At 64.2% G+C, this 56,115-nt stretch carries 59 protein-coding genes and 1 tRNA gene (1 of these 60 only partly in view); 25 read left to right on the forward strand and 35 right to left on the reverse strand.

Going from position 1 to position 56,115, the window contains the following annotated elements; all coding sequences use genetic code 11:
- Positions 1–2: 2 nt before the first annotated feature.
- From HSDC_RS07710 to HSDC_RS07740, 7 genes are all read right to left on the reverse strand, one after another.
- A complete protein-coding gene (locus HSDC_RS07710; protein ID WP_064699371.1) occupies positions 3–581 on the reverse strand; it encodes an N-acetylmuramoyl-L-alanine amidase in 579 nt (192 codons plus the stop codon).
- Positions 582–841: 260 nt separating this feature from the next.
- Complete coding sequence (locus HSDC_RS07715; protein WP_064699372.1) at positions 842–1,222, reverse strand: hypothetical protein; 381 nt, start codon at positions 1,220–1,222, stop codon at positions 842–844.
- Between the two features lie 350 nt (positions 1,223–1,572).
- Positions 1,573–3,291, reverse strand: coding sequence for a primase-helicase family protein (locus HSDC_RS07720; protein WP_064699373.1), 1,719 nt, complete (start codon positions 3,289–3,291; stop codon positions 1,573–1,575).
- A complete protein-coding gene (locus tag HSDC_RS07725) occupies positions 3,291–4,325 on the reverse strand; it encodes a PriCT-2 domain-containing protein (RefSeq protein ID WP_064699374.1) in 1,035 nt (344 codons plus the stop codon). Before HSDC_RS07725 ends, HSDC_RS07720 begins: the two co-directional genes overlap by 1 nt.
- A complete protein-coding gene (locus HSDC_RS07730; protein WP_064699375.1) occupies positions 4,322–4,534 on the reverse strand; it encodes a TraR/DksA C4-type zinc finger protein in 213 nt (70 codons plus the stop codon). Before HSDC_RS07730 ends, HSDC_RS07725 begins: the two co-directional genes overlap by 4 nt.
- Positions 4,527–5,030: a phage regulatory CII family protein gene (locus HSDC_RS07735; protein ID WP_064699376.1), complete on the reverse strand. Its 504-nt coding sequence runs from the start codon at positions 5,028–5,030 to the stop codon at positions 4,527–4,529. Before HSDC_RS07735 ends, HSDC_RS07730 begins: the two co-directional genes overlap by 8 nt.
- 173 nt (positions 5,031–5,203) lie before the next feature.
- On the reverse strand, positions 5,204–5,437 hold the full coding sequence (locus tag HSDC_RS07740) for a hypothetical protein (RefSeq protein WP_064699377.1): 234 nt from the start codon (positions 5,435–5,437) through the stop codon (positions 5,204–5,206).
- Between the two features lie 108 nt (positions 5,438–5,545).
- On the opposite strand from HSDC_RS07740, the gene HSDC_RS07745 reads away from it, so the two are divergent.
- From HSDC_RS07745 to HSDC_RS07825, 17 genes are all read left to right on the forward strand, one after another.
- The gene (locus HSDC_RS07745; RefSeq protein ID WP_064699378.1) at positions 5,546–6,229 is read left to right on the forward strand and encodes a S24 family peptidase; all 684 of its coding nucleotides are present in this window, start codon (positions 5,546–5,548) and stop codon (positions 6,227–6,229) included.
- An 89-nt stretch (positions 6,230–6,318) separates the two neighbouring features.
- Positions 6,319–6,507, forward strand: a complete 189-nt coding sequence (locus HSDC_RS16845; protein WP_064699379.1) for a hypothetical protein — start codon at positions 6,319–6,321, stop codon at positions 6,505–6,507.
- Complete coding sequence (locus HSDC_RS07755; protein ID WP_013333952.1) at positions 6,504–6,761, forward strand: hypothetical protein; 258 nt, start codon at positions 6,504–6,506, stop codon at positions 6,759–6,761. The genes HSDC_RS16845 and HSDC_RS07755 overlap by 4 nt, the downstream gene beginning before the upstream one ends.
- Positions 6,758–7,099, forward strand: coding sequence for a hypothetical protein (locus HSDC_RS07760; protein WP_137055242.1), 342 nt, complete (start codon positions 6,758–6,760; stop codon positions 7,097–7,099). The genes HSDC_RS07755 and HSDC_RS07760 overlap by 4 nt, the downstream gene beginning before the upstream one ends.
- Positions 7,100–7,102: 3 nt before the next feature.
- On the forward strand, positions 7,103–7,288 hold the full coding sequence (locus tag HSDC_RS07765) for a hypothetical protein (RefSeq protein ID WP_064699381.1): 186 nt from the start codon (positions 7,103–7,105) through the stop codon (positions 7,286–7,288).
- On the forward strand, positions 7,285–7,578 hold the full coding sequence (locus HSDC_RS07770; protein ID WP_064699382.1) for a phage antirepressor KilAC domain-containing protein: 294 nt from the start codon (positions 7,285–7,287) through the stop codon (positions 7,576–7,578). The genes HSDC_RS07765 and HSDC_RS07770 overlap by 4 nt, the downstream gene beginning before the upstream one ends.
- Before the next feature lie 10 nt (positions 7,579–7,588).
- The gene (locus HSDC_RS07775) at positions 7,589–7,960 is read left to right on the forward strand and encodes a pyocin activator PrtN family protein (protein ID WP_064699383.1); all 372 of its coding nucleotides are present in this window, start codon (positions 7,589–7,591) and stop codon (positions 7,958–7,960) included.
- 46 nt (positions 7,961–8,006) lie between these two features.
- Positions 8,007–8,342, forward strand: coding sequence for a YfdP family phage-associated protein (locus tag HSDC_RS07780; protein ID WP_064699384.1), 336 nt, complete (start codon positions 8,007–8,009; stop codon positions 8,340–8,342).
- Between the two features lie 51 nt (positions 8,343–8,393).
- A complete protein-coding gene (locus HSDC_RS07785; RefSeq protein WP_064699385.1) occupies positions 8,394–9,203 on the forward strand; it encodes a DUF2303 family protein in 810 nt (269 codons plus the stop codon).
- Between the two features lie 85 nt (positions 9,204–9,288).
- Complete coding sequence (locus HSDC_RS07790) at positions 9,289–9,711, forward strand: hypothetical protein (protein ID WP_064699386.1); 423 nt, start codon at positions 9,289–9,291, stop codon at positions 9,709–9,711.
- Positions 9,699–10,229 (forward strand): hypothetical protein, encoded by a 531-nt coding sequence (locus HSDC_RS07795; RefSeq protein ID WP_064699387.1) that lies wholly within the window; start codon positions 9,699–9,701, stop codon positions 10,227–10,229. The genes HSDC_RS07790 and HSDC_RS07795 overlap by 13 nt, the downstream gene beginning before the upstream one ends.
- Positions 10,230–10,296: 67 nt before the next feature.
- Positions 10,297–11,067 carry a hypothetical protein gene (locus tag HSDC_RS16850; RefSeq protein ID WP_064699388.1) on the forward strand — a complete coding sequence of 257 codons (771 nt, stop codon included), beginning with the start codon at positions 10,297–10,299 and terminating at the stop codon, positions 11,065–11,067.
- Complete coding sequence (locus HSDC_RS07805) at positions 11,064–11,309, forward strand: hypothetical protein (protein WP_064699389.1); 246 nt, start codon at positions 11,064–11,066, stop codon at positions 11,307–11,309. Before HSDC_RS16850 ends, HSDC_RS07805 begins: the two co-directional genes overlap by 4 nt.
- Positions 11,306–12,034 carry a hypothetical protein gene (locus tag HSDC_RS07810; RefSeq protein ID WP_064699390.1) on the forward strand — a complete coding sequence of 243 codons (729 nt, stop codon included), beginning with the start codon at positions 11,306–11,308 and terminating at the stop codon, positions 12,032–12,034. The genes HSDC_RS07805 and HSDC_RS07810 overlap by 4 nt, the downstream gene beginning before the upstream one ends.
- Positions 12,031–13,713: a DNA cytosine methyltransferase gene (locus HSDC_RS07815; RefSeq protein ID WP_064699391.1), complete on the forward strand. Its 1,683-nt coding sequence runs from the start codon at positions 12,031–12,033 to the stop codon at positions 13,711–13,713. The genes HSDC_RS07810 and HSDC_RS07815 overlap by 4 nt, the downstream gene beginning before the upstream one ends.
- Positions 13,710–13,877, forward strand: coding sequence for a hypothetical protein (locus HSDC_RS16855; RefSeq protein ID WP_170862763.1), 168 nt, complete (start codon positions 13,710–13,712; stop codon positions 13,875–13,877). Before HSDC_RS07815 ends, HSDC_RS16855 begins: the two co-directional genes overlap by 4 nt.
- 201 nt (positions 13,878–14,078) lie before the next feature.
- Entirely contained in the window at positions 14,079–15,236 is a 1,158-nt protein-coding gene (locus HSDC_RS07825) for a site-specific integrase (protein WP_064699393.1), read from the forward strand.
- Positions 15,237–15,410: 174 nt separating this feature from the next.
- Here the strand turns inward: HSDC_RS07825 and serB are convergent, their stop codons facing one another.
- From serB to pgi, 5 genes are all read right to left on the reverse strand, one after another.
- On the reverse strand, positions 15,411–16,622 hold the full coding sequence (gene serB, locus HSDC_RS07830; RefSeq protein WP_064699394.1) for a phosphoserine phosphatase SerB: 1,212 nt from the start codon (positions 16,620–16,622) through the stop codon (positions 15,411–15,413).
- Between the two features lie 88 nt (positions 16,623–16,710).
- Entirely contained in the window at positions 16,711–18,969 is a 2,259-nt protein-coding gene (gene parC / locus HSDC_RS07835; protein WP_064699395.1) for a DNA topoisomerase IV subunit A, read from the reverse strand.
- A 150-nt stretch (positions 18,970–19,119) separates the two neighbouring features.
- Complete coding sequence (parE, locus tag HSDC_RS07840; RefSeq protein WP_064699396.1) at positions 19,120–21,000, reverse strand: DNA topoisomerase IV subunit B; 1,881 nt, start codon at positions 20,998–21,000, stop codon at positions 19,120–19,122.
- Between the two features lie 140 nt (positions 21,001–21,140).
- Positions 21,141–21,767, reverse strand: coding sequence for a YqiA/YcfP family alpha/beta fold hydrolase (locus HSDC_RS07845; RefSeq protein ID WP_170862762.1), 627 nt, complete (start codon positions 21,765–21,767; stop codon positions 21,141–21,143).
- A gap of 56 nt (positions 21,768–21,823) precedes the next feature.
- Positions 21,824–23,509: a glucose-6-phosphate isomerase gene (gene pgi, locus HSDC_RS07850; protein ID WP_064699397.1), complete on the reverse strand. Its 1,686-nt coding sequence runs from the start codon at positions 23,507–23,509 to the stop codon at positions 21,824–21,826.
- An 86-nt stretch (positions 23,510–23,595) separates the two neighbouring features.
- Between pgi and cmoA the strand changes: the two genes are divergently transcribed.
- The gene (cmoA, locus tag HSDC_RS07855; protein WP_064699398.1) at positions 23,596–24,339 is read left to right on the forward strand and encodes a carboxy-S-adenosyl-L-methionine synthase CmoA; all 744 of its coding nucleotides are present in this window, start codon (positions 23,596–23,598) and stop codon (positions 24,337–24,339) included.
- A gap of 2 nt (positions 24,340–24,341) precedes the next feature.
- Complete coding sequence (gene cmoB, locus HSDC_RS07860; RefSeq protein ID WP_064699399.1) at positions 24,342–25,334, forward strand: tRNA 5-methoxyuridine(34)/uridine 5-oxyacetic acid(34) synthase CmoB; 993 nt, start codon at positions 24,342–24,344, stop codon at positions 25,332–25,334.
- 109 nt (positions 25,335–25,443) lie between these two features.
- Here cmoB and cysN read toward each other — a convergent pair whose 3' ends face one another.
- The 6 genes from cysN to HSDC_RS07890 all read right to left on the reverse strand — a co-directional run bounded on the left by cysN (position 25,444) and on the right by HSDC_RS07890 (position 30,694).
- Positions 25,444–26,871 (reverse strand): sulfate adenylyltransferase subunit CysN, encoded by a 1,428-nt coding sequence (gene cysN, locus HSDC_RS07865; protein ID WP_064699400.1) that lies wholly within the window; start codon positions 26,869–26,871, stop codon positions 25,444–25,446.
- Positions 26,872–27,074: 203 nt separating this feature from the next.
- Entirely contained in the window at positions 27,075–28,046 is a 972-nt protein-coding gene (cysD, locus tag HSDC_RS07870) for a sulfate adenylyltransferase subunit CysD (RefSeq protein WP_073292092.1), read from the reverse strand.
- Between the two features lie 114 nt (positions 28,047–28,160).
- The gene (locus HSDC_RS07875) at positions 28,161–28,892 is read right to left on the reverse strand and encodes a metallophosphoesterase (RefSeq protein WP_064699402.1); all 732 of its coding nucleotides are present in this window, start codon (positions 28,890–28,892) and stop codon (positions 28,161–28,163) included.
- Positions 28,892–29,338 carry a DUF1249 domain-containing protein gene (locus HSDC_RS07880; protein ID WP_064699403.1) on the reverse strand — a complete coding sequence of 149 codons (447 nt, stop codon included), beginning with the start codon at positions 29,336–29,338 and terminating at the stop codon, positions 28,892–28,894. Before HSDC_RS07880 ends, HSDC_RS07875 begins: the two co-directional genes overlap by 1 nt.
- 1 nt (position 29,339) lies before the next feature.
- Entirely contained in the window at positions 29,340–29,987 is a 648-nt protein-coding gene (locus HSDC_RS07885; RefSeq protein ID WP_064699404.1) for an NUDIX domain-containing protein, read from the reverse strand.
- A gap of 74 nt (positions 29,988–30,061) precedes the next feature.
- Positions 30,062–30,694 (reverse strand): TRAP transporter TatT component family protein, encoded by a 633-nt coding sequence (locus HSDC_RS07890; RefSeq protein ID WP_064699405.1) that lies wholly within the window; start codon positions 30,692–30,694, stop codon positions 30,062–30,064.
- 184 nt (positions 30,695–30,878) lie between these two features.
- Here HSDC_RS07890 and greB point away from each other — a divergent pair, with 184 nt between their 5' ends.
- Entirely contained in the window at positions 30,879–31,418 is a 540-nt protein-coding gene (gene greB / locus HSDC_RS07895) for a transcription elongation factor GreB (protein ID WP_073292096.1), read from the forward strand.
- Positions 31,419–31,435: 17 nt separating this feature from the next.
- On the opposite strand, the gene HSDC_RS07900 is transcribed toward greB, so the two are convergent.
- Positions 31,436–32,425, reverse strand: coding sequence for a methyltransferase (locus tag HSDC_RS07900; protein WP_064699406.1), 990 nt, complete (start codon positions 32,423–32,425; stop codon positions 31,436–31,438).
- Complete coding sequence (locus tag HSDC_RS07905) at positions 32,422–33,219, reverse strand: methyltransferase domain-containing protein (protein ID WP_064699407.1); 798 nt, start codon at positions 33,217–33,219, stop codon at positions 32,422–32,424. Before HSDC_RS07905 ends, HSDC_RS07900 begins: the two co-directional genes overlap by 4 nt.
- Positions 33,220–33,329: 110 nt before the next feature.
- On the opposite strand from HSDC_RS07905, the gene HSDC_RS07910 reads away from it, so the two are divergent.
- Positions 33,330–33,406, forward strand: a tRNA-Arg gene (locus HSDC_RS07910).
- A gap of 17 nt (positions 33,407–33,423) precedes the next feature.
- On the opposite strand, the gene HSDC_RS07915 is transcribed toward HSDC_RS07910, so the two are convergent.
- From HSDC_RS07915 to HSDC_RS07955, 9 genes are all read right to left on the reverse strand, one after another.
- The gene (locus HSDC_RS07915) at positions 33,424–35,406 is read right to left on the reverse strand and encodes a sensor domain-containing diguanylate cyclase (protein WP_064699765.1); all 1,983 of its coding nucleotides are present in this window, start codon (positions 35,404–35,406) and stop codon (positions 33,424–33,426) included.
- 233 nt (positions 35,407–35,639) lie between these two features.
- Positions 35,640–36,695, reverse strand: a complete 1,056-nt coding sequence (locus HSDC_RS07920) for a hypothetical protein (RefSeq protein WP_064699408.1) — start codon at positions 36,693–36,695, stop codon at positions 35,640–35,642.
- A gap of 100 nt (positions 36,696–36,795) precedes the next feature.
- On the reverse strand, positions 36,796–37,908 hold the full coding sequence (locus HSDC_RS07925; protein WP_064699409.1) for a porin: 1,113 nt from the start codon (positions 37,906–37,908) through the stop codon (positions 36,796–36,798).
- A gap of 365 nt (positions 37,909–38,273) precedes the next feature.
- Positions 38,274–39,359 carry a ProQ/FINO family protein gene (locus HSDC_RS07930; RefSeq protein ID WP_064699410.1) on the reverse strand — a complete coding sequence of 362 codons (1,086 nt, stop codon included), beginning with the start codon at positions 39,357–39,359 and terminating at the stop codon, positions 38,274–38,276.
- Between the two features lie 64 nt (positions 39,360–39,423).
- Positions 39,424–39,963, reverse strand: coding sequence for a dihydrofolate reductase (locus tag HSDC_RS07935; RefSeq protein ID WP_064699411.1), 540 nt, complete (start codon positions 39,961–39,963; stop codon positions 39,424–39,426).
- Positions 39,960–40,733 (reverse strand): thymidylate synthase, encoded by a 774-nt coding sequence (locus HSDC_RS07940; RefSeq protein WP_244534442.1) that lies wholly within the window; start codon positions 40,731–40,733, stop codon positions 39,960–39,962. Before HSDC_RS07940 ends, HSDC_RS07935 begins: the two co-directional genes overlap by 4 nt.
- 191 nt (positions 40,734–40,924) lie before the next feature.
- Positions 40,925–41,704, reverse strand: a complete 780-nt coding sequence (lgt, locus tag HSDC_RS07945) for a prolipoprotein diacylglyceryl transferase (protein WP_064699413.1) — start codon at positions 41,702–41,704, stop codon at positions 40,925–40,927.
- A gap of 127 nt (positions 41,705–41,831) precedes the next feature.
- Positions 41,832–42,626, reverse strand: coding sequence for a sulfite exporter TauE/SafE family protein (locus tag HSDC_RS07950; protein WP_064699414.1), 795 nt, complete (start codon positions 42,624–42,626; stop codon positions 41,832–41,834).
- Positions 42,623–43,726: a response regulator gene (locus HSDC_RS07955; RefSeq protein WP_064699766.1), complete on the reverse strand. Its 1,104-nt coding sequence runs from the start codon at positions 43,724–43,726 to the stop codon at positions 42,623–42,625. The genes HSDC_RS07950 and HSDC_RS07955 overlap by 4 nt, the downstream gene beginning before the upstream one ends.
- Positions 43,727–43,833: 107 nt before the next feature.
- Between HSDC_RS07955 and HSDC_RS07960 the strand changes: the two genes are divergently transcribed.
- Positions 43,834–44,598, forward strand: a complete 765-nt coding sequence (locus tag HSDC_RS07960) for an NRDE family protein (RefSeq protein ID WP_064699415.1) — start codon at positions 43,834–43,836, stop codon at positions 44,596–44,598.
- Positions 44,599–44,628: 30 nt separating this feature from the next.
- Here HSDC_RS07960 and ptsP read toward each other — a convergent pair whose 3' ends face one another.
- Complete coding sequence (ptsP, locus tag HSDC_RS07965; protein ID WP_064699416.1) at positions 44,629–46,890, reverse strand: phosphoenolpyruvate--protein phosphotransferase; 2,262 nt, start codon at positions 46,888–46,890, stop codon at positions 44,629–44,631.
- 80 nt (positions 46,891–46,970) lie between these two features.
- Positions 46,971–47,465, reverse strand: coding sequence for an RNA pyrophosphohydrolase (locus tag HSDC_RS07970; RefSeq protein ID WP_064699767.1), 495 nt, complete (start codon positions 47,463–47,465; stop codon positions 46,971–46,973).
- Between the two features lie 148 nt (positions 47,466–47,613).
- Here HSDC_RS07970 and HSDC_RS07975 point away from each other — a divergent pair, with 148 nt between their 5' ends.
- Complete coding sequence (locus HSDC_RS07975) at positions 47,614–48,270, forward strand: histidinol-phosphatase (RefSeq protein WP_064699417.1); 657 nt, start codon at positions 47,614–47,616, stop codon at positions 48,268–48,270.
- A gap of 130 nt (positions 48,271–48,400) precedes the next feature.
- Here HSDC_RS07975 and HSDC_RS07980 read toward each other — a convergent pair whose 3' ends face one another.
- Positions 48,401–49,375 carry a malate dehydrogenase gene (locus HSDC_RS07980; RefSeq protein WP_064699418.1) on the reverse strand — a complete coding sequence of 325 codons (975 nt, stop codon included), beginning with the start codon at positions 49,373–49,375 and terminating at the stop codon, positions 48,401–48,403.
- 222 nt (positions 49,376–49,597) lie between these two features.
- Here HSDC_RS07980 and HSDC_RS07985 point away from each other — a divergent pair, with 222 nt between their 5' ends.
- Entirely contained in the window at positions 49,598–50,704 is a 1,107-nt protein-coding gene (locus HSDC_RS07985) for an efflux RND transporter periplasmic adaptor subunit (RefSeq protein WP_064699419.1), read from the forward strand.
- 2 nt (positions 50,705–50,706) lie between these two features.
- Positions 50,707–53,781: an efflux RND transporter permease subunit gene (locus HSDC_RS07990; RefSeq protein WP_064699420.1), complete on the forward strand. Its 3,075-nt coding sequence runs from the start codon at positions 50,707–50,709 to the stop codon at positions 53,779–53,781.
- A gap of 168 nt (positions 53,782–53,949) precedes the next feature.
- Here HSDC_RS07990 and rsd read toward each other — a convergent pair whose 3' ends face one another.
- The 3 genes from rsd to gshA form a co-directional block, all read right to left on the reverse strand.
- Positions 53,950–54,462: a sigma D regulator gene (rsd, locus tag HSDC_RS07995; protein WP_064699421.1), complete on the reverse strand. Its 513-nt coding sequence runs from the start codon at positions 54,460–54,462 to the stop codon at positions 53,950–53,952.
- 63 nt (positions 54,463–54,525) lie between these two features.
- On the reverse strand, positions 54,526–55,077 hold the full coding sequence (locus HSDC_RS08000; protein ID WP_064699422.1) for a disulfide bond formation protein B: 552 nt from the start codon (positions 55,075–55,077) through the stop codon (positions 54,526–54,528).
- A protein-coding gene (gene gshA / locus HSDC_RS08005; protein ID WP_064699423.1) for a glutamate--cysteine ligase crosses the window boundary here: on the reverse strand, positions 55,074–56,115 show its 3' portion. It continues 587 nt past the right edge of the window; 1,042 of the gene's 1,629 nt are visible here — the last part of the coding sequence; its start codon lies beyond the right edge, outside the window — the gene reads right to left on this strand; it ends in the stop codon at positions 55,074–55,076. Before gshA ends, HSDC_RS08000 begins: the two co-directional genes overlap by 4 nt.

Genomic DNA, 56,115 nt, shown 5'->3' on the forward strand with positions numbered 1-56,115 from the left:
GGTTATCCCTTATCGTCTCGAGCGTGCTCGGCGATGACCCGAGCCAGCCGGTCAGCCAACACCTCGCGATGCAGCATGTACTGCTGGAGATCGCCGGCATTGGTGAGAAAGAACAGCTCGTGGATGATGCCGCCACCATCGCTGACGAAGGCCAGTCGGTGGTGCTGGCCGGCGTCCTCCGGCTTCGTGCCACGGCTGGCAATGCCGAGAACCGCAGCCGTTACCTCACAGAGACGGCCTGCCAGCGGATAAGCCGAGCGACGCGACAGCGTCTCGGTACCGGTGGCCACCGGGGTCGCGGCATTGCAGTGGAACTCGATGGCAATGTCGGCACCGGCGGCGATCTTGGCCGCCTCGCGCAACGGCAGGTTGTCGCCGGCATCGCCATCGGTGAGGTGCCGGATGCCCTGGCGGGCCAGCGCCTGGCTCAGCAGGTCGCGGAACTCCAGGACGATCTCCGCCTCGGTCACGCCATGGGCAACGGCACCGGGATCGGTGTCACTATGGCCAGCACTGATCATCACGGTATGCGCCTGCGGTGCCGCTTTCGGTACCGCCGCAACCTCAGTGACCCAGCCCATGCAACACCTCCAGATAAGTGCCGGCCGGAGCCGGCGCCGCCCACCACGGCGGGAGTAACTCGGTGCGTCAGAGGCGCCAACGAAAAACCCCGGCTCGAGGGCCGGGGCTTCTGTCGTCTTCGTATCGATTCACCGATCAGGCGCAACTATCTGACGGTAGCTATATGGTGGGCGTCGATTCCGGTGGCAACAAGCGGTCGGTAATGCCAACCCCGCAATATCACCGGAATGTCCCGGCAATCTGCCGAAATACATCATCATCATACACGCCGAACTTTCCCCAGCTTCTCGGCCAATACGTCCTGCAGGGCCACATGCAACGCCTGGAGACGGTCATAGTAGGTCTGCCGAGGGAGGCCCAGCCGCCGCGCCTTCTCGTCGCTGTACCCGTTCCAGCGGTAGTGCTCGTGAGCCAGCACTTGGTGGCGATCATCGAGCTGCTGGAGGGCCTGCTCGATCTGCCACGCCAGTTCGTCCATCTCTCCCAGGTTGAGCGGGTCACGGCTACCCTTCGGCCCACTGGATCGGGGCGGGATGCCACCGAACTCCACCAACTTGCCGATCGGCGAGCACTGGCGCATGCCCTGCCCTCGATGCTGGTCGGCCCAGTGCTTCAGCAACTCGTCCATTTTCGCAATCATGTGGTGTGCTCCTTTCGTGGTGGTGGTCAGGCCTGGTGGGCGGCCTGCAGGTCGGAAATCCGACCCTAGACAGAAAACGGCTTACCCTATCCTCACCCTAGACACTAAAAACTTCATATAACTCAGTTAGTTATTCTCTTGTGTCTAGGGTGTCTAGGGTTGATAGGGTTCTTTCGTGCGTGAGAGTAATTTTTCAGCAGGGTGTGGATAACCTTTACAGGTTGCGCACGTAGGCGCGCGCGGGCGCGAGAAACCCTAGACACCCTAGACAGGGGCAAATATTCCCTTTGATATCATGGAATTGCATTGTCTACCCCTTGGGAATTCACCCTATCCTGTGGCTAGACACCCTAGACATTCCAGTCATCCGACGGTGAGCCACCCATGGGCTTCACCCAGCCCTTGCACTTGTCCCAGCCCAGCGGGTTCCAGTCCGCCTCATGGGCCGCATCACGGAACCGCTTCACCGCCTTGCCCAGCGCTCGCCCGTCGCTGAGATCCAGATCGTCAGGAGGGTTCGGGAGGAAGAACATCGAGCGTTTTCGTCGCTCTTCCATGTCATACCACCATAGCTGCCGTTCCGATTTCGGTACCTGGGTGCTGATGAACAGGGAGAATTTCGTCTCGCTCATGGCGTGTTCGCGGTTCTTGCTGCACCACTCGAGGAACAGGTCATGCACGTCCTGGGTGCGGGCTATCGTATACGGCACGCCGAGGAGACCTTCGCGCCACGCCACCAGGAAATTCTCCCAGGCCGAGCGGCTCAACGCCACCAGCCGTTCGCGCGCCTTCGTCCTCGGCGGCCGGGTGCGCTCGTCGAAGTCCCCGGTGTCGTAGTGCAGCAAGTAATGATAGAACGCATTGATACCGCCGTTGGCCAGCTCACGGGCCAGCGCCTTGCTGGCCTCCTGGGGCAACGTCTTCTCGGGCCAGATGACCAGCATTCGCCGGTCGTGCTCGCTGATCGGCCAGGGCATGATCTCATTCGAGAGAAAGGCCGCGTTCATATAGTTGGCCTGCTCCCAGCCGTTCACGAACTTCGCCTCGACGCGCATCGTCTTGCCGGTGATCATGTGCTTGATCTTGCCGACCTGGTTGTAGCGCTGGTCGCGGCTGACGACCTCCTCGAATACACCCCACAGCTTGCTCTCCTGCCACTGGTTCCAGTTGGACTCCAGCTGCGTCTGACCGACCGTGGCCCCATAGGCACCGTAAATCTCGCCCATGATGTCCGAGAGCAGCAACGACTTGCCCGACCCTTCGATCGTCGAGTGGGCCAGCACCGCCGTGTCGAGCTTGGCGCCCATGTGCTGCAGCGGATACGCCAGCCAGCAGGTCAGCCAGTGCATGGCATCCTTGTCGAAATGGCACAGCCAGTCGATCAGGAAGCGGATGCACTTACAGCGCTCCGGATCGTCGATCGGCTCCAGCGGCAGCCCCTCGAATGTATTGATGTACTCGCTCGGGTCCAGCGTCATCGTCGGGTCGAACACCAGCCGGTCGTGCGGTACCTGCCGGCGGTCCGGGGAATTGACCCATAGGGACCAGGCATCGCCCAGGGCCAACTGCACGGCCCGGGCCGGCAACCGTTGCTTGAGCTGCCGATCCCATATGTCCTGGGTACCGTCGAGGTAGACGTAACGCTCGGTCGGCGACATGCCGATGGCGCCCCGCTCGCCCTTGAGCTTATGGGCGAGCTTCACCTCGGCGACCTGGTGACGCGCCTCTTCGGCATCGATCAGCTTCTTGTCGGCACGATCGAGCCAGTCGCGGGCCTTGGCCTTGGTGACCAGCGCCTCGAACGCCCCCCAGTTGATGATCTTGCGGCGCACCAGGTCGAACACCTTCTTTTCGCCCTCGAGCAGTGCGAACCGCTGATGCAGCGTGACGTCGGTCCATTCTGGACCCTCCCCCGCGTCCCCCGAGGCTGCAGGAGCCGCCGGGGTCGGCGGCTCCCAACCAGAGGGGGACGGGGGGAGAGTGCCATCGTTGGCTGCCTCGAGGGCGGCATAAAGCTGCCGGCGCCCCTCATCGGCCCCAACAGCCTGGTGCAGGTCGTTCCAATCCATCAGGCCGCCTCCATGCTCGGGATGGCAGCGGCACAGCCCAGTTCAGCAGCCAGTTCCTGCGTCTTGGTGCGGCCGGGGTTACCCTCGGTGTCGGGGTCGTCATCGCCACACAGGATCAACCGCGAGCGCGGGTACATCGTCATCAGGGGCGGCGCCACGCGGGCCATGTTGCCCACATCCAGCGCCACGGCCACCGGCCACCCCGTCATCTCATGCACGCTGGCCCCGGTTGCATATCCCTCGACTACCGCCACGATCTCTGGCGACACCTGGTCGCTGCCGATCAGGTGGCAGCACCCCGCCTTGCGCCCGAATTTCGGGAACAGCTTGGTACCATGCCGGTTGATCGTCTGCAGTGCCCACAGCGTGCCGTCCTGACCGCGCAGCGGCACCACCAGATCGCCCGGGCGCAGCTGAAACATATGCAGGTGGTCCGGCCGGGGCTTGGGCAACTCGCGGAACCACTCCCGCACTTCGGGGCCGACCCACAGATCGGCGCGCTCGCGCTGGCTGTCGATGCTGATCAGCACCGAGCGCCGGGGGAACATTACGCCATAGGCGCCCACGCCCTTGCTGTCCAGATACGGCGAACGACCTTGCGGGGACAGATGCTGCTCGAGGACCCGCTGGCACGCCCCGGCGACCGCTTGCTGCATGCGTTCGAGCTTGGCCTGGTCAGCCTCCACCTGGGCGGCTACCCGGCGGCGCCGCTCCTCGGCTTCGGCCTTGAGCCGCCGGCGATCCTCGGCGCTCATCTCGCGGCGCTCACGCTGCCAACCACCGGCCTGCGCGAGCTTGATGATGGTACCCAGGGGCACATGGCCGGGCGTCAGGCTGCGCCATACGCTCTTGGCATCCGCCGCCTTGTAGCTCGCTGCCTGCTGACTCCACTCGTCCCAGGCCGCGAAAGCGTCGTCGCCGTATTCCGTCTTGCAGGCGTTACCCACGTTGACCCAGGTCTTGCGATCGTCGGCAGGGATGTACTGCAGGGCCAGGCGCAGCTCATCATACGTCAGGGGGTCATGCTGGCTCATCGACGCCCCTCCCTGATGGTCTGGCAGGCCACGCACGTCGCCACGCCCGGCAGCCATTCACGACGGGCGGCGGGAATTTCCTCGCCGCAGTCTTCGCATTCGGTCGGGCCTTGCTGCGTGGCAGCCTGGGCGGCTGCCGCTTGGCGGGCAGCTAGCGCCTGGTCCATCCGCCAATCAATGTAGTCCTGGGCAATATCGGCTTTATCCATCGTATTCATCCCCCACGTTGACCGCTGCGACCTCCAGGGCCAGCACCGCCTGCATCAGCCGGCGGGCACGCATGCGCAGCTCGGCGCGCTCACGGTCGTCGACGATCCCGTCGCGGGTCGTCTCGCACACGCTGCCGAGCATCTCGCCCAGCTGGTCGTGCAGCACGCTGATCAACTGGATCAGGTCGAAAGACGACTCGGCATGGCAGTCATCGGGGCGCATCCATATCGCCCCGCCGGCGAGCTCGCCGATGGAATCCAGGATGCGATCATCATGGGTGGCGCCCAGCACCGCCTCGAGGGAGTCGAGGTCGATGCGGTGAGGCTCGTGGGTGGGGCTCAGCCGATGCTGCAGGGTGGTGGCGTTCAGGCCATAGATAGCCGCGATGGCCTTGGCGCCGCCGGGATACTCCCGCGCGGCATGATAGAGAGACAGGTTGAGCGGTAGCACCTCGCGCTGGGCGCGGTCTACCGACGAGGGCCAGCGTTTCGACATGGCGTTACTCCCGTATCGTTGCCATGCGCCACGCCTGCTGATGGGTTACCATGCAAAGCGTGCCACATGTGGTGTGCGCACACGCAGAGAGAGCCTGTGGTGGGCATAACCTCTCTGCACCCGCCGGGGAGACGTCTGTGGTGGGCAGATCCCCGGCACCTGCAGGCCGCCGCTTAGGCGGCCTGTTCTTTCAACTCATCCCTTGGAACACCGTAATGGACCAGCACGTCAATCAGGCTCACCTGTCCATCACTGGCATTGGCGAGAGCCCGCATGAATTTCAGGCTGGCCCCGCGAGTGGCCCCCATGACGTGGCTTCGCAGGTACTTTGCTGACGTCCCTGCTCGCTGGGCATAGGCCTCCAGCTCGTTCTCATCCAAGGATTTCAGGTATTCACGCAGCAGCACGACTGCATCCTCTCTGCGATGTGTGCCTCCAGCATTACACCTCAAGGTGGTTTTTGCAACACCTTTAAGGTTATTCACCTATGAGGTGGTAGGCGGGATAATCAGGATATGGACATCCATTCGACCCGATACCAGATCCTCCGCTCGATCATGGCAGAGCGGCACCTCAACTTGCGCGAGCTGTCCTCGATCATCGAGCGCAGCGAAAGCCAAGTGAGCAGCTTCGCCGGGGCCAATCCCTCGAAGAACATCGGAGAGCGGATGGCCCGCCATATCGAAACGCACATGAACCTTCCACCCCACTTCCTCGATGACCCTCGCCACCTAGCGGGTGTTGCAGAACAGACCAAGGAATATGGGGATAACCAACAAAACGCCTGCGTCCTGGGCGACATCCAGCATTTGCTGCCAGTCGTGGGCATGACGACGGCAGGGAAACTTATCGACAACATTGCCGACGCTGAAATTGATGAATTCGTCCCAGCTCCAGGCCCATGCAGCGAAAAAGCCTTCGTGCTGCGACTCGAAGGCGTCAGCATGGAGCCGGAATTTAAGTCTGGAGACCGGATCGTCATTGATCCGGGTCTTGATTGGGTTAGCGGAGACTATGTTTTCGCCCGACGCATCGACACAGCGACAGGAAATCCCACAGGGACATTCAAAAAGATCGTCTACGAGGAGGGCGAATACTACCTGTGCGCCGTCAATGAGGAATGGCATCCCCGCTATACGCGCATTGACGGGGACTGGCAGGTTGTCGGGAAAGCGCGTTACCAGGTCAAGATTCTTTAGCCACCCCAAGGTGTCACACCTTAGAGGTTGACAAACACCTTTAGGTGGTCAACCATCATTGTCGTATCCGCCCACCACGGAGCTCGACAATGCACACCACGACCACCACCCCCTGCCGGGTGTACCTGCACCCGGCTGCGGTCTTCGGACCCATCTCCCTGCGTGCCATCGAGCACGTCACCGGCCGTAAAGCCGTCATCGACGACACCGGCAGGAAAGTCCAGCTAATCCCCAAGTCCCAGCACACCCGACTGTCTCAGCCGGGAGGTGCCGCATGATGACCACATCCCAGGAGCGCGCCCTGCGTCGTCTGCTCAAGGTCGGCGGCAAGCAACAGTTCGCCGGCTTCCTCGCACCGATCACGGTCCACGTCGAGCGCGCCGATCCGGCCGGCACCGGCAAGGATGTTGCCCAGGCCAGCATCACCGAGGGCGACTTCCTCGTCTGCCGCTTCCATCGCTGGAGCGCTCGCGACCTCTATCCGCTGCTCGCCGACAGGCTCGACGACCGAGTCATGGGGGGTGCGGCATGAGCATGACGGCCCTCGGCACGCCCATAACGTCCGGCGTCACCAGCGCCCTGCAGGATTCAGGCCTGACCAGCGCCCACCGGGCAGCCATCGCTCGCATCCAGGACCTCGCGCTCGACGTCAGTCTGCAGACCGACCACCACGTGGTCGCCATGTACTACGGCAATACCCACGAATTCAACGTGGCGGTGTTCTCCGACGCCCGACGTGAGGATGGCACCTACCACACCATCTATCGCGAGTTCGTCTATCTGCCGCCTCGGGCGCGCCTGGCCGATGGTGATGCCCTGCAGCGCCTCGGGCTCATCATCGTCCACCTGCAGGAGCTGCTGGCGAGGTGACCTATGACCCGATTTACAGATCCAGCCGCTGCTATCGCTGAGGCGGTGTATCTCGCCGCACAGACCGACCAGCCCCAGGCCATCGTCCGCGATGGGGATGGGATGCAGGTGATGGACTACAGCGATGCCTGGCTCCAACGCCTGAATGTCATCGAGACCGTGACCCCGACATGGGAGGACATCGAATGACCCGCTACACCCTCAAACAAGCCGCCGCCCTGCTCGGCACCGGTCGCACCACCCTGTGCCGCGAGCTGCGCGAGATGGGCATGCTCGACAGCCACAACCTTGGCACCCGGCAGCACACAAGCGCCGGCCGTCTGATTGTCGAGCTGCGCACCTTCAAGCACGTTGGCCTAGGTCAACCCAAGCCCTACGGCAAAACATTCGTGACCGACCGTGGACTGCTCTACATCGCCAACCGCCTGGGTCGCGATGTCGTCACCGAGCGAGAGGCCGCCAACGATGCGCAGGCCTGAGTCGACGAGCATGCCGGCCTGGCTCGACGACGCCGAGCCGGTCAGCACCGTCGCCCTGCTCTATCGCGAGTTCGGCGACGTGCTGATTCCCATCGAGGCCGTGCGGCAACGCTATTTCCGCAACCGCAATGCTTCGACGTTCTGGCGTGCGCTGCGCAAGGGCGAGATCCCACTGCCCGTGGTCACGCTCGACGCCAGCCACAAGACGCAGCGATTCATCTGCCTCTACCAGCTGGCCGCCTACATCGAGCACCAGGCCCGCCAGGCGGCTGCTCGACGTGAGGTCATGATCACCACATCGGACAGCGACCGGCGCTTGCGCGACCGCCTAATCGATGCAGTACCGACCACCGATTCCCGTCCGGCAACCGCCGGGGAATGACCGGCCCAACGGGCTAACCACCACCACGCAAGAGAGGACGCACACCATGGCAGACCAACCCACCACCGACATCAACGCCCTGCTCGATGACCTCGACGCCGGCGTATTCCGCGAGAAGCTGGGCCGCGCCCTGACTGACGTCGCCGCCGGCGTCGTCCAGCACGGCAAAGCCGGCGACGTGACGATCAAGCTCTCGCTGAAACGGATCGCCGACAGCCGCCAGGTCAACTGCGACCACAAGCTGACCTATACCCAGCCCACGGCCAAGGGCAAGAAGAGCGAGGAGAACACCACCTCTACCCCGCTCTATGTCGGTCGCGGCGGCACGCTGAGCCTGTTCCCCGAGGAACAGGGCAAGTTCGATTTCGCCCAGGGCGCGTAAGCGCCCGCTCACTCACCACGTAACCCACCCGCACACCACATAGGAATCATCATGGAAGCTCAAGCACTCGAAAAGCTCATCGCCCTCGCCCACGCCGGCCAGATCGGCAACCCGGGCACCGACGCGCCGACCATGCTCGTGCCCGCCGGTTACTCGCTGGAGTCCCTGGAGCGTTACCAAGAGAACCCCAGCCGATTCAGGGGCACCTACTCGACCAGCTCGATCGAGGACTACGCCGCTTACGTCAACGACGAAGCCACCGCCCGCGTGTTCGTCGACACCGACGACATGGAGGCGACGGCGTTTTTCGACCTGGGCGAGGCCGGCGCCCCCGGACACGGCGAACACCGTGCCCGCCTGCAACTGCAGCGCACCGCGCCTTATACCGCCTGCCTGCAGGCCCACGAGCGCGCCTTTGGCCAGAAAGAACTCGCCCACTGGATCGAGGACTGGCACGCCCACATCACCGGCGAAAGCACCTCAGGCGAAGAGCTGACCGTCAAGGAACTGGCGACTATGGTCCGCCGCATCGAGGTCAAGGCCACCAGCGAACGCACCCACGAAGAAGGCGACTGGAACACCCAAAGCTCCGGTCTTGACGCACTCGACGCCCGCGCCGGCGAGGACACCCCGGCGTTCATCCGCTTTGCCTGCCTGCCCTATGAGGGGCTGCGCCTGCGCACGTTTGACCTGCGCGTGTCGATCCTCACCGAAGAGGGCAAGCCGCCGCGTCTCAAACTGCGCATCACCGGCCTCGAGGGCATCCAGGAAGAAATCGCCAAGGAGTTCAAAGCAGTGCTCGGCGACCATCTCGGCGATCACGCCACCCTGCTGCTCGGCAGCTTCGCGAAGAAAAACTGAGCCGAGTCGTCAAGGAATCCTTGACCACTGACCGCCCCGCTGGCCTGGCCGGCCAGCGGGCCACCACCCAACCGAGGGAACCGATATGGCCAAGGCCAGAATCATCCTCTACATCACCGCCGCGCTGGCCCTGGTGGCACTGCTCATCGCCGGCACCCTGGCGTACCGCTACTACACCGCCGAGGTTCGCGGTGTCGTCAGCGCCGAGGAACAGATCGAATCCGCCGGCTCACGCATCACCAACTACGAGCACTTCTATGACCTGTGCGCCGCCGTCCAGGGGCATGAAGACGCCCTGGCTGCACAGCGCCGCGCTATGGAGAGCGCCGCCGGTGATGAGGCCGAGCGGATTCGCGCCAACATCGCCGGCCTCGAGGCCCAACGAAATCGCGCGATCCGGAACTACAACGCCGACGCTCGCAAGGCCTACACCCGGGCCCGCTTCCTGGGCGAGGACCTTCCCCGCGAACTCGATACCGATCAGGAGCACACCCAATGCGCCTACTGAAACCCGCCCTTATCATCGCCCTCGCCACCTTCACCCTCGCCGGCTGCAAGGACGGCCAATCCAGCACCCGGGACCAGGGCGCCCAGGAGCAAGAGACCATCATGCAACGCGCGGTGCGTAAGCACCCCACGCCGCAGCCCACCAACTTCCAGACTCGCGAAGCCGTGGTCGAGTGGATGAAGCGGATGGATAACCCCGACTCCACCTTCTACGTCTACCTGATGGGCAATAACGGCCAGCAGCTCGGCTACTACGTCGCCCAGACGCGCCCTATCTCGGCCTGCACCTTCCTCACCCCACCCGACCGCCTGGTTCACGGCGAATGGGGACAGGGCTATGGAGACTTCGTCGTCCAGGCACCAGCCCTGGACGGGGTCTACGCCGGCGGCGGCTGCAACAGCTATTTCTTCTTCGACGCCGCGACGGACGCCTACATCGAGATCCAGGGACTCAACTTCTTCGTCGCGGACCAACCGCTGTCGATCGAAGCTGACCCCATCCGCGTTAGCACCCAGTAACCACCAACCGCCCCGCCGCTGCCCACCACGCCGGCGGGGCTGACCACCACGCACGGGAGCACACCACATGCACAATCACCAGCTACTCGACCATCCACTGTTCGAGGAACGCCCGCTCAAGGACGTGCTCGAACCCTTCGGCTTCGAGGTCAACATCGAGACCGTCGAGCCACCCATCGATCCGGCACTCGACAATGCGGAGGACGTCGACGCCTATGCCAACGATCCCCTGGCCTACATCGCCGGGCTCAGCTTCGAGCACCCAACCGGCTTCACCGAGATTCACCGCAACGAGAACGAAGACGACATCTTCAGCGTTGCCGTCCGCGCCAAGACGGTGTTCGCCCAGCTGCTGCTGTGCGCCGACTCGACCTTCGCCGGCCCGTCCAGCCCCTACGGCGACTCCTATGTCGATGTCTATCACGAGCGCATGCGACAGCTATCCACCGAGGGATTCAGCCGCGAGCGGGATGATGAGTACGTCAACGGGGAGCTGGCCGCTGCTGCCTCAACCTACGCCAATTGGTCTGCCTGGCAGGCAGATGGTCGTATGCCTGTTGGCAAAAACTTCCGCCCAACGTCATGGCCCGAGGGCTGGCACGGCAAGTGGTGGAAACCCAGCCCTGACTCACGCCGCAATCTAGTCAAGGCCGGCGCCCTGATCCTCGCCGAGATCGAGCGCCTCGACCGCGCCGCCGAGCGGCAGGCACAGGGCTGCCAGGCGTGCGGCTCAGTGCCGGGCCAGCACCACAGCCCTGAATGCCCAGCCGTCAACGCCTTCCAGGCCGGCCGCATCCCGGCTGCGCCAGATGCCGAGGGTCAGGGAGGTGAAGCATGAGCATCACACAGCACGTCACCGACCAAGGCCCCTTCCTGCCCAGCTTCCGCTTCGTCGAGTTCAACCCGCGCCGCGCTTTTCGCGGCGCAGAAGCCGCTCGCTTGGAGATCGACTACGGCCACGGCGATGTCGATTTCCTCTGGATGTCACCGCAGGACATCCGCAAGAACATGAAGGCTTACGGCCGTCAGGACGGGCTGCTCAAGGCACTTGACGCCTACCGGCAGGGAGGTGAGGGATGAACACCATCACCCCCAACCAACTCCGCGACCTGGCCCACATCCAGCACGCCCGGTCATGCGGCGAGACGCCGCTCCACGAGACGCCCGCCTGGCTTGCCGCAGAGCGAATCGAAACGCTGGAGGAACAGCTCGCCGAGGCCGAGATCCAGACCGCTCAGCTCAGCGCCCGACTCGTCGAGGGCGACGTCGAGCGCGACCAGCTGGCCGCGCACCAGGCCGACCTAGTGCGCGAATTGACCTGCTGCCAAGGAGTGCTGCACTCCCTAGCCCATTCCGGCCAGGTGACACCGGAATATGCCGTCGAAGCCAAGGCCGTTCTGAAGCGCACCAAAGAAGCTTCCCTCGCCCGCCGGGAAGCGAACGTGGCAGAGAAAGCATTACGCCGAGCTCACGAGGAGTTGAGCGAGCGCAAAGAATGGGCAGCAGCCCACCACCTGCTACTAGTGGCCAGCGACATCAATGCCCAGTTCCGTCACCTAGCCGAGCAGGCCGAGGAAGACCAGGGAGGTGAGGGCATGAGCCGATGGGCATATGCAGTGCTGAGGATAGAGCGTCGCTGGAGTCTCACCATCGGTTTCGTTGAGGCCGCCTCGAAAGACGAGGCTGAAGGCGCCGCTATCCGTATAACCCGGGAACGGCTTTCCAAGAAAGGTGCGCCAGAAGCGGAATGGCCAGTGCACCTCTCTGCCGCATGGCACGACACGGAAGTGGAGGCAGTTGAATGACCACCAACCCTCCCGCCGATCTCGCCTGGCGCACCCAGTTCGCCCTGGATTTCGAGGGCGAGATCAACGTCGATCTGTTCGCCGGTGGTGGCGGTGCCTCGACCGGCCTGGAGATGGGCCTCGATCGCCCGGTGCACATCGCCATCAACCATGATCCCGATGCAATCAGCATGCACAAGGCCAACCACCCGGGGGCCGAGCACTACCTCTCCGACGTCTACGAAGTCGACCCGGTTGCCGCCTGCAGAGGTAGGCCAGTAGGCTGGTTACACGCCAGCCCGGACTGCACCCACCACAGCCAGGCCCGTGGCGGCCAGCCTCGCAAGCGCGCCATCCGCTCGCTCAGTTGGGTAGTGCACAAGTGGGCGGGCACTGTCCGCCCGCGCATCATCAGCCTCGAGAACGTCGAGCAGATCCTGCAGTGGAGCCCATTGGTCGCCAAGCGCTGCAAGAAGACCGGCCGGGTGGTGACCATTGACCAGGTCACTTGCCCCCGCACCGGTCGCAAGGTGAATCGCGTGGCCGAGCCAGGCGAGCAGGTGCCAATCGAAAAGCAATACCTCGTTCCGGATCGCCGACGGCGTGGCCACAACTGGAGGCACTTCGTCGATGGCCTGCGCCGTCTCGGCTATGCCGTCCAGTGGCGCACCATGGCCGCCTGCAACTACGGCGCCCCGACCACTCGCGAACGTCTCTACCTGGTCGCTCGCTGTGATGGGTTGCCCATCGCATGGGAGAAGCCATCCCATGCCAAGCGCCCCAAGCGTGGGCAAAAGCGTTGCAGGCAAGCCGCCGAGTGTATCGACTGGTCGATCCCTTCCCGCTCGATCTTCGACCGTCCCCGCCCGCTGGCGGACAACACCCTGCGCCGCATCGCCAAGGGCATCCAGCGCTTCGTGCTCGACAGCGGCGATCCCTTCATCGTCCCGATCGCCAACTACGGCGGCACCGCCGACGCCGTGCACGCGATCGACGAGCCGCTGCGCACCGTCACCGCCTGGCCCAAGGGCGGCGCGTTCGCCCTGGCCAGTGCCACCCTGGTGCAAACCGGCTACGGCGAGCGACCAGGTCAGTCGCCCCGGGCGCTGGACATCCGCCAGCCCCTCGGCACGGTCGTCGCCGGCGGCGGCAAACACGCCCTCGTCACCGCCTTCATGGCCCAGATGAACGGCGGTTTCTACGACGGCGCAGGCCGCGACGCACGCGAGCCGCTCTCCACCATCACAGGGCGCGGTACCCAGCAGCAGCTGGTCACGGCGAACCTCGCGTCATCACTCACGCCCGACCAGGAAACTGGCGCCCTGCGCGTCGCGGCGTTCCTGATCAACTACTACGGAAAGGGTCAGCCGCGCGACCTGCGCGAACCGCTCGACACCATCACCACACGGGACCGCCTGGCTCTGGTCACGGTCACGATCCAGGGCACCCCCTACGTGATCGTCGACATCGCCCTGCGCATGCTCAAGCCGCGCGAGCTCTACCGCGCCCAGGGCTTCCCCGACAGCTACATCATCGACCGTGGCCACGACGGTCGGCGCTTCACCCTCACGGCTCAGACCCGCATGTGCGGCAACAGCGTCAGCCCGTTGCCCATGGCTGCCATTGCCCGGGCGAATCGGGTGGATCACCTTGCAGCCTGCCGCCGGGCGGCCAACGACGAGACACGGGAGGCATCATGATTCCATTCGCTATCGGCTACGCCGCAGGCGTGATCTCTGTCGCAGTGGTGGCCGCCCTGCTCATCTCTAAGGGCGCCAAGGATCTCAACCATCGCGGCGAGGACGTGCATTCCTACGACTCCGAACTTGGCATTAACCAGCGCGAGGTGCCAAACGATGAGTAGCTCGCACGTACTATCCTGTGATGATCTCCGCGAGGTTACCGGCTACCAGCGAGCGGCCGACATCGAACGCTGCCTGGTTGAGCAGGGGGTCAAAGTATTCCGTGGGCGGCTCGGCCCCTGGACCACTATTGACCTCATCAACCAAGCCGGCGGCCTCACACCCCAGGCGCAAAACGACCAAGACTACGACGCCAGTATATTATGAGCCCACCTGCCAAGCGTGGCCGCCGGCGCGGCCACAACCCGCACATTCCGAAGCACATCGACCAAACCAAGCTCCCCGACGGCATCTACTATGACCATCGGGGGCGCGGGGCCTGGTACACACTGTACCAAGACGGCGACCGCCGCCGTCGCAAGAACATTGCAACGTCCCGGGCCACACTCTCCGAGCTGTATCAGCTCGCCCAGGATTTACATGACAGCGATCGACACAGCATCCGCTGGCTCTCAAACCGATTCCAGGAAAGCGCGCAGTTCACCCGACTGGCAGCCACAACGAAGAATAACTACCGCTACGCTCACCAGGTTCTCGAGCGCACGAAGACGAGAGCAGGCATCGCGGTCATCGACCTGAATCGCTACCGCATCACCCCCGCCATCGTCCAACGGCTCGTCGACCGCCTCGCCGAAGAGGGCACGCCGGCAAAGGCCAACCATACAGCGGCCTACTTGCGACGCATCTACCGGTGGGGTATCAACCGCGGCCACTGCACCAGCAATCCTGCCTGGACGATCGAAGCCGCTCGCGAGCGAAAACGCCACCGCCTCCCGGAGCGCCACATCCTCGCCCGTGTCACCCAGTTTTGCCAGCAGCGCAGCCAGGGCACAACCACCGCATCCGGCGCCGTAGCCCCCTACCTCTGGGCGCTGATGGAAATTGCATATCTCTGCCGGCTACGCGCGATCGAGGTGCTAACACTGACAGACGCACACGCCACGGACGCAGGAATCCGCACAAATCGCCGGAAGGGGAGTCGTGACAATCTGGTGCGCTGGAACGAACGCCTGCGTACAGCCTGGCAAGCAGCTATCGAAGTGCGAAACGCTCGCTGGAAGAAGAAGGGCCGCGCGGTACCGTTCGACCCGAGCCGCCGCCCACTGTTCATCGGCACCGGCGGTGACGCACTGACCCGTGATGGACTCGACAGCGCATGGTTCCGGATGATGACCGCAGCTGTAGATGCTGGCGTGATCAAGTCAGAGGAAAAATTCGGGCTCCACGACCTCAAACGTCGCGGTATCACCGACACCCAGGGCAACCGCCACGACAAGCAAGAAGCCAGCGGCCATCGCAGCGAGCGGATGCTTGACGTCTACGATCTCAGTCTGCCCCAAGTCGACCCCTCTGGCCGCTGATTTCTGCGTACAAACGACCCGCAAGTTATTGATAATACGTAGCGCAAACATCCTATGCTGCGTACAAAAAAACAACATAAAGCATTGATTTAACGGGGGATGAATGCCTGCTTGGCGCGGATGCGTTCGAAGCGGTCGCGCCAGGTCAATAACTGCGTACTCACGCCGATACCCTCACCCCCGTTCCTCTAGATCCACCTGCCGATAACCGATCAGATAGAGCACGCCATCGAGGCCGAGCGTCGAGATGCTCTGCCTGGCCTGCTGCCGCACCACTGGCTTGGCGCGGAAGGCAATCCCCAGGCCGGCAGCGGCCAGCATCTTGAGATCGTTGGCACCATCGCCCACGGCAATGGTCTGCTCCATGGCCAGTCCTTCCCGCTCGGCAATCTCGTGCAGCAGTTGCGCCTTGCGCTCCGCATCGACGATGGGCTCACGAACCTCGCCGGTCACCTTGCCATTCTCAATCACCAGCTCATTGGCATGCACTTCGTCGAAGCCGAGCCGTTGCTGGAGATATTCGGCGAAATAGGTGAAACCGCCGGACAGGATGGCGGTACGATAGCCAAGCCGCTTGAGATGGCGCATCAGGCGTTCCACGCCATCCATCAGGGGTAGTTGCTCGGCGATCTCGGCCAGCACCGACTCATCGAGGCCACGCAACTTGGCCATGCGTTCGCGAAAGCTCTGCTGGAAGTCCAGTTCGCCGCGCATGGCACGTTCGGTGACCTCGGCGACTTCCTCGAAGACACCATGACGACGCGCCAGTTCATCGATGACCTCGGTCTGGATCAGGGTCGAATCCATGTCGAAGCACACCAGGCGACGATGGCGACGCCAGATGGAATCTTCCTGCAGAGCGATGTCGATACCATGGGCGGCCCCCAGCGCCAGGGCCTTTTCGCGCAGCGTCTCGATCTCCACGTCGTCGCCACGCAGCCAGCACTCGATGCAGGCGCCATGCTCCGGCACCTCGCCATCCAGCGGTTCGCGCCCGGATAACCGATGGATCAACTCGACGGTCAGCCCCTGCTCGGCGGTCAGTGCCCCGACCTCGGCCAGAATCCCGGCCGGCAGATGTGGCGCCAGCAGCGTCATGATCAGGCGCGGCTGACCGGCCTGCAGACTCCAGCGGTGATAATCCTCGGCACTGACCTGGATCGCCTGGACATCCAGCCCCAGCTCGTCTCCGGCCGCCGACAAAGCGCCTTCGAGATCGGCCTCGCGCTCCAGCCCCACCAACGCCTCCAGGGAGACGATGCCGAAGGTGACGCTCTGGTTGATGTCCAGCAGCCGAGCGCCGCTGTTCGCCAAGGCTCGCCCCAGCCCCGCCAGTTGGCCGGGGCGGGCGCTTCCGGTCGCGCGAATCAAAACTCGTCTTGTCATATTAACCCTAGGTGGAAGAAGGAAGAACGGCGCTGCGCGCCTGGAAGAAGGCAGAAACCACTATACCTCACCTCTCTTCTTCCCACTTCTACCCTCCGTCTTCCGCCTCAAGCCGGTCGACCTTCTGCAGTCCTCGCGGCAACTTGCTGCCACGACGACCGCGCTCTCCCCGATAGTAATCCAGGTCGCTGGCCCGGAGCGTGAGCTTGCGTTTACCGGCGTGCACCACCAGGGCCTGTCCGGGCCCCAGCAGGGTCAGGTCGCGCAGGAATTCCTCGCGACGGGCGGCACGGGCGCCGGGGATATCGATCATCTTGTTGCCCTTGCCCTTGGCCATCTCGGGCAACTGGTCGAGGGGAAAGACCAACAGGCGCCCTTCATTGGAGACCGCCGCCACACTGACCCCCTCGCCTTCGGGGACCATCAGCGGCGCCAGCACATTGCAGCCCTTGGGCACCGACAGCACGCCCTTGCCCGACTTGTTCTTGCCGGTCAGCGCCTCGAGCGGCGCGATGAAGCCATAGCCACCGTCCGAGGCCAGCAGGTAGCGCGTCCCGGGCGGTGCCAGCATCACGCCGGCCATGTGGGCACCGGCCGCCACATTGACCCGGCCGGTGACCGGCTCGCCCTGACTGCGTGCACTGGGCAGGTTATGGGCGCTCAGCGTGTAGGCACGACCGGTGTCATCCAGCAGCACCAGAGGCTGGTTGGTCTTCCCGCGGGCAGCCAACGCGAACCGGTCGCCGGCCTTGTAGGAAAGCCCGGCAGGATCGATATCGTGGCCCTTGGCACTGCGGATCCAGCCTTTCTCGGAGAGCACGACGGTGACAGGGTCGGCACCAACGAGCTCCACCTCGGAAAGCGCCCGGGCTTCCTCGCGCTCGACCATCGGCGCACGACGCGGATCACCATATTGTTCGGCGGCTTCACGCAACTCACGCTCGATGAGGTCGGTCAGGGCTGCCTCGTTGCCGAGCAGTTCCTTCAGACGCTTGCGCTCTTCCTCCAGCTCGTCCTGCTCGCCACGGATCTTCATCTCCTCGAGCTTGGCCAGGTGGCGCAGGCGCAGCTCGAGGATCGCCTCGGCCTGGCGCTCGCTCAGACCGAAGGCCTCGATGAGTGCGGGCTTGGGTTCATCCTCTTCACGGATGATGCGGATGACCTCATCGATATTGAGATAGGCGGTCAGCAACCCCTCGAGGATGTGCAGCCGGTCCTCCACCTTGCCGAGACGATGCTCGAGACGTCGCCGCACCGTGCTGCGCCGGAAGTCCAGCCATTCGCCGAGCAGGGCGGCCAGCGACAGCACCCGGGGACGACCGTCCAGGCCGATCACGTTCATGTTGACGCGGATGTTCTTCTCGAGGTCGGTGGTGGCGAACAGGTGCGCCATCAACGACTCGATGTCCACCCGATTGGAGCGCGGCTCGATGACCAGCCGCGTCGGCTCCTCGTGGGTGGATTCGTCACGCAGGTCGGCCACCATCGGCAGTTTCTTGGCCTGCATCTGGGCGGCGATCTGCTCCAGCACCTTGGCACCACTCACCTGGTAAGGCAGGGCGGTGATCACTACATTGCCCTCTTCCCGCTCGAAGCGGGCCCGCACTTTCACCGAGCCCCGGCCGCTCTCGTAGATCTTGCGCAGGTCGGAGGCCGGCGTGATGATCTCGGCTGCAGAGGGGAAATCGGGCCCGGGCAGGTAGGCCATCAACTCGGCGGTAGTCGCCTCGGGCTGGCGAAGCAGGTGACAGGTGGCCTCGACGACCTCACCCACGTTGTGCGGCGGGATATCGGTCGCCATGCCCACGGCAATGCCAGTACCGCCATTGAGCAGCACATGCGGCAGGCGCGCGGGCAGTACCACCGGCTCGTTCATGGTGCCGTCGAAATTGGGCGCCCAGTCGACGGTGCCCTGACCAAGCTCGCTGAGCAGCACCTCGGCGAACTTCGACAGCCGCGCCTCTGTATAGCGCATGGCGGCGAAGGACTTGGGATCGTCGGGGCTGCCCCAGTTGCCCTGGCCGTCCACCAGTGGATAGCGATAGCTGAAGGACTGCGCCATCAGCACCATGGCCTCGTAACAGGCGCTGTCGCCGTGAGGGTGGAACTTGCCCAGTACATCACCGACGGTACGCGCCGACTTCTTGTACTTGGCATTGGCGCTGAGCGCCAGCTCGCGCATGGCATAGACGATGCGCCGCTGCACCGGTTTCATGCCGTCACCAATGTGCGGCAAGGCCCGGTCGAGGATGACGTACATCGAATAATCGAGATACGCCTTCTCGGTATACTCGCGAAGGGACAGGCGCTCGACGTCGCCCTCCGCTACCTGGATATCCATGGTCATAGCACGGTGACCTTTTTATACGATCGTGGGATCTTTGAGGAGAGTGCCCTCTTCAACCTCTGTGATGAGCTGTAAGCCGGAAGCTTGAAGCTGGAAATTACCCCTGGCCATCGCGGGTTTTCTTCCAGCTTCCGGCTTCGAGCTTCCAGCTCATACCTCTATCTCCGCGAGGTTGCCGTAGTCTTCCAGCCAGCTCTTGCGGTCGGCGGCGCGTTTCTTGGCCAGTAGCATGTCCATCATCTCCAGGGTGCCGTCGCCAACCTCGCGGGTCAGCTGCACCAGCCGTCGGGTCTCGGCCGCCATGGTGGTCTCGCGAAGCTGCAGCGGGCTCATCTCGCCGAGCCCCTTGAAGCGCTGGACATTGGGCGTGCCGCGCTTGCCCTCGAGCCGACGCAGGATGGCAGCCTTCTCGCTCTCGTCCAGGGCGTAGAAGACTTCCTTGCCGAGGTCGATGCGATACAGCGGCGGCATCGCCACGAAGACATGACCGGCATCGACCAGCGCCGGGAAGTGGCGCACGAAAAGCGCGCACAACAACGTCGCGATATGCAGGCCGTCGGAGTCGGCATCGGCGAGGATGCAGATCTTGTGATAGCGCAGCTTGGAAAGATCGTCGCTGCCCGGCTCCATGCCGATGGCAACGGCGATGTCATGAACCTCCTGGGAACCGTAGATGTCGTGGGCCTCGACTTCCCAGGTATTGAGGATCTTGCCACGCAGCGGCAGGATCGCCTGGGTTTCGCGCTGGCGGGCCTGTTTGGCGCTGCCGCCGGCGCTGTCGCCCTCGACCAGGAACAGCTCGCTGCTAGCCGGATCCTGGCCACTGCAATCGGCCAGCTTGCCGGGCAGCGCCGGGCCGGACGTGACCTTCTTGCGCGCCACCTTCTTGGCACTCTTCTGACGCCGCTGGGCCGCACTGATCACCAGCTCGGCGAGCGCCTCGCCCTGGTCGACGTGATGGTTGAGCCACAGCGAGAAAGCGTCCTTGACCACCCCGGAAACGAAGCCCGCCACGGTGCGCGACGACAACCGCTCCTTCGTCTGGCCGGCGAACTGTGGCTCCAGCATCTTCACCGAGAGCACATAGGAAACCCGTTCCCAGAGATCCTCGGCGGTCAGCTTCACCCCGCGCGGCAACAGGCTGCGGTATTCGCAGAATTCTCGCAACGCCTCCAGCATGCCCGCTCGCAGGCCATTCACGTGCGTGCCGCCCAGCGGCGTGGGAATCAGGTTGACGTAGCTCTCCAGCAGCGGTTCGCCGCCCTCGGGGAGCCACTGGATGGCCCAGTCCACCGCCTGCTCGTCATCGGCGAAGTGCCCCACAAAGGGCGAAGCCGGCAGCACCTCGTAACCATCGGTGGCCTGGGCGAGATAATCGCGCAGGCCATCCTCGAACTGCCAGACGCTCTCGGTGCCATCGGCCTCGACGAGTGTCACCTGCAGCCCCGGGCAGAGCACCGCCTTGGCGCGCAGCAAGTGCTTGAGCCGAGGCAACGACAGTTTCGGTGAGTCGAAATAGCTCGCCTCGGGCCAGAAGCGAACCAACGTGCCCGTAGCGCGCTTGGCGGCAGAGCCGATCACCTTCAGCTCGGAGGCCGGCTCGCCATGCTCGAAGGCCATCTGGTAACGGCTGCCGTCCTTGACCACTTCCACCTCGAGCCGACGGGACAAGGCATTGACCACCGAAACCCCGACACCATGCAACCCGCCGGAGAAGCGATAGCTGGACGCCGAGAACTTTCCGCCGGCATGCAGCTTGGTCATGATCAGCTCTATCCCGGAAACCCCGTGTTCGGGATGGATGTCGATGGGCATACCGCGCCCGTCATCACTGACCTCGACACCACCATCCTCGAACAGGCGCACGGCGATCGCCTTGGCATAGCCGCCCAGTGCCTCGTCGACGCTGTTGTCGATGACTTCCTGAATCAGATGGTTGGGCCGGGAAGTGTCGGTGTACATGCCGGGGCGCTTGCGCACGGGCTCGAGCCCGGCAAGCACCTCGATCGAACTGGCGCTGTACTGTGTCATGCGTCACCCAGACTGGTTACGGTCATTCGGCTCTCTCCTGAACGCGGGCGCGTCCTTTCCATGAAGGCTCGTTCGTGAATGCTCGATCTCTCCTCGCCTGCCACGTCTCGACATGATGCCTCATGGGGCAACTCCGCCACTCAACGCAGTGATGCCACGGCCCCTACCGACAGGGAATGGCCCCCATGGGCCAGAATGGCCGGCAGGTAATCGGCCAGGGCGGAAAACCCATGGTCTCCTCCAGGGTGCAGGATGCTGGCCGCCCCTCGGTAGAACGCCCAGGCATCGCGGGCGTCCAGCGTTTCGTCGGCCGTACCCAGCAGCAGCAGGTAACGCCATGGCGTGACGCGCTCGGGCGTCAGCACTTCCAGTTCTCGACGGTGAGCCTCTTCGACCTGGAAGCGTTCTCCGCTGTACGGGTTGACGAGGGCTTCGCCGATCCAGGCCGTTACCAGCCGGGCAGGCGCGACGGCGGGATTGATCAGGGCCGCCGGCAGGTCATGGCGCTCGGCGACCAGGGTCGCCAGGAAACCTCCCATCGAGCTTCCCACCACCATGGGCGCCATGCCGAGCTCGTCGAGGCACGCTTCGGCCACCGCCAGCGCTCGATCCGGCCGATGCGGCAACTGAGGCGTCACGCAGGGCAACGACAGATGCTCGCAGGCCGCCCGCATCAGCGCCGCCTTCGGGGAGGCGCTGCCGCTGTTGAAGCCGTGCAGATAGAGTATGCCACTGGCAGGTGTCGAGACTTGCATGGCATTCAGCATACCCGAACCCCTGTATATATGGCCAGCATCCGTCATATCGATGACAGCTGCTCGACTTACTCCGGCTCCCGCGACTCGGCCGCCCAGACGGCCTCGATGAGACCTCGGGTGGAGTCGTCCATGCCGTCCAGCCCGGCCTGGTGTTCAAGGATACGCTGCGTCTCGCCGGCCAGCGTCTTGCCGAGCTCCACCCCCCACTGATCGAAGGGGTTGATGTCCCAGATGGTCGCCTGGACGAAGACCTTGTGCTCGTACAGCGCCACCAGCGCCCCCAGGGTTCGGGGGGTCAGGCGATCCAGCAGCAAGGTACTGGATGGCTGGTTCCCGGCATATCGCTTGTGGCCTGGACGCGGCCCCTCGTCCTCGAGGGCCGCATCGCCCAGCATCAAGGCTCTGGACTGGGCGAAACAGTTGGACAGCGTCAAGCGATGCTGACTCATCAGGTGATCGCGGGTCGCCGGGTCGGCCACGTCATCATAGCGCACCCGGGGGGCGATGAAGTCACACTCCACGGATTGCGTGCCCTGGTGCAACAACTGGTAGAAGGCATGCTGGGCATTGGGACCGAGCTGCCCCCACAGCACCGGGCAGGTGGAATAGCCCACCGGCTCGCCGTCATGATTCACCGACTTGCCGTTGGACTCCATCTCCAGCTGCTCGAGGTAGGCGGCGAAGTATTCCAGGCGCCCATCATAGGGCAGGATCGAGTGTGCCCGGATATCCAGGAAGTTGACGTTCCAGATGCCCGCCAGGGCCAGCAACACCGGCAGATTGTCGCTCATCTCGGCTTCGCTGAAGTGACGATCCATGTCGTGGGCACCGGCCAGCAGCTCGCGGAAGTTCTGCATGCCTACCACCAGGGCAATGGGCAGACCGATCCCTCCCCACAGCGAGTAACGTCCGCCGACCCACTCCCAGAACTCGAGCTGATGCTCATCGGCGATGCCCCATTCGCGCATCTTCTCGGGACTGGCCGACACCCCCACGAAGTGCTGGCGCATGACCAGAGCCTCGTCGACGCCCTCTTCGCGGTCACCGCCCAGCAGCCTGGCCTTTAGCCAGTCACGCGCGGTACGGGCATTGGTCATGGTGTCGATGGTGGTGAAGGACTTCGAGGACAACACGAACAGCGTCGTCTCTGGATTGAGCCGCGACAGGTAATCGGCGAGCTGCGAGCCATCCATGGTCGAGGCGAAATGAACATCGATGCGATGGACCCCCTCGGGCCGATAGTCGGCCAGTGCATGGGTGACCATCAAGGGACCGAGATCCGAACCGCCGACCCCGAGGTTGACCACATCGCGGATGGGCTTGCCGGTAGCCCCACGCCACTGGCCCGAATGGAAGCGCTCGACCATGCTCGCCATGCGATCCAGGGTAGCGTGCACGGAGGTCACCAGATCCTCGCCCTCCACGTCGAGCCTGGCATCGGCTGGCAGTCGCAGCGCGGTATGCAGTGCCGGTCGGTTCTCGCTGAGGTTGAGTCGCTCGCCGGCCAGCAGGCCGCGGATGGCGTTCGGCACGCCAGCGTCACGGGCCAGCTCCAGCAGCAGCGAGAGCGTCGTTTCATTCCAGCGCTGCTTGGAAAGATCGAGGGTCAGGCCGGCGGCCTGTCGGCTGAAAGTCGCGAAGCGTCCCTGCTGATCGGTGAAGAAGTCGCGCAGGTGCCTCTGGCCTATCTCGTCGGCATGGTCGGCCAGGGCGCGCCAGGCGCCCCGCTGTTCGACGGGGGGGTGGCTCATGGATGCCCTCCTGGTGATCCTGTCGTGCAGCCCAAGGCAGGGAGGCGTAGAATAGCGGGCTTCCAGCCCAACGCCTCGACCTACCCATGAGTGACGCATCTTACCGTGACGCCATCTTTTCGACACCCCTGGACCGGGTGGCTCGTTTCTCCTTCGACGAGCGCGTGGTGGCCTGCTTCCCCGACATGATCCGCCGCTCGGTGCCGGGATATGGCCAGATACTCGCCATGCTCGGCCCCCTGGCCCGTCGCCACCTGCGCCATGGCGGCCATGTCTATGACCTTGGCTGCTCCCTGGGTGCTGCGGGCCTCGCGCTGGCCGGCCAGTTGCCGGAAGATGCCTTCCGCTACACCGGTGTCGACCTCTCGCCGACGATGGTCGAGCGCGCCCGCCAGACCCTGCATGACGAATGCCCCGGCCACGACATGGCGGTGATCGAGGGCGATATCCGTCACCACGCCTACGATGCCTCCGGCATGATCCTGCTCAACTTCACCCTGCAGTTTCTCGACCCGGCGGATCGCGACGCTGTGATCGCCCGCCTCTACGAGGCCCTGGAGCCTGACGGCGTACTGATCCTGTCCGAGAAGATCGTCGCCGACGACGAACAGGACAACGCCTGGCTAGTCGAGCGCTACCATGATTTCAAGCGCGCCAACGGCTACAGCGAGCTGGAAATCAGCCAGAAGCGCACCGCCCTGGAGAACGTCCTGGTGCCGGACACCCTGGCGGCCCATCATGAACGGCTCGAACGCGCCGGCTTCCACCGCTCGCTGACCTGGTTCCAGTACCTGAATTTCGCGTCGCTGATCGCTTTCAAGGAGGCCTGACGTTGAGTATCCCCGAGATTCACCGTCCCCTCTACCAAGCCTTTCTCGACCAGGGGCTCGACACCTGGCTGGCCCGGCTGCCCGAGCAACTCGCCCGGGGGCTCGATCCCAAGCGACATGGCGACCTGAGGAGCTGGGAAAAGGCCGTGGCCAAGCTGCCTCCCCTGCCCGAGCCACGCCACGTCAGTCTCGATACCGACAGCGTGACGGTCGAGTGCGAACTGGATGACGCCCGGCATCGCCAGTGCGAGAACCTGCTGCGCGTCCTTGCCCCCTGGCGCAAGGGCCCCTACCGCCTCGGTGGCGTGAGTATCGACACCGAATGGCGTTCCGACTGGAAATGGCAGCGTGTCGCCCCCCATCTGGCGCCACTTCGCGGACGCCGAGTGCTCGACGTGGGCGGCGGCAACGGCTATCACGCCTGGCGCATGACCGGCGCCGGAGCCGCCTTCACCCTGGTGATCGATCCCTCTCCGCGCTTCTTCTGGCAGTTCCAGGCCGTGCGCCACTTCGTCGGTGACGCCGACGGCGGGCGCACCCATTTTCTGCCGGTCGGCATCGAAGCACTTCCCGACAACCTGGCCACCTTCGACACCGTCTTCTCCATGGGCGTGCTCTACCACCGCCCCTCGCCGCTGGAACACCTGACCCAGCTCAAGGCCGCCTTGCGGCCGGGCGGGGAACTGGTGCTGGAAACCCTGGTGGTACGCGGCGATGACACCACGGTGCTGCTACCGGGCGAGCGTTACGCCGCCATGCCCAATGTCTATTTCCTGCCTTCCTCCGCGGCGCTGGTCGGCTGGCTCGAGCGTTGCGGCTTCGAGAACGCACGCGTGGTCGACGAAGCCGACACCAGCCTCGACGAGCAACGCACCACCGACTGGATGACCTTTCAGTCCCTGGCCGACTTCCTCTCCCCCGACGATACCACCCGGACCCGCGAAGGCTACCCGGCGCCGCGCCGCGCCGTGGTGGTCGCCAACCGTCCGGCCTGAGCCACTCGCCGCCATGCAACGACAAGGCCCCGACGCGATGCGTCAGGGCCTTGTGCTCTTCTTACCAGGCACCATCTTCCCGTCGTGCGGCCGGGATGCGTACCACCGCTCAGCGATTCAACAGCTGGCTGATATCCTTGGCCTCCCAGTGCGGGAAGTACTTGCGCACCAGGGCATTGAGCTCGATCTCGAAACCGGCCCAGTCGACCTCGCCCGGCGTTGTCTCCGTCGCCTCGGCCGCACCACGGATCATGCCGGCCCCCACGGTGACATTGGACAGTCGGTCGATGACGATGAAACTGCCCGTGCCCGGACTGACGGCATAATCATCCAGGGCGATATCCTCGGTCAGGGCTACCCGGCAGCGCGCGATGGCATTGAGCTCGAGACGCTCGGCCGGGTGATGCGCCAGCGTATTGACATCGACCTGGTACTCGATGGCCTCGACACGTCCCGCCACGGAGCGCCCGGCGAGACGAATGTCGACCTGCCGTCCCGGCTCGAGCGGCTGCTCGTGCATCCACACGATATCGGCATCGAAAGCGTTGGAACGCACCACCTCGGCATCCTCGGCCACGATCCAATCACCGCGCGAGATGTCGATCTCATCTTCCAGCGTCACGGTGATCGCCTGACCGGGCCAGGCAACCTCGAGATCGCCATCGAAGGTGACGATGCGCTCGACCTTGGAACGCTTGCCCGACGGCAGTGCGCGCACCGCCTGGCCGGGACGCAGGATGCCCGCTTCCAAGGTGCCGGCATAGCCTCGGAAGTCCAGATTGGGGCGATTGACGTACTGTACCGGCAGGCGCAGGTCGCTCAGGTTCTGATCATGGCGCACCTCGACGGTCTCGAGCAGCTCGAGCAGCGCCGGCCCCTCGTACCAGGGCATCGAGCCGCTCTTGTTGACCACGTTGTCGCCCTTCAACGCCGAAAGCGGTACGAAGTGAATGTTCTCGGCGCCAAGCTGCTCGGCAAATGCACGATACTCGGCGACGATCTCCTCGAAGCGCGCCTCGCTATAGTCGACCAGATCCATCTTGTTGACCGCGATGACCAGATGGCGAATGCCGACCAGATCGGCAATGAAGCTATGCCGACGGGTCTGGGTCTGCACGCCGTGACGCGCATCGACCAGGATCACCGCGAGCCCCGCCGTCGAGGCTCCCGTGGCCATGTTGCGGGTGTACTGCTCGTGCCCCGGCGTATCGGCGATGATGAACTTGCGCTTGTCGGTCGAGAAGAAGCGATACGCCACGTCGATGGTGATGCCCTGCTCCCGCTCCGACTGCAGGCCATCCACGAGCAAGGCCAGATCCACCTCGTCGCCGGTGGTCCCGCTGGTCTTCGATGCCTGAGTGATCGCCGCCAGTTGATCGTCGAAGATCATCTTGGAGTCGTGCAGCAACCGCCCGATCAAGGTCGACTTGCCGTCATCGACGCTGCCGCAGGTGATGAAACGCAGCAGGTCCTTGTTCTCGTGCTCTTTCAAGTACGCTTCGATATCGTCTGCAATCAATTCCGACGCATGTGCCATGACACACCTTAATAGCTGTAAGCTGTAAGCCGGAAGCTGGAAGAACCCGCAGCACGCCGACTCACCGCTGAAGATCTTTGGTTGGAGAACCCCGCCGGTGACCTAGATGCCTGATGCTTCCCGCTCCCCACCAGGCGTTTCGCTCGGGAGGTCGTCCAGCTTCAGGCTTGGGGCTTCCGCCTTTCTAACGCGCCGAAAGCGCGTTAGAAGTACCCCTCCCGCTTCTTCTTCTCCATGGAGCCGGCCTGGTCGTGATCGATGGCGCGGCCGCTGCGCTCCGAGGTCCGGGTCAGCAGCATTTCCTGGATGATCTCGGGCAGGGTGGCGGCCCGGGATTCCACGGCACCGGTCAGCGGATAGCAACCCAGGGTGCGGAAACGGACCCACTTCTCCTCGGGCACCTCGCCGGGCTCCAACGGCATGCGGTCGTCATCGACCATCACCAGCATGCCATCGCGCTCCACCACCGGGCGCGGGGCAGCATGGTAGAGCGGGACGATGGGGATGGATTCCAGGTAGATGTATTGCCAGATATCCAGCTCGGTCCAGTTGGAGAGCGGAAAAGCGCGGATGGACTCGCCCTTGTTGACCCGGGCGTTGTAGAGATTCCACAGCTCGGGACGCTGGTTCTTGGGGTCCCAGCGGTGATGCTTGTCGCGGAAGGAGAATACCCGCTCCTTGGCACGCGTGGCTTCCTCGTCGCGCCGCGCCCCGCCGAAGGCGGCATCGAAGCCGTACTTGTCCAGCGCCTGCTTGAGCGACTGGGTCTTCATCACATCGGTGTAACCACTCGAGCCATGATCGAAGGGATTGATCCCCGCCTCGACACCTTCCTGGTTGATGTGCTCGATCAGTTCCATGCCGGATTCCGCTGCCATGCGGTCACGGAACTCGATCATCTCCCGGAACTTCCAGGTGGTGTTGACGTGCAGCAAGGGGAACGGCGGCGGCCCGGGATAGAAGGCCTTGCGCGCCAGGTGAAGCATCACCGAGGAGTCCTTACCGATGGAATAGAGCATCACCGGATTGGAGAATTCGGCGGCCACCTCGCGGATGATATGGATCGACTCGGCTTCGAGCTGCTGCAGGTGAGTCATCCGCTGCGGCGTCAACCCCGGGGATGATTCCTCATTTCGGCGGTCGTGCTGGCGTGTGGGGGCATCAAGACTGCTCATGGCCCGGCTACCTCGCATGATTTGGGCGAAAACGCATCATGCGGGCCAGCTTATCGTGCTGAATATAATAACGTGAAAGAATTAATATCTATCTTTTTATTCTTTAAAAAGATATCAGGGTTCCACTCGCACCACTTGGGTGCTCAGGTCGCTTCCCAGTTCGAGCACACGGAATCCCGGCCAGGCCGCCTCGTCCACGGCGAACGTCTCGGCGCCGGGCAGGAATTGGTCGGACGTGGCGGGACAGGCGTAGATGGACACTTCGCCATGTGGCGTCGTCCGACGGTGTTCGAAAGCCTGGTGAATATGGCCGCACAGGATCGCCTCGATCCGCTGGTGCGTCGCCAGCAGGTCCCAGAACGCCTCGGCATCGGCCAGGCCCAGCGCATCCACCCAGCGCGACCCGACGCTGATCGGTGGATGGTGCATGGCGATCAGCGTCGGTCGGTCGTCCTCCGCCAGGCGTTCGGCCAGCGCTTCGAGGCGCGTTGCCCCCAGCGCGCCATGGGTCTGGCCAGGAATCCGGGTATCGAGCAGCAACAAGCGCCGTTGCCCCAGGTCCACGCTCTCCTGAAAGGCACGGCACTCGGCCATTAGGACCGGCTCGTCATGATTGCCGGGCAGCCAGAACCAGGGACAATCGATTCGGTCCAGCTCCCGCCGGGCCAGCGCATAGGAAGCCGCCGTCTCATCCTGGCTGACATCGCCGGTGACCAGCACCATGTCGGGACGCCAGGACGCGACCGCCTCGACCACGCGGACGAGCTGGCGATGAGGAACCCCGGTGCGCGAACGAGCGGCGGGGTCGGCGTGCAGATGGCAGTCGGAAATCTGGACCAGTCGCATCAGGGCAGTTCGGGCAAGTCGATGGAATGACCGTGAGCCAGGCCATGATCCAGCCATTCGCCGAGGAAACGATTGAGCTGAAGTTTCTCGTCGGGCTGGTGCATACGGGAGTTGGGATAGCGATAGCGACCGTCGAAGTGCCGTTGCCGCTGGAAATCGGTCACCTCGGCCATGCGCACATCGTGATAGAGATGCACGCGCATGCGCGGCGTATCCAGCACGGCGTCGAGCACGCCTCGCTGGGACACCCGCACGATACTGGTGTAGGGCGCACGTTCCTGGAGCTCGAGACACAGCACTCCCAGGCGCCGGCCATGGCTGACCAGCTCCACCTCTCGGGACTCGCCAGCCTCCAGATCGCCCAGCAAGCGGGTCAGGCGCACATAGTTGGCGGTGCACTCGCCCTGGAGGCCTTTCAGATCGGTGACATAGGCGCTTCTCGACACGCTACCTCCTTGCTCTCAGCGAGGCCCTCTCCGCGGCCAGCCAATGAAAGGCGATCAGACACATGGCATTGTCGAGTCGTCCGGCCAGCAGGAGTTCCCAAGCCTGGGCGAACGATAACACATGCACGCGAATATCCTCGTTCTCCTCGGCAAGACCGTGCACGCCTCCCAGGCCACGGCTGTCGATCAGGCCGCAGAACAACGAAACCCGCTCATTGCAGGCACCGGGGCTGGGATAATAGGTATGTAGCTCGATCAGGTCGCCGACTGGGCAACCCGCCTCTTCCATGGCCTCGCGGCGCGCCACGTCGGCGGCACTCTCTCCGCTCTCGACCAGGCCCGCCACGATCTCGAGCTTCCATGGCGAGGCCGGGTCGTCGATGGCGCCGGCACGGAACTGCTCCACCAGGACCACGGCATCTCGTTCCACATCGTAGAGCAACACGCCCACGGCGTCATGGCGATGATGCACCTCGCGCGTCATGGGCGCGCTCCAGCCCCCCTCGAAAAGACGATGGCGCAGGTGCAGCGCCTCCAGACGAAAGAACCCTTCGTGCAGACAGCGGCGCTCGATCAGCTCCACATCGCCGACATCAAAGGTCGCCTGCGCCAGCGCGCTCGATCGGTCGGCGGCATCGGTCTCCGACATGCGGACCTCCGGTGTTCGCGAAAGCTCCATTATCGTGATCCCGGAGCGCGTTCACAATGGGAGCGCCGCCCGCTTCACTTCTCCAGACGCTCGACCATGACACGGGCCTGACGGCGCAGCGCCTCGTCGGAGGCCTGCCGCTCTTCGCGGGCCTGCCCCTCCAGGGCACGGCGCGCGTGCGTCAGGGCCTGCTGGTCACGCCCTTCGTCAGCCAGGAAAGCGGCATAGTAATAATTGACGTCGATGCCCTTGGGGCGAATCTCCAGGGCACGCTCGAACATCCGCTCGGCGGTGTCGTCATCACCGAAGGCCACCGGCCAGCCGGGCGCCCGGGCATACAGTGCCCCGAGGGTGACATAGGCCGAACCGTGATGACCTTCGGGGTCGAGCTCGATGGCACGCTCCAGCACCCGGCGAGCCTCCTTGGCCGGCCCCAGGGCATCCAGCCCGCCGACTTCACGCGCCAGGGAGGCCAGAATGATGCCTTGCCAGACCAGCACGTCGCTGGCGTCGGGATGAGCATCGGCCAGCGCCCCGGCCTCATCGGCCAGCGCCGACAAGGCATCGGCGCGGCGAGCCTCGTCCATGGTGGTGATATTCTCCCAGCGGTTGCGTAGCGAGAAGACCTCGTTCTCCCAGGCCTGGGCGACCGATACGCTGCCCAATGCCAGGCACAGGGCAATCGCGAGTAGATGACGTCTCGACATGATGGCTTCCTCGAGTTGTGGTTATCGGAATGGCCTTTCTTCCCAGAATGTAACGAACGTTTGATTTATTCTCCAGCCAAACGCTTCTCCCATACTCCCCGAGCACGCTACAAGAGGGGCGGATTGCCTGCCGGCGGGTGCATGTCGTATGTTGCAGCCCTTCGACGAGCCAGAGGCGCGATTCATGAAAGGCCGCAACATGACCCGTTGGCGCGATCCCGCCAAGGACCCGCGCCAGGAACCCAAGAGCAACCTGATCACCGCCGAAGGTGCTGAACGCCTGCGCGGCATTCTCGACCACCTGTCGCGCGTCAAGCGCCCTGCCCTGTCCACCAAGGTGGGCGAAGCCGCTGCCCTCGGCGACCGCAGCGAGAACGCCGACTACACCTACAACAAGAAGGAACTCAACCGCGTCATCGCCCGCATCCGCTACCTGACCAAACGACTCGACGAACTCCAGGTGGTCGACCGCCTGCCGGCGGATACCGATCGCGTCTTCTTCGGGGCCTTCGTCACCCTGGAGGACGAGAATGGCGAGGAGCTGCGCCTGCGTATCGTCGGCCACGACGAGACCGACACCAGCAAGCACTGGATCAGTGTCGACGCCCCTCTGGCCAAGGCCCTGCTTGGCAAGGGGATCGACGATGAAGCCACGGTGGCCGCACCCGGCGGCGAGACGACCTACCTGATTACCGAGATCGACTATCACGATCCTCAGGCGTGAAGCGACCCACTGGAACGTCAGCGCTTGACCGCCCGATAGACGCGGAACCGGCGGTCATCGGCGAGAATCTCGAAGCCCCCGAAGGCACGCTCCAACAAGTCCGGATACGGCAGAAAGGCATTGGCCACCATCAGAAGCTGGCCCCCGGGCTCGAGACGCGCCGGGGCGCCGGCGATCAATCGCCCGGCGGGGCCATAATCGACGGCACGCTCCTGATGGAACGGCGGGTTGCTGACGATGGCATCGAAACGCTGCTCCGCGAGCCCGGCATAGACATCGGCGTGGTATACCTCGCCTTCCAGGCCGTTGGCTGCCAGGGTTCGACGAGTCGCCTCCACCGCAAAGCCATTGACGTCCACCGCCGTGGTCGTGAGCCCGCGCCGGGCCAGCCAGGCCGCGAGAATCCCGTCGCCGCACCCCATGTCCAGCACCGCGCCCTGCCTCGGCAGGCAGGCATCGAGCTGCGCCAGTAACAACCGGGTGCCGTCGTCCAGCTTGCCATGCCCGAACACCCCGGGATGGCTGGCAAGCGTCAAGCCTTCGGCCTCGAAGGTCGTCCAGGCGGCATCCGGATCGATATCGACCCGCCCCAGCCGCGAGGCGAACAGGCTGCACCGACGAGCGCTGTCCACCTTCCGGCAGCCAAGCCCCAGCGCCGCCAGCACCTTGAGCACACGCTTGATGCCTCCCTGATTCTCGCCGACGACATGCAACGGGGTGCCCGGCTCGAGCCGAGCACATAGCCACAACAGCCACCATTCCCCCTGAGCGTGCGCCTTGGGCCAGAACAGCACCACGCCTTCCGGTGCCAGCTCCTCCGCCGAAAAAGGGGAGCAGGCCACACCGCCACGCTCGCGCCAGGCCGAGAGCAGCGCCCTGTCGGCAGAAAGCAGCCCCCCCTCGGCTGCTTCCAGCCAGCGATCCCGGGGTGGCGACACCCACAACCAGCCGCGATAATCGGTCGACTGGCGCTCGAGCAATTGGCAGACAGGCGTTTCGGCACTCACGGTCGCGTCTCCTCGGCAGGCACCAGGGTATAAAGCAGATAACGGCCCAGTCGCCAATGCGGCTCGGTGCGACTGTAGCGCCATTCCAGTTCGAGCAACTTGCGGTACGCCTCATCGTCGCCGGCCGGGTGCTGCAGATAATCGTGAAAGATCCTCACGCCGGCACAATGCTGGACGACCAGGCCGTTCTCCTCGGCCCAGGCAAGGATCTCGTCATGGCTCAGCGGCGAGATGGGCGTCAGGCGCGTGCGGCGCCCCTGGCCGGCCAGGCGATCGGCCAGCACGCGGTCGAGATTGCCCTTGACCACATTGGAGAAGCGCAGGGCATCGCGGTTGAAGACCATCAGCGACAACTGCCCCCGGGGCGCCAGCAAGCTCGCCAGGGTGGCGAGGGCCGCTCGCGGGTCGGCCATCCACTCGAGCACGGCATGGCAAGTGATCAGCGGCCAGGGACCGGGAGCCCGCTCGGGCAAGGCCTGCAACGGCAGCGACATCGACGTCACCGAGGTTCCGGCAAGTCTCTCACGAGCGCGCTGGAGCATGTCAGCGGCGGGCTCGCTCAGGGTGACAGCGTGACCTCGCATTGCCAGCCAGCCGGATAGCTGACCGAGGCCGCCTCCCACGTCAAGGGCCGGCTGGCCATCGAGCGTGAGCATCTCGGGCAATAGCCGATCGAGCAAGGCCAGGCGCAGTTCACCACGCCGCTTTCCGTAGAGACTGTCGGCGAACTTGTCGGCCATGCCATCGAAATAGCGATCACCGTCCGTCGAGAGATGTGTCGCGATAGCGGTCATTCCCGTCGTCGTCTGGATAGATGGGCCCATTCTACCCGGGAATGCCGAACAACTCATGGGCACCGCGGGTTTATCTTGCGCGGTCAGATGCTTATACTACGCTCCGTTTCGCCCTCTTAGCTCAGCAGGATAGAGCAGCCGCCTCCTAAGCGGCAGGTCGCAGGTTCGAATCCTGCAGAGGGCGCCACCTTCTATGCCTTCCGTCTACGCCCTTCCGTGCATGACTACCCGGTCACGTCCCAGGCGCTTGGCACGATAGCTGGCGGCATCCGCTCGTTGCATCACACTGCTGATGCGTTGGTCACCGCGCTCGAAGCTGGTCACGCCAATGCTCAGGGTCACGCTGAATTCCTGCTTTTCGTGAACGACCTTCAATGCGCTGATGGCATCGCGCAGCGACTCGGCAATATGACGTGCCTGCTCGAACGTACAACTCGGCAGCAAGATGGCAAATTCGTCTCCACCCTGGCGTGCGGCGTGGTCGCTGCGACGAATCATCCAGGAAAGCATCCCGGCGACCTGGCACAGCATTTCGTCGCCCAGGGCATGGCCCCCGACATCGTTGATCGGCTTGAAGTGATCCACATCGATGACCAACAACACCGAGGGCGTGCCGGTCTTGCGCCAGTCGGCCAGCGCCTCTTCCAGGCGACGTTCCAGGCCACGACGATTGAGCAGCCCGGTGAGCGGGTCATGTTCCGCTTCCCACTGGCGTAGCGCCTCTTCCTCGCGTCGCTCGGTGATATCCTTCACCGTCCCCACGAACCCTAGATGAACGTCGCCGGAGACGACCCGCCTGGCGTGCACCTCGAGCCAGAGCATGTCGCCGTCCTGGCGATAGTAGCGATACTGCTGGAGGAAATCCTCGCCACTTTCCAAGCTGTACTGCCAGAGGTCCAGTGCCGACTGCCGATCATCGCGATGAATGCGCTCCAGCCATGACGCTGCGTGATGGTGTTCGGCATCGTAGCCCGTCAACTCTTCGAGCGCCGGGTTTACGTAGGTCACCCCCCCGCCCTTGTCGGTCACGAAGATGCCAACCGGCGACGAGGACAGGGTGGCATCGAGAAAGGCCTGGCGCTCCCGCAGCCGGGCGATCGCGCGCCCTCGCTCCACCTCGACCCGATTGAAGGTCTGCGCCACACGCTGCAGTTCCTGCATTCGCGTTGCCAGGGAAACCTGGGTCCGCCGCCCTCGCCCAACCTCCTCCATCTGGGTCTCCAGCCGATAGAGAGGGCGCAGCGACACCCACACTAGCCATCCCACAGCCGGTACCAGCAGGCCGGCGAGCAGCAACGCCCACCACCCCAGGCGGTTCACCAGCGCCTGCAAGGGCGCCATGACCTGCGACCGGGGCAGGATGACACCGACGATCCAATCCGCCGGCCAGATCTGGCGATACGCCTGATATGCCCGATCGTCGTTGATCAGTCTCCCGAGCACCTCGCCTTCCCAGCCATACAGCGCCAGGTCCACCCATGGGTTGGCATGCGTCTCGGGCATGGATGACAGGATCAACGAATCATCGGGGTGATAGAGAATGTGACCAGATGAGGTGATGACGGCGGCATAGCCTCGAGCCCCCAGGCGAATGCGCCCCAGGCGATTGAAGAGTTCACCGCCACGAATGTTGACGACTCCCCCCACCATGCCCTGGAAATCGCCGGCCTCATCGAGTCGCGGCACCAGAAACATCACCTGAGGAACACCGTCGTTCCGCCCGCGGAACGGTTCACTGACGTAAGGACGCTTGAACGCCCTGACATGCCGAAAAAACGCTCGGTCCCCGATATACCGGCCGGCCCGACCCTCGACTCTCGGCCAGTCGGACACGATCCAACCCTCGGCATCGGCCACGACCAGGCCATTGAACCATTCGAGCAAGGCATCACTCTGGCGCAGGGCATCGCGGCCCTCTGCCTCCGCATCCGCCGCGTCGAGCCGATCCGCCAGGCGCTCCAGCGCCGATAACCGGGTCTCCACCTGCTGGGTCAGCTCATCGGCAATCAGCCTCGCCTCGTAACGCAGGTGCGTACGACTGGAATCGCCGACCAGGGCCTCGCCGGAACGCCATCCGAAGCCCAACAGCAAGGCCACGACCAACGTCCAGATCACCAACAGCCCCAGCAGAAGCCGCCCCTTGAGTGACAGGGCTCCGTGCAGGTAGCGGGAGAAACGCGTCGGCACCACAGCACCTCTCAACGACAAGACCCATCGTGACGATGTCGAGAAGGCAGCCTAACAGATGGCTCGAGATCCATCGGTACACCGGCGAGCCGCCCCTCCCGAAGGCTTCCGATCCGACAACGGGCCTCTCGCTCTTGGCACGCTGTCGGATGGTGAGGATGCCGCACGATGGACGCCCATCACTACCCCGCACGGGCGCAGCAAGCACCGGTGGGGCGTCCACCCACTCTCGATCAGCGGCGGTCGATCTGCTCCACCTTCAGCTCGTAGTTGTTGACGCCGGAGTGCGCCGAGCCGAACTTCTGGCCCTGCACTCGAATACGGTAGCGTCCCGGTTCAAGCACGGTCTGCATATCGACATCGCCATCGAAGCCTTCCCCGGCGCCTTCCGCCACGACGCGACCGGACTCGTCCAGCACATCCAGTGTGAGCCGGTAAGTATCCTCGAAGCCGGCCGGATAAGTGGACGTCTCGATGGAGATGGTGCCGGCCTCGGCCACATCGAAGGTCAACACCTCGCCCTTGGCACGAATCTTCACGTCGGTGACGATGGTCTCGAAACCATCCTGCTCGGAGGCTTGCTGTTGCTGGCCGGTGGTCTGCTGTGCCTGACCGGCGCTAGACGCTGCTTCGCTCTCCGTGCTGGAGGCCGAGGCCGCGGCCGTTGCGGTGGCACCTGCCGCGGCCGCATTGCCCGCTGCGTCGTCAGACGCGCGCACCGTGGCCACGGCATCGTCTCCGCGCACGAACACCGATCTGCCCCCCGTCCGGTTCTCGCCGACGAACTGGATATTGCCGCCGTCGTCGACAGCTCTCTCGATGCGCCGCCCCTGGTCGTCCAGCCCAGCCACCTGAATGGAATAGGCATCCCCGGCCTTGCCCCGGGTACCGAAGCGCTGACCCTCGACGCGCAGCACATAGTCCCCCGGCTCCAGTTCCGTCTGGAGTTGCAGTCCACCATTCTGTCCCAGCGCCTGGGAGCGTGCGATCTCACGGCCCTGGCTGTCCAGCAGCACGGCGGCGATGCGGTAATCGTTGGAATAGCCAGCGGTCACATCGCTGGTGAAGCGATAGGTGCCGGCCTGCTCCACGCTGAAATCGTGCTCGTTGACGCCACCGAACAGGAAGCTGCGGCTATAGGCATCGGTATCCGCCTGGAAGAAGCCGGTCAGGTCCATTTCCTTTCCTTCTTCCCGGAACCTGTCCTGCGTTTCGCTGGCCACCGTCGGCACGGCTACAAGGCTCAAGCCCAGGGCCAGCAAACCCGCGGTTACGATCGGCTGTTTCATGGAACCTCGCTTGCGTCATTCTCGCCAATGAAAAAAGCCGACCCCGGGGGATCGGCTTTCGTTTTGCAACCCTTCGGGCAGGTTACCCTGCAACCGGGGTTTAGAACATGTAGGTCACACCGGCGGCAACACCGTCGCCTTCGTCGTCTTCGCGATCGTAGAAGGCAGCTTCGAGCCAGGTGTACATGGCGTCGGAGATGTTGTAGGTACCGCCAACGATGAATTCGTTGTAGGTGTCGTCGCCACGATCAGATGCGGTTTCGCTCGGGGAATCGCCGCTCAGGCTGTCGTCGACGACATTACCGAAGGTATCGCCACCCACATCGACGTACTGGTAGGCGCCGTAGATGTCGCCGTTGCCATAGCCGTAGCGAGCGCCCAGGCCGTAGAAGTTGGTGGAGTCGACATTGTCGATATCAGACTCGAAACGCTCGTACTTGAGCGCGACGCGCAGGGTGTTCCACTGGTACTGACCCGTCACACCATAGCGGTCACCGAACTCCTGGTTGTTGGCCATGCCAGCTTCAGTCACCTCGTAGTTATCGAGGTTGTCGTACATGGCGGCCACGGAGAAGTTGCCGACGGTGTACTTGGCACCACCGAAGACGGAAGCGTTACCGCCGTTGTCGACGTTCTCGCTTTCCATGTCGCCCTTGTACTGGGTACCGACAGCCAGCTGGAGGCCGCTGAAGGACGGGGAGACGTAGGTCAGCTGGTCAGTTTCGACCATGCCATCGACAGCTGTCTCATAGGCACCGCTGCCGCTGGTGTCGCTGAGGTCGAAGTATTCGTTGTTGGTGACAGGATCCTGGATCCAGTCGTCCATCAGGGTGTCATAGGAACCCAGCTTGAGGTCACCGAAGTTGCCCTTCAGGCCGACATAGGCAGTGTCACCGGCATCACGACCGGCAGTCTTCATTTCGTCGGCTTTGAAGTCGTCGAATTCGATCTTCATGTAGCCGGTCAGGCCGTCGTAGATGACGTGCTCGGCGGCGAAGCCGATGGTAGAGCCGTTATCGAAAACGTCGTTTTCGGTCTGGATGTTCGCCGGCTCGCCATCCTCTGAAACATCGTTCTCGATGTTACGGAAACCGATCTGGACGTTACCGTAGATGTCGAGCTTGGTGCCGTCCTGGTTGTAGACAGTGGCGGCCTGGGCGCCGGAGGCGACCATGGCACCGGCGATGGCAGTCGCTAACAGTGTCTTTTTCATTGCAATCATCCTTATGACTAGCTTGCTGTTTCGATCGTTGCTGCTCTAGCAGCCGGCTTGCCTGTCAGGTGCCGGTTCCCGTCGCTACCCGCGTCCCTCCCGGGAGGTGGTAGTGCGAGCCAGACCACGGCCAAGCCTTGTTATATAATCCAATGCTCGCAGGAGCAACTCTATACCGGGATTGGCGAGAGCGCAACAAGAAAAAAACACTGTTTTCCTTCACTGCGCACCCCGATCGCCGCCCATTGCCCTGCGATGACGACCGGGCGCCGTCTCGGCGGGCCGGCGCGATGCCGGATCATCATGCACTGCTGATATGACGCTTTCAAGTCAGCCGAAAGGCAAAGCGGGCCGCCTGTTCGCTCTCAACGAGGATTATGTCGCGCCACCAGCTCGCCCAGCTTGCGCTGCAGGCGATGATCGTCGGGTTCGTCATCTTGTCTGCCGACGCTCGTCGACGAAGGCGATGACGTTTGCGCCTCCTTCCCTTTCCCGGCCCCGGCGGCATTCGCCTGGGTCTTCTCGCGCCGCCCCTTCGAGCGCGACGCACGCTGAGCGGATTTTGCACTCTTGCGTCGGCCGGACTGCAACCGGTCGAGCTTCTTGCGCGCGTGCTCGGCGGCTCCCGCATCAACGCCCCCGGCGGGAGCACCGGTGAGATCGATGCGCTCGGCTCCCTCGCGCACCGACTTGAGATAGCGTGGCAGGTTCACGTAACAAGCGAGCGCGCGTCGCACCAGCTTTTCGGGCCAGGGTTCGCGAGCGGCGAGCGCCTCGTGGATTCCCACCTGCAGCGGCCGCGTATGCCCCTTAAAGAAAGCATCCGGGTAGCGTTGATACCATTGCTCGAGCAGTGCCTGAGGGGATGGCGCCTCCTCGATGCTCGGCAATGCATCCTGCTGCCCCGGAGTGTCCGTGGCCTCGGGTTCCGGAGTCGTGTCGGGCTCGGAGGCCTCGGCGTCATTCGATACCGCCTCGGCCGGCGGCCTCTCATGATCCCGATGGCGGTGCCCGATCAAGGCCGAAAGCCCCTGGGCAGGCCGCCCCCGACGCTGGAAGAACGAGGCCGTACCCTGTTCCGCCGGCACCTCGCGATCCTCGCGCAGATGGCGGTTATGTGCCTCGAGCTCCCGGTTCTGCTCGTCGAGTTCCCGGTTTTCCTCCAGCAGTTCCAGGCAGGATGCTTCGACGTCGGCCAGGCGTCGTTCCAGCTCTGCTGCACGCTCCTCCAGCGCTTCGCGCTCGGCATCCTTTTCCCTGGCCTCGGCCGTCAGCTCGGCATTGCGTGCCTCCAGCGACTGCCGCTGGCGTTCCAGCTCGTCGAGCCTTGAGGACATCGCCTCCCGCTGGAGGCGCGCATCCCGCAACGCTTCCAGCAGGGCCTCGGCGCGCCCCTCCAGCGCCACCATCAGGCGCGTTGAGCGTTCCTCGATCAAGTCCTGATCCTCCAAGTGCGCCTTCCCGAACACGCCGGGCGACGGCTAGCGCGCGCCGGCGTCATCCTGACAGTCTGTGTCAGTCGTCGGCCTCTGGCAAACCCCGGCGCCGATACGACACGAAATCATAGGCCGGCTGCCCCTCTCCGGGGGAGCCGGGAAGGCGCTGCCATTCTTCCCATTCGCTCATGTCGAGCGCCGGGAAATGCGCGTCACCGTCCAGCTCGACGGCGACTTCCGTCAGATAAAGACGACTGGCATGCACCATTGCCTGCGCATAGATCTGGGCGCCGCCCATCACCATGATCTCGTCGACACCATCGATGGTTGCCTGCTGATCGGCCAGCCTCAGGGCCGAGGCCAGGTCATGGCAGACCCTCACGCCTTCGTGCTGAAAGCTGGTATCCCGCGTGACCACGATATTGAGCCGCCCGGGCAGCGGCCGGCCGATCGACTCGAAGGTCTTGCGCCCCATCACCAGCGGCTTGGCCTGGGTCATGTGCTTGAAGAACTTGAGATCCTCGGGCAGATACCAGGGCAGCTGGTTGTCCACACCGATCACTCGGTTGCTCGACATGGCGGCGATCATCGCCACCGGCACCAGGGTGGAATCGATCATACCGCCACCTCCGCCTTGATGTGGGGATGCGGATCATACCCTTCGATGGCGATATGCTCGAAGCGGAAGGCGAAGAGGTCGTCGATGCTCGGCTCGAGCCACAGCCGAGGCGCAGGTCCCGGCTCTCGCGAAAGCTGGCGCTCGGCCTGCTCGAGATGGTTGAGATACAGGTGGGCATCGCCGAGGGTGTGTACAAAATCCCCCGGCTCCAGGCCGGCCACCTGGGCGATCATCCGTGTCAGCAGCGCATAGCTGGCGATGTTGAAGGGCACACCGAGGAAAATGTCGGCACTGCGCTGATAGAGCTGGCAGGACAGACGCCCTTCGGCCACGTAGAACTGGAACAGGCAATGACAGGGAGGCAGTGCCATCTCATCGACCAGGGCCGGATTCCAGGCCGACACGATCAGCCGGCGCGACTGCGGGTTGCGCCGCAGTTGCTCGAGCAGACCGGTGATCTGGTCCACATGGCCACCGCGTGGATCGGGCCAGCTACGCCACTGATAGCCGTAAACGGGCCCCAGGTCGCCGTTCTCGTCGGCCCACTCGTCCCAGATCCGCACCCCGTTTTCCTTGAGGTAGGCAATATTGGTGTCACCGGCCAGGAACCACAGCAGCTCATGGATGATCGAGCGCAGGTGCAGTTTCTTGGTGGTGATCAGCGGGAAGCCGCGCGACAGGTCGAAGCGCATCTGGTGGCCAAACAGCGAACGGGTACCGACGCCGGTACGGTCGTCGCGCTCGACACCATGCTCGAGCACGGCGCGCATCAGGTCGAGATACGGTTGTTCCAGAGGAGGGAGAGTGTCGGCTGTCACGGCATCATCGAAGCTGGGAAATGGGCCCCCATTCTACACAGTCCAGGCTGGAAGCTGGAAGCAGCATGAACCCCACAGTCTTTGGGTCGAGGCTTTTCTTCAAGCTTCCAGCTTACGACGTCAGGCTCCGGACAAAGCCCGTTTCAGGGCGTCGGCTGGCGGCGCGACCATCCCATCAGCAACGCCCCGACGATGATCATCGGCAACGACAGCAACATGCCCATGGTCAACCAATCGAAGGCGATGAAGCCCAGCTGCGGGTCCGGCCGTCGCACGAACTCCACCGAGAAGCGAAAGATCCCGTAGAGCACCAGGAAGAGACCGGATACCAGCCCCCGACGACGCGGGTGAGCCGATACCCACCACAGCACCACGAACAGCACCACGCCCTCCAGCAGCGCCTCGTAGAGCGATGAGGGATGTCGCGGCTCGGGCCCCATGCCCGGAAATGGCATGCCCCAGGGCAGATCCGTCACGCGACCGGGCAGTTCGTGATTGATGAAGTTACCGATACGTCCCGCGCCCAGGCCGATGGGAACCAGAGGAGCGACGAAATCGGTTAGGGTGAAGAAGGCAAGCCCCTTGCGGCGCGCAAAGAACCAGGCCGCCAGCAAGACGCCGACCAGCCCGCCATGGAAGCTCATGCCCCCATCCCAGATGCGCAGGATCCAGAGCGGATCGGCCAGCCACTGCTCCATGCCGTAGAAGAGCGCATAGCCCAGACGACCGCCCAGCACCACGCCAAGGGCGCCATAGAACAGCAGATCGCCGACATCGTCACGTGTCAGGCCGATGCGCTCGGCGCGCTGTCGTCCTAGCCACCAGGCCGCGATGAAACCGATCACGTACATCAGGCCATACCAATGCACCTGGAAAGGCCCCAACGAAACAGCAACGGGGTCGATGGAGGGATAAGTCAGCATGGCATCCTCGGAAACAATAGAAAGACGTAAGCCGTAAGCCGTAAGCCGTAAGCCGTAAGCCGGGATGCTGCCACCAAGCAGGCCAACGGAAGGGGTTTTCTTAAAACTTACGGCTTATGACTTATAACTATAAAAGAAACTTCAACCCGACCCCCGCCAACAAAGCGGCGAAGGCCAGTCGCAACAGGCGGCCCGGCAGGCGGTGCGCCAACCAGACGCCGAGCCGCGCGCAGGGCACACTGGCCAGCACGATGCCAAGAAAGGCAGGCCACATGACATAGCCAAGCGCACCCGGCGGCAGCCCAGGGGCCTGCCACCCCACGATGATGAAGGTGGCCGCACCGAACAGTGCGATCGGCAAGCCACAGACAGAGGAGGTCCCCACTGCCTGGGTCATCGTCGCCCCGCTCCGAGACAGCCAGGGCACGCTCAAGGTTCCCCCGCCAATGCCGAAAAGCGCCGACACTGCGCCGATCACGACACCGGCCAGCATCATGACGCCACGCCCCGGCGTCAGCCTTCCGGGCCTGGGGCGTACTCCCAGCAGCATTCTGGCCGCCACCAGCAGCATGAAAATACCGAACAAGGTCCCCAGCCGACCGCCCGACAGATTGCCGGCCACGAACACCCCGGCGATGGCTCCCAACATCAGGCCGGGCAGCAGGGCCAGGAACCATGTGCGATGCACGCTCCCCCGCCGATAGTGTCCCCAGGCCGAGGAGGCTCCGGTCACCACGATGGTTGCCAGGGAGGTCCCCACGGCGAGATGCATGCTGACCTCGGGCACCACGCCCTGAAGATCGAAAGCGAACACCAGGGCCGGCACGATGATCAAGCCGCCACCGATGCCGAACAGCCCGGCCAGAGTACCGGCGATCCCCCCGAGGGCCAGATACCCCAGCCATAAGGTCAGGCCACTCACGACCGTTCCCCGCCTTCCTTCAGGGCACCCGGCAGCCAATGGCGTACGGTTTCCAGCAGGTCCTGCGGCCGGTAAGGCTTGGCCAGGTAATCGTCCATGCCGACCTGCGCAAAGCGCTGACGATCAGCCTCACTGACATTGGCGGTCAGCGCCACGACCACGCTGCGCGTACGTTCCGGCATCGAGGCCTCGCGTTCGCGCCAGAGACGACAGGTCTCGACGCCATCCATATCGGCCATGAAGATATCCATGAAGATCAGATCGACCGGCATTTCCCCCAGCCGCTGCAGCGCCTCCGAGCCACTGGCCGCGGTGACGACCTGAAGCCCCTGACGCTCCAGCACCTGTTGCGCCAGCATCAGGTTGACCGGCCCGTCATCGACAATCAGCACCCTGGCGCTCGGCCCTTCCTCCAGAGAAGGCGACTCGTCCAGCGTCTCCAGCAACGCCAGGGCATCGACCAGTTGCTCACGCAAGGCGTCGACGGCTTCCGGGCGTTGGCGCGCGTCCGCAAGCGACTCCTCGAGCGCCGTCAACGAGGGCATCAGTGTCTGCTGCAGATGGGCGAGGTAGTCGGACTTGAGGCGTGACGCTTCCCTGGCGCGCTCTCGCTCGGCTTCGAGGCGTTCCACCCTGCCACGCTGCGCCTGCAACTCTTCGGCGAGATGGCGTTCCGACTGGCGTGTGCGCGTCATCTCCCCCTGCCACTGTTCGATCAGTGTCTCGACGGCCGCCACCATGTCGTCGAATCGCGCCATCGGTGAGCGCGACATGTCGCGCGGGACGACCGTGGCATCGGCATGGCGGGTCAGGCAGTCGGCCAAGTGGGCAAGCCGCGTCTCGGTATCGTGCTCGCAGCGACGCAGGCGCTGTTTGAGCAGCGTCAGGAAGACGGCAACGTTCAGGCCACCACCCAACAGCAACGCCAGCAGCAACCAGAACGTAATGCTCCAGGACGCTTCGGCCGGCATCAGCCACCAATAGATCAGACCTGCCGCCAGCCCCAGCGCCACGAGCAGCAACTGAGCGAGCAGTACCGGCCAGAGAATGGGGGTAACCAGCCGTGACCAGAAGCGTTCCTTGCGTGTCTCGACTCGCATGATCATCCCTGTAACGGGTCGATGATGTTGAAGGAGTGTACGCCGGGAAGACGCCCCTGTCATGGCCTCGCTTCCCAGCACGACGCAAGAGGGTTACGCTCACGGCCATGTGTCTCATCGCCTTCGACTTCCGCCCCTCGGACGCGGTACCGCTACGCTTGATAGCCAACCGCGACGAATTCCATGCCCGTCCGACAGCGGCACTCGGCATCTGGGCAGATGCCCCCGCGATCCTCGGCGGGCGAGACCTGGTCGCCGGAGGCGGCTGGCTGGCCATGCACGAGAAAGGCCGCTTTGCCGCCGTGACCAACGTCCGCGACCCCCGACTCGAGATAGCCGAGGACGCCCCCAGCCGAGGCGGCCTGGTGCGCGCTGCCCTGGAATGCGACGATCTGCCGACCTGGCTGGCCAGCCTGGCCGAGGGCGACGCCTTGCGCTATGCCGGCTTCAACCTGCTGGCAGGCGATGGGCAGAACCTCTGGCATCTGCACCGTGGTCTGGACGCTCTCACCCTCGCTGACGTCCCGCCGGGACTCCATGGGTTGTCCAACGCCACGCTGGATACCCCCTGGCCCAAACTCGTCGGTGCGCGCCAGGGTCTCGCCGCCAGTCTGCATGGCCGATGGCCCCAGGATGCCCTGGCGGCCTTCGCCGACACGCGTCAGGCGCGCGACGACCAACTGCCCGATACCGGTGTGGGGCTCGAGCTGGAACGACGGTTATCGGCGCCCTTCATCATCGGCCAGGACTATGGCACAAGGGCCACCTCCTGGCTCGAATGGCATGCAGATGGCCGTTTCGCGATCGGCGAGCGGCGCTTCGGCCCCCTGGGCGTGATGCTGGGCGAGCAACGACTCTCTCGCGGCCCCTGAACGCTTCCTGCCACCGGCCGTTGGCCGCTCTCAATCCTTCGGCGGCAGCAGGTGGCTCAGTTGCCATTCCCCCATGCACCGATCCAGATGCCGACGCACCTCCAGAGGAGAGTCGAGCCGCAAGGTGTCCTCGACCAGTTGCTTCGCGGCCGCCAGGGAAACCCGCCGGACGGCCGCCCTGACCTTGGGCAGGCTCGGCGCGTTCATGGACAGCGCCTCGAAGCCCATGCCCATCAACAGCAAGGCACCCGCCGGATCACCGGCCAGTTCGCCGCACACCGACGCCGGCACCTCGAGCGCCCGGGCCTCTGCCGCCAGCTGCGCCAGCGCGGACAGCACCGCCGGATGGCAAGCGTCATAGAGCTCCGCGACTCGGGGGTTGTTGCGATCGACCGCCAACAGATACTGAGTCAGGTCGTTGCTGCCCACCGAGAAGAAATCGACGCGTTTTGCCAGGGCACCGAGCTGGTAGAGCGTGGCCGGCACCTCGATCATCACACCCACTCGGGGCCTGGCCACCGTCACGCCTTCCTCACCGAGCTCGCTGATGGCGCGCTCCAGAAGACGCAAGGCGTCGTCGACCTCACCGACGTTGGTCACCATCGGCAAGAGTATCTGGAGATTGTCGAGCCCCTGGGAGGCACGCAGCATGGCACGCAATTGCACCATCAGGACTTCCGGATGATCCAGAGTCACCCGAATGCCACGCCACCCCAGGAAGGGATTGGCCTCGTCGATGGGAAAGTAGGGCAGGTCCTTGTCGCCGCCGATGTCCAGCGTCCGCATCACCACCGGCAAGGGCGCGAACCCCTCGAGCTGTTCGCGGTAAAGCCGGGTCTGCTCCTGCTCCCCCGGGAAACGCTCGGTGATCATGAAGGGCACTTCAGTGCGGTACAGCCCCACACCACCGATACGTGCCTTCAGCGAGGCCATCGCATCCACCGCCAGGCCGGTATTGACCATCAACGGCATATCATGGCCGTCCGGGGTGCGGCTCGGCTGATCCTGCTCGTGCTCGAGCACCTCGGTCAGCGCCCGCTCCTCATCGATCATGCTCTGGTAACGCCGCTCCAGCTCGTCGCCGGGGCGCACGAACAGCCGACCACGGTGCCCGTCCAGCACCACCCGGGCACCGTTGAGGCGCGGCAACGGCAAGTCGACCATGCCCAGCACCGTGGGAATACCCATGGCACGAGCCACGATGGCCACGTGAGACGTACTCGAGCCGCGCACCGACACCAGGCCGCCCAGACGCTCCCGCGGCACTTCGCCCAGCACGGACACGCTGATCTCGTCGCCCACCAGGATGGTATTCTCCGGATAGCTGTCCGGCGTCGCACTGGTGCCTTCCTGCAAGTGCGCCAGCACGCGACGCCCCAGATCGCGAACGTCGGCGGCCCGCTCGCGCAAGTAGTCGTCATCCACGCGTTCCAGATACTGGACATGACGCCGCACCACATCGGCCAGCGCTCCCGGCGCCCACTGCCCCTCCCGGATGCGCTTGACCACCTCCTGGGACAGTGCCGCCTCGCCCAGCATCTGCTGGTAGACATCGAACAAGGCCAGTTCCTGGGAGGAAATGCGGTTGGCCAGACGCTCGCCCGCCGAACGAATCTCGTCGCGCACCTTGCCGATGGCCTCGCGCAGACGTTCGATCTCGTACTCTTCATCGGTGGGAATCAAATCCGGCACGCTATCGAGATCCGCCGGCGGCGCAATCACCACGGCCTCACCGATGGCCATGCCCGGCGAGGCCGCCACACCGGTAAAGGTCGCCTGCCCGCCCGGCAGGGTCGGCCGGCTCAGGCTCCCGGTGGCCAGGGCGTGAGCCAGCACACCGGCCAACTGCGCGGCCATGGTGACCAGGAAGGCTTCGTCGGCTTCATCGTACCGGCGTTTTTCGGACTGCTGCACGACCAGCACGCCCAGCATGCGACGCTGATGGATGATGGGAACGCCGAGAAAGCTGGAGTACCGCTCCTCGCCGGTGGCCTCGAAATAGCGGAAATGCGGGTGAGCCTGGGCATCCTCGAGATTCAGCGGTTCCTCGCGCTTCGCCACGAGGCCCACCAACCCTTCCCCGACCGGCAAGGTCACCTGCCCCACCGCCTGGGTGCGCAGGCCAATGGTCTCCATCAACACCAACCGGTCAAGGTCGGCATCGAAGAGATAGAAGGAGCACACGTCGGTACGCATGGCCTTCCGAATGCGGCGCACCATGGTCGACAAGGCGGCATCCAGGTTGCGAGCCCCGTTGACCTCGAGGATGATGCGCCGCAACACCTCGAGCATCGGCGTCCTGCTATCCATTTTTGTTGTCTCTCGCCTCGCGGAGTATGGCGCCGGGGTAACTCCCGGCTCGTCTCGGGTCGTCAGCTCCGTTCGAGAGCCAGGCGCTGTGCTCTGGGCGACAGCTCGCGCAATGCACGGCGATAGACCTCCCGCTTGAAGGGCACGACCTGTCCCAGGGGATACCAGTAGCTGACCCATCGCCAGCCATCAAACTCTGGCTTGGCCGGACCGCCGTCCATGCAGATCCGGTTATCCCGACAGCGGATCCGCAGCAGGAACCACTTCTGTTTCTGTCCGATGCACACCGGTCGGCAGTGTGTGCGGACCATGCGTCGTGGCAGGCGATAGCGCAGCCAGCCCCTGGTGCAGCCAAGCACTTCGACGTCGTCGGCGGTAAGGCCGATTTCCTCGTGCAACTCACGAAACAGTGCCTGTTGCGGTGTCTCGTTCGACTTGATGCCTCCCTGGGGAAACTGCCACGCATTCTGCCCAACCCGACGCGCCCATAGCAGCTGCCCTCGATCGTTGGTGATGATGATGCCAACGTTAGGGCGAAAGCCGTCTGCGTCGATCACGGGCTTCACCTTATGAATCCAGTATTGAAGCCATTCTTCCACAAGCGCGTGAAAGGGTTCAATAAGGGGATTCGCCACGCTCGAATCCCCTTCTGACGTCTGACATAATCGCGGCTTTGCCTCCCTCCCAACCGCCAAGAGGAATGCCGTGAGCCTCGCCATCTTCGACCTGGACCACACCCTGCTCTCGATCGACAGCGACCATGCCTGGGGCGAGTTCCTGCTCGAACAGGGTGCCGTGGACCCCGTCGCCTACAAACAGGCCAATGACCGTTTCATGGCGGACTATGAAGCCGGCACCCTCGACATGCACGCTTTTCTGGAAGTGGCCTTGAAACCGCTCGCGGACAACACCCCCGAACAACTGGCGGCCTGGCACCAGCAGTTCATGGCCAGCAAGATCGAGCCCAGCATCCTGCCGCGGGGCGAGGAGCTGGTGGCCCATCACCGAGCGCGCGGCGATACCCTGTTGATCATTACCGCCACCAATCGTTTCATCACCGGCCCCATTGCCAAGCGACTCGGGATCGACGACTTGATCGCCGTGGAGCCCGAAATGATCGATGGCCGCTACACCGGCCGGGTCAGCGGCACTCCGAGCTACCGGGAGGGCAAGGTCGAGCGCCTCATGGCCTGGCTGGCCGATCGCGAGGAAACCCTGGACGACGCCTGGTTCTACAGCGACTCCCACAACGACTTGCCGCTGCTGGAGAAGGTCGATCACCCCGTGGCCGTGGACCCGGACGCAACCCTGCGCGACACTGCCGAAGCACGCGGCTGGCGAATCATCAGCCTGCGCGACTGAACCGGCTTCGCCGGTTCGGAGCTCGAAGCTGGAAGCTCAAAGCCATAAGAAAACCCCGCCAGGAGTCACCTCGAGCGGGGTTTTCTGTTTTTCCTTCCAGGCGCGCAGCGCCGCCCTTCAAGCTTCAGGCTTACCCAAGCAGATGCTCGACGGCGGCCCGTTCTTCACGCAGTTCCTGCTCGGTGGCGTTCATGCGCTCGCGGCTGAAGTCGCCGACCTCCAGGTCCTGGACGATCTCGTACTTGCCGTCCTTGCAGACCACCGGGTAGGAATACATGATGCCCGGCTCGATGCCATAGCTGCCATCGGCGGGAATTCCCATGCTGACGATGCCGTCGCTGCCCAGCGCCCAGTCGCGCATGTGGTCGATCGCCGCGGAGGCCGCTGAAGCGGCGGAAGACGCGCCACGCGCCTTGATGATGGCGGCTCCACGCTGCTGCACGGTCGGAATGAAGTCGTTCTCGTACCAGTCCTGATCGACCAGATCGAGCGCCGGCTTGCCATCCACCTTGCAGTGGGCCAGGTCCGGATACTGGGTGGCACTGTGGTTGCCCCAGACGATCATGGACTCGACGTCGTTGACGTGCTTGCCCACCTTCTGCGCCAGTTGGGTCTTGGCGCGATTGTGATCGAGGCGCATCATCGCCGTGAACTGGCCGGCATCCAGGTCCGGGGCGTTGCAGGAAGCAATCAGGGCGTTGGTATTGGCCGGGTTGCCCACCACCAGCACGCGCACGTCACGGCTGGCGTTGTCGTTCAGCGCCTTGCCCTGCACGGAGAAGATGGCCGCATTGGCCTCGAGCAGATCCTTGCGCTCCATGCCCGGCCCACGCGGACGCGCGCCGACCAGCAGGGCAAAATCGGCATCCTTGAAGGCGACATTGGGATCGTCGGAGGCGATGATGTCCTGCACCAGCGGGAAGGCGCAGTCGTTGAGCTCCATCACCACGCCGTTGAGGGCGTCCATGGCCGGCGGAATCTCGAGCAGCTGCAGGATGACCGGTTGGTCCTTGCCCAGCATGTCGCCGGACGCGATGCGAAACGCCAGGGAATAGCTGATCTGACCTGCGGCACCGGTAATGGCTATACGGACGGGGTCTTTCATCGTGGCTCCTTCGGTTGTCGCCGTGCGGATGAGCCAGGCGGGCCAGGGACCCGCCTCGGCCGGGATTCGAACCGAGGAAATGGTATGCCTGCAGTGCACAAAACTCAATTCGACCTGAGACTAGCCCGTTTCGCGACATCACGCTTTTACTCGGCGCCACTATGCTGAGATGATTTCGCTTTCTGCGCACCGATGTTGCGTGACTCACCAGGGAAGGTTCGAATGCCGCGCCGACGCCCCGCTTCTTCCGTTCTGTTGGCCATCGTGCTTGGCCTCGCCTTGCTGCTGTGGCTCGCCTTCGGCGACCTGTCGAGCTTTCGCGACGACCCGCCACCAACGGCGGAGTCCGAAACGCCGCCCCCGCCCCGGGTCGAGATCGAAACGCGTCTGGCCGAACCCTATGCGCCGACACTGACGGTACAAGGGCATCTCGAGGCATACCGGGAGCTGGAGCTGCGCGCTCGCCGATCCGGTCGCGTGGAAGCCCTCCCGGTTTCGCAGGGAGCGCGCGTCGAGCGTGGCGACGAACTGCTGCGTCTCGAGCAAGACGCCCTGCCCGAGCGCCTGGAACAGGCCGAAGCGGAGCTGGCCCTGGCCCGTGCCGAGTTATCGGGCGCTCGCGGGTTACGCGATCGCGAGCTCATCTCTACCCCCGATTTCCTTCGCCGCCAGAGCGCGGTGAGTGCCGCCGCCGCCGAACTGGCCGATCTGCGCCAACAACGGGAGGATACCCGGACCGAGGCGCCGTTCTCCGGCGTGCTGGACAGGATCGATGTCGACCCGGGCGAACTGCTCCAGGCGGGTGAAAGCTGGGGACGCCTGGTTGATGATTCACGGCTCACCGCCAAGGCCTGGGTGCCTCAACGCAAGGCGCTCTCGTTGACGCCAGGCCTTGCTGCTCGGGTACGCCTGCTCGATGGCTCCACCCTCGAAGGCGAGCTCACCTATATCGCCAGCCAAGCCGACGACGCCACGCGCAGCTTCGCCATCGAGGTCGACCTGGCCAACCCCGAGCACCGCCGCTTGGCTGGCGCCAGCGCCACGCTCGAATTGACACTGCCGTCACGCCGCGTACACCGCCTCTCGCCGGCACTGCTGGTACTCGACGAACAAGGCCGGTTGGCCGTCAAGCACCTGAACGACCAGGACCGGGTGGTCCGCGACACCGTCGAACTGATCAGCAGTGACGACGAACAGGCCCGGGTCACGGGGCTCCCCGAGAAGGTTCGCCTGATTACCCTGGGAGGTGGCTTCGTCGATCCCGGCGATGCCGTCACGCCGGTACCGGTCGACGACACCACCACGCCAGCCGACGCGGAGTACCCCTGATCATGCGCACGCTGATCTCGGCGGCGCTGGACCGCTCGCGCACCACCCTGCTGTTGCTGATCGCGCTGTTACTGGCGGGGCTTGGTGCCTGGCAGGCAGTCCCCAAGGAAGCCAATCCGGATATCCCCATTCCCGTCATCTACGTGTCGATGACGCTGGAGGGCGTCAGTCCGGAAGACGCCGAACGCCTGCTGGTCCGGCCCATGGAGCAGGAACTGCGCAGCATCGAGGGGCTACGCAAGCTGACCGCCCAGGCCGGCGAAGGCCACGCCTCCCTGAACCTGGAATTCGATCCCGGCTTCGATCCCGACCAGGCTCTGACCGATGTCCGAGAGCAGGTCGACATCGCCAAGGCCGATCTGCCCGACGAGGCCGAGGAACCCCGGGTCGTGGAGGTCAACGTCGGGCTGTTTCCGGTACTCTCCATCGGCCTGTCGGGGCCGATCGAGGAAAGCCGACGCGTCAGCGTGGCCCGCCGTCTCAAGGAAGAGATCGAGGGCATCCCCGAAGTGCTCGAGGTCGATATCGGCGGCGACCGGGAGAACCTGCTGGAAATCGTCGTCGATCCCCTGGTGCTGGACAGCTATGGCGTCGACTTCGAGACCCTGTTCAATCGAGTGAGCCGCAACAACCGACTCGTGGCGGCGGGCAGCCTGGATACCGGAGCCGGCCGCCTGGCGCTCAAGGTCCCCGGGGTGATCGAGCAGCTCGAGGACGTGATGAAGATGCCGGTCAAGGTCGATGGCGACCGGGTGGTCACCTTCGGGGATGTCGGCTGGATCCATCCCACTTTCAAGGATCCCCAGGGCTTCGCCCGCATCGACGGGCAGCCGGCCCTGGTGCTGGAAATCGCCAAGCGTGCCGGCGCCAACATCATCGCCACCATCGAATCGGTGAACGACCTGCTCGACGAGGCCGATGGCCTGCTGCCCGATGCCCTCGAGGTGACCACCATCATGGACCAGTCCGAGATGGTCGACTCGATGCTCTCGGAACTGCTCAACAATGTCCTCACTGCCGTGGTACTGGTACTGATCGTGATCCTCGCCGCCATGGGGCTGCGCCCTGCTCTGATGGTGGGCCTGACCATCCCCGGCGCCTTTCTCACCGGCATCCTGCTGATCTGGGCCATCGGCTTCACCCTCAACATGGTCGTGCTGTTCGCCCTGATCCTGGTCGCTGGCATGCTGGTCGACGGCGCCATCGTCGTCAGCGAACTGGCCGACCGCCACCTGCGTCAGGGCCAGGCGCCACACGATGCCTGGATCAATGCCGCCAGCCGCATGAGCTGGCCTGTCATCGCCTCCACGGCCACCACTCTGGCCGTTTTCGTTCCCTTGCTGTTCTGGCCCGGCGTGGTGGGCGAGTTCATGAAGTACCTGCCGGCCACGGTCATCCTCTGCCTGCTGGCTTCCCTGGCCATGGCCCTGATCTTCCTGCCCACCCTGGGCGGCGTGTTCGGCGCCCGCAGCGGCCGGGCATTGAGCGACACCGAGCTGATCACCCCGGGTGGCCGCCTGTATCGCGCCCTGCTGGCCCGCTTGCTGACCCGGCCAGGGCTTACCCTGCTGGTTGCCTTGCTGCTGATGGCGCTGGCCTATACCGCCTATGCCCGCTTCAACCATGGTGTGGAATTCTTTCCCAGCGTGGAGCCCGACAGCGCCCAGATTCTCGTGCACTCGCGAGGTGACTTCTCCGCAAAAGAGAACGACGCCATCGTCCAGCGGGTCGAAGCACGCCTCACCGACATGAGCGAGATCCAGGCGCTCTATGCACGCTCCTTCGCCACTTCCGACCAGCAGCTCGGCGCTGACGTCATCGGGGTTCTGCAGTTCCAGTTGATCGACTGGCACGAGCGGCGGCCGGCCAGCGAGATTCTCGCCGACATGGCCAAGCGCACCGATGACATTCCCGGCGTCAAGCTGGAGTTTCGCGAGCAGGAACAAGGGCCGGCCGCCGGCAAGCCCATCGTGCTGGAGATCAGCGCCACCACGAGCGAGCAGGCCGAGGCGGCCGTGGCATCGCTGCGCCAGGCCATGCAAGAGCTGGGCGGCTTCCGCGACATCGAGGACAATCGCAGCCTGCCCGGCGTGGAGTGGCGCATCAAGGTGGATCGCGAGGCCGCCGCACGCTTCGGCACCGATGTGGCCACCGTCGGCAGCGCCGTGCAACTGCTCACCACCGGCCTGCAGGTGGCCAGCTACCGCCCCGCCGGCGTCGACGATGAGGTCGATATCCGCGTACGCCTGCCGGAGGGGTCTCGCTCCCTGGATCAGCTCGATCGCTTGACGCTGAACACCTCTCGCGGTCAGGTGCCGATCTCGAACTTCGTCAGCATCGAACCGGCCCCCAAGGTCAGCACTCTGCACCGTATCGATGGCCGTCGCGCCATCACGCTGGAAGCCGATGTCACGGCCGGCGAACGTCCCGACGAGCGCCTGCGCGCGCTGTCCGATGCCATGGCGTCGTTGCCCGATGGAGTCAGCGTCCAGGTCGCCGGTGAACAGGAAGACCAGCAGGAAGCCATGAACTTCCTGGTCACCGCCTTTCTGGTGGCGATCTGCCTGATGGCGCTGATTCTGGTCACTCAGTTCAACAGTCTCTACCAGACGCTACTGGTGCTGTCGGCCATCGTCTTCTCCACTGCCGGTGTGCTGCTCGGCCTGCTGGTCAACGGCCAACCCTTCGGTATCGTCATGGTTGGCATGGGCATCATCGCCCTGGCCGGCATCGTGGTGAACAACAACATCGTGTTGATCGATACCTTCAATCAATTGCGCGATGAAGGGCTCTCGCCGAGCGAAGCCGCGCTCCAGGCGGGGGGATTGCGCCTGCGACCGGTGCTGCTCACTGCCGTGACCACGGTACTCGGGCTGATGCCAATGGTGCTCGAGATCAACGTCGACCTCTTCGCGCCCAGGCTTGGCCTGGGCGCCCCCTCGACCCAATGGTGGGGGCAGCTGTCCAGCGCCATCGCCGGTGGCCTGACCTTCGCCACGGGGCTGACGCTGTTGCTGACGCCCTGCATGCTGGTGCTCGGCCCAAAAGGGAGGAAAAGTCGTAAGAGTGAAGAGTGAAGAGTGAAGAGTGAAGAGTGAAGAGTGAAGAGTGAAGAGTGAAGAGTCCAAGGTTAGCCCCGAGGCTTGAGGCATCAAGGTTTTTCTTTCCTCTTCCAGGCGCGAAGCGCCATCCTTCTTTCTTCCAGCGGCGCCAGCCGCGATCTTCTTCCGGCGAAACCGGGGCCCTCAGGCCCTCGGCGAGCTGCCGGCATGAAGTTCGGCGCTGGCGGCGTCGGGGGCGTGAGCAGCGTGCAGACGACCGATCAGTCGGTCCTCCAGGGAGAAGCGCTCGGTAAGCCCCTTCTGCAAGCGATCAAGCCAGGCGGGCAGGCGCGACATGTAGTACTCGCAACGCGTGGCGCTGCCATAATCCTCGTCGAAGGCCAGCACCAGCTCGGTGGACATGTCGAGACGTTGCAGCAGGCTATCCGCCAGCGCCAGGGCGGCGTTGTCGTCGAACGCCTCGGCCTCGGCACGCAGCTGGGGGTAGACTTCAAAGTGGCCGGCACTGATGTAATCCATCAACAGCTCGCTGAAGGCATCGATGCGCGCCTTGTTCAAGGCTTCGAGATCGGCGTCGCAAGCCTCCTGCAACTCGCGGAAATTCGTCAGCAACGCCCGCCGCTCGGCGAGCCAGCGATCGATCAGTTGATGAACGCCACCCCAGCGTTCCTGCGCGTTCTTGCAGTCTTCCAGCATGGGTGTCTCCCTCGAGTGGACCGCCGACCTTGAGCAACAGACTCACCCCTGCCGGTGGCACTGTCAATCCCGATCGGGTACCCCCTGCCAACGATAGCCATGGTCGCGACGCAATGATTTCACCAGCAGCCCCAGGGGCGCCAGCATCAGCACCACGAATCCGATCAAGGTCCAGCCGGGCAACGACAGGCCCAGCAGGCTCGCGCTCACCTCGGCGCACTCGCCCGAGCCGGTCAGCACCGTGGCCAGCACTTCGCGCAATGGCAGGATTTCCATCATGTAGTCGAGCCCCGGGCCACAGCTCGGCACCTGATCCGCCGGCAACGACTGCAACCAAAGGTGGCGGCCGGCCAGGCCAATCCCGGTGCCGACTGCCACCACGCCCAGGAGCCCATAGAGCGCCGCGCCGGCACGCCCCTTCGGGTCATGCCAGGCGGCGAGCGCGAACACTACGCCTGCGACGATCACGGCCACCCGCTGAAAGATGCACAGCGGACAAGGCTCCAGGCCGGCGCCATGCTCCAGCCCCAGGGCCACCGCCATCATCAGCACGCAGAACGCCAATCCCGCCAGGCTCCAGCGACGCACGCTCCATTCCTCGAGCTCCATTATCATGATTGGCCTCCCGCGGCTCTCAATGGCGTCAAGGCCCGGGATTCCCGGGCACGGTCAAAGTAGTCGGCCAGGAAGTCACTGAAGCTCTCGCTTTCTGCCGCTTCTATTTCTCCCTGCTGCTGGTGCGAGGTTTCCACCAACTGATCGAAGAGCGCCGAACGGGCCGGCCCGATGGGTTCATCCCGAAGCTGCTCGGCCTGCTCCCGGGCCAAGTCCATGATGACATCGACGAATTCCCCGCCATCCTGCTCCAGGCGTTTCAGCAGGCGGCCGGAAGGCGTTAGCGTCGGGTCATCGAGCCAGGGCGTCAGCTCGGCCAGGGCCTCGGCATGCGGCGCCCCCTCCTCCAGCCGATCGAGCAGCATGGCGACCTCGCGCAGCTCGACGAAGATCTCGTGCCCCCAGTCGGCGATGGAACGCTTGCGGCCATGGTGATCCAGGCGCAGTTCGGGATCGCGCCCGCGCGACACGACCAGTCGACGATTGTCGTCGAGATGCTCGCATTCCTCGTCGGTGATCCAGGGGCTTTCCGAGAGCAGGCACCACATCAGGAAGGTATCGACGAAGCGGCTCCGGGTGGCATCGAAGCCCAGGGGATCGAAGGGATCGAGATCGAGACAGCGCACCTCGATGTACTCGACACCCCGCGCTTCCAGCGCCTGGCTCGGCGTCTCGTCGTGCCGCGCGACTCGCTTGGGACGGATGTCGCTGTAGTATTCGTTCTCGATCTGCAGGATATTGGCATTGAGCTGTTGCCAAGCGTCGCCGTCGCCCTTCACGCCCAGCGCGCCATAGTCGGGCCAGGGGGTCGAGATGGCATGTCGCAGGGTGTTGACGTAGTTGGACAGCGAGTTGAAACAGATCTTGAGCTGCGCCTGTACCTTGTTCTGGTAGCCCAGATCGGACATCCGCAGGCTGGTCGCATAGGGCGAGACCAGAGTGTGCTCGCCATGGGGCCTGAGTCCTTCCGGCACACGACCATCGGGCAGGAAGCTGCGATCCACCGCGGGCGAGGCCCCGAACAGATAGAGCAGCAGC

The organism is Halomonas caseinilytica (assembly GCF_001662285.1).
In the GTDB taxonomy this organism is placed as follows: Bacteria; Pseudomonadota; Gammaproteobacteria; order Pseudomonadales; family Halomonadaceae; genus Halomonas; species Halomonas caseinilytica.

Excerpts from the sequence above, each read along its gene's own strand:
- HSDC_RS16855 (WP_170862763.1), top strand. The coding sequence starts at position 13,710 with ATGATTCCATTCGCTATCGGCTACGCCGCAGGCGTGATCTCTGTCGCA.
- HSDC_RS07770 (WP_064699382.1), top strand. The coding sequence starts at position 7,285 with ATGACCCGCTACACCCTCAAACAAGCCGCCGCCCTGCTCGGCACCGGT.
- HSDC_RS07825 (WP_064699393.1), top strand. The coding sequence starts at position 14,079 with ATGAGCCCACCTGCCAAGCGTGGCCGCCGGCGCGGCCACAACCCGCAC.
- cysN (WP_064699400.1), bottom strand. The coding sequence starts at position 26,871 with ATGGCACATGCGTCGGAATTGATTGCAGACGATATCGAAGCGTACTTG.
- HSDC_RS07885 (WP_064699404.1), bottom strand. The coding sequence starts at position 29,987 with ATGTCGGAGACCGATGCCGCCGACCGATCGAGCGCGCTGGCGCAGGCG.
- HSDC_RS07985 (WP_064699419.1), top strand. The coding sequence starts at position 49,598 with ATGCCGCGCCGACGCCCCGCTTCTTCCGTTCTGTTGGCCATCGTGCTT.
- HSDC_RS07715 (WP_064699372.1), bottom strand. The coding sequence starts at position 1,222 with ATGATTGCGAAAATGGACGAGTTGCTGAAGCACTGGGCCGACCAGCAT.
- HSDC_RS07745 (WP_064699378.1), top strand. The coding sequence starts at position 5,546 with ATGGACATCCATTCGACCCGATACCAGATCCTCCGCTCGATCATGGCA.
- lgt (WP_064699413.1), bottom strand. The coding sequence starts at position 41,704 with ATGCTGACTTATCCCTCCATCGACCCCGTTGCTGTTTCGTTGGGGCCT.
- HSDC_RS07990 (WP_064699420.1), top strand. The coding sequence starts at position 50,707 with ATGCGCACGCTGATCTCGGCGGCGCTGGACCGCTCGCGCACCACCCTG.
- HSDC_RS07845 (WP_170862762.1), bottom strand. The coding sequence starts at position 21,767 with ATGCTGAATGCCATGCAAGTCTCGACACCTGCCAGTGGCATACTCTAT.
- cysD (WP_073292092.1), bottom strand. The coding sequence starts at position 28,046 with ATGAGCAGTCTTGATGCCCCCACACGCCAGCACGACCGCCGAAATGAG.
- HSDC_RS16850 (WP_064699388.1), top strand. The coding sequence starts at position 10,297 with ATGCACAATCACCAGCTACTCGACCATCCACTGTTCGAGGAACGCCCG.
- HSDC_RS07725 (WP_064699374.1), bottom strand. The coding sequence starts at position 4,325 with ATGAGCCAGCATGACCCCCTGACGTATGATGAGCTGCGCCTGGCCCTG.
- HSDC_RS07775 (WP_064699383.1), top strand. The coding sequence starts at position 7,589 with ATGCCGGCCTGGCTCGACGACGCCGAGCCGGTCAGCACCGTCGCCCTG.
- HSDC_RS07710 (WP_064699371.1), bottom strand. The coding sequence starts at position 581 with ATGGGCTGGGTCACTGAGGTTGCGGCGGTACCGAAAGCGGCACCGCAG.
- HSDC_RS07940 (WP_244534442.1), bottom strand. The coding sequence starts at position 40,733 with ATGCGCGCCGTGCTCGAGCATGGTGTCGAGCGCGACGACCGTACCGGC.
- HSDC_RS07760 (WP_137055242.1), top strand. The coding sequence starts at position 6,758 with ATGAGCATGACGGCCCTCGGCACGCCCATAACGTCCGGCGTCACCAGC.
- HSDC_RS07805 (WP_064699389.1), top strand. The coding sequence starts at position 11,064 with ATGAGCATCACACAGCACGTCACCGACCAAGGCCCCTTCCTGCCCAGC.
- HSDC_RS07890 (WP_064699405.1), bottom strand. The coding sequence starts at position 30,694 with ATGTCGAGACGTCATCTACTCGCGATTGCCCTGTGCCTGGCATTGGGC.
- HSDC_RS07765 (WP_064699381.1), top strand. The coding sequence starts at position 7,103 with ATGACCCGATTTACAGATCCAGCCGCTGCTATCGCTGAGGCGGTGTAT.
- rsd (WP_064699421.1), bottom strand. The coding sequence starts at position 54,462 with ATGCTGGAAGACTGCAAGAACGCGCAGGAACGCTGGGGTGGCGTTCAT.
- serB (WP_064699394.1), bottom strand. The coding sequence starts at position 16,622 with ATGACAAGACGAGTTTTGATTCGCGCGACCGGAAGCGCCCGCCCCGGC.
- HSDC_RS08000 (WP_064699422.1), bottom strand. The coding sequence starts at position 55,077 with ATGATAATGGAGCTCGAGGAATGGAGCGTGCGTCGCTGGAGCCTGGCG.
- pgi (WP_064699397.1), bottom strand. The coding sequence starts at position 23,509 with ATGAGCCACCCCCCCGTCGAACAGCGGGGCGCCTGGCGCGCCCTGGCC.
- HSDC_RS07905 (WP_064699407.1), bottom strand. The coding sequence starts at position 33,219 with ATGACCGCTATCGCGACACATCTCTCGACGGACGGTGATCGCTATTTC.
- HSDC_RS07720 (WP_064699373.1), bottom strand. The coding sequence starts at position 3,291 with ATGGATTGGAACGACCTGCACCAGGCTGTTGGGGCCGATGAGGGGCGC.
- ptsP (WP_064699416.1), bottom strand. The coding sequence starts at position 46,890 with ATGCTCGAGGTGTTGCGGCGCATCATCCTCGAGGTCAACGGGGCTCGC.
- HSDC_RS07935 (WP_064699411.1), bottom strand. The coding sequence starts at position 39,963 with ATGATCGATTCCACCCTGGTGCCGGTGGCGATGATCGCCGCCATGTCG.
- HSDC_RS07815 (WP_064699391.1), top strand. The coding sequence starts at position 12,031 with ATGACCACCAACCCTCCCGCCGATCTCGCCTGGCGCACCCAGTTCGCC.
- parE (WP_064699396.1), bottom strand. The coding sequence starts at position 21,000 with ATGACACAGTACAGCGCCAGTTCGATCGAGGTGCTTGCCGGGCTCGAG.
- HSDC_RS07730 (WP_064699375.1), bottom strand. The coding sequence starts at position 4,534 with ATGGATAAAGCCGATATTGCCCAGGACTACATTGATTGGCGGATGGAC.
- HSDC_RS07980 (WP_064699418.1), bottom strand. The coding sequence starts at position 49,375 with ATGAAAGACCCCGTCCGTATAGCCATTACCGGTGCCGCAGGTCAGATC.
- HSDC_RS07955 (WP_064699766.1), bottom strand. The coding sequence starts at position 43,726 with ATGCGAGTCGAGACACGCAAGGAACGCTTCTGGTCACGGCTGGTTACC.
- HSDC_RS07755 (WP_013333952.1), top strand. The coding sequence starts at position 6,504 with ATGATGACCACATCCCAGGAGCGCGCCCTGCGTCGTCTGCTCAAGGTC.
- HSDC_RS16845 (WP_064699379.1), top strand. The coding sequence starts at position 6,319 with ATGCACACCACGACCACCACCCCCTGCCGGGTGTACCTGCACCCGGCT.
- cmoA (WP_064699398.1), top strand. The coding sequence starts at position 23,596 with ATGAGTGACGCATCTTACCGTGACGCCATCTTTTCGACACCCCTGGAC.
- HSDC_RS07960 (WP_064699415.1), top strand. The coding sequence starts at position 43,834 with ATGTGTCTCATCGCCTTCGACTTCCGCCCCTCGGACGCGGTACCGCTA.
- HSDC_RS07780 (WP_064699384.1), top strand. The coding sequence starts at position 8,007 with ATGGCAGACCAACCCACCACCGACATCAACGCCCTGCTCGATGACCTC.
- HSDC_RS07925 (WP_064699409.1), bottom strand. The coding sequence starts at position 37,908 with ATGAAAAAGACACTGTTAGCGACTGCCATCGCCGGTGCCATGGTCGCC.
- parC (WP_064699395.1), bottom strand. The coding sequence starts at position 18,969 with ATGACCATGGATATCCAGGTAGCGGAGGGCGACGTCGAGCGCCTGTCC.
- greB (WP_073292096.1), top strand. The coding sequence starts at position 30,879 with ATGAAAGGCCGCAACATGACCCGTTGGCGCGATCCCGCCAAGGACCCG.
- HSDC_RS07790 (WP_064699386.1), top strand. The coding sequence starts at position 9,289 with ATGGCCAAGGCCAGAATCATCCTCTACATCACCGCCGCGCTGGCCCTG.
- HSDC_RS07810 (WP_064699390.1), top strand. The coding sequence starts at position 11,306 with ATGAACACCATCACCCCCAACCAACTCCGCGACCTGGCCCACATCCAG.
- HSDC_RS07785 (WP_064699385.1), top strand. The coding sequence starts at position 8,394 with ATGGAAGCTCAAGCACTCGAAAAGCTCATCGCCCTCGCCCACGCCGGC.
- HSDC_RS07795 (WP_064699387.1), top strand. The coding sequence starts at position 9,699 with ATGCGCCTACTGAAACCCGCCCTTATCATCGCCCTCGCCACCTTCACC.
- HSDC_RS07875 (WP_064699402.1), bottom strand. The coding sequence starts at position 28,892 with ATGCGACTGGTCCAGATTTCCGACTGCCATCTGCACGCCGACCCCGCC.
- HSDC_RS07735 (WP_064699376.1), bottom strand. The coding sequence starts at position 5,030 with ATGTCGAAACGCTGGCCCTCGTCGGTAGACCGCGCCCAGCGCGAGGTG.
- HSDC_RS07920 (WP_064699408.1), bottom strand. The coding sequence starts at position 36,695 with ATGAAACAGCCGATCGTAACCGCGGGTTTGCTGGCCCTGGGCTTGAGC.